Origin of the sequence: Pseudomonas sp. K2I15, assembly GCF_002204795.1 — a bacterium.
In the GTDB taxonomy this organism is placed as follows: domain Bacteria; phylum Pseudomonadota; class Gammaproteobacteria; order Pseudomonadales; family Pseudomonadaceae; genus Aquipseudomonas.
Genome location: NZ_NIXO01000001.1, coordinates 399,663 through 452,835, shown reverse-complemented (window position 1 = coordinate 452,835; position 53,173 = coordinate 399,663). Strand labels below are relative to the sequence as shown.

The window sequence follows — 53,173 nt, the reverse complement described above, 5'->3', positions numbered from 1 at the left end:
CGGGCTTGCTCGCGAATGCGGTGGGCCAGTCAATAGAGATGTTGACTGATCCACCGCATTCGCGAGCAAGCCCGCTCCCACATTTTTTATGCTGAGTCAGAAACATTGCCGCAAGCCACACAAGCCCCTATAGCTTCCCGCAACGGTTTTGATTGAATTCCATTTTTCGCAGACTAGTATCGGTTTCTGGTTTAACTCCGGAAAACAACAACAATGTCTGAGTCCTACTCCCAACCCATTGGCGACGCAAAACGCCAACAGTTCTCGCGTTTCATCCTCATCACCTGCATCTCCCTGATCAGCTTTTTCCCGATCAATATCCTGCTGCCCTCCTTTCCTGCCCTGGCCGTGAAGTTCGACACGTCAACCGCCGAGGTTGCCTTATCCATCAGCCTGTTCACGCTGGTGTTTGCGATTTCCCAACTGATCGCCGGCCCGCTTTCAGACAAATTCGGGCGCAAGGAAGTGCTGCTGGGGTGCATCGTGGTTTCCACCCTTGGCTCGATTGGCTGCGCACTGGCGACCAGTTACCCGAACTTCCTGCTGTTTCGCGCCCTGCAGGCCATTGGCTGTGGCTTTTTTGTACTCGGCCATGCGCTGGTGGAAGACCTGTTCGAAGAACAGGACCGCGCCCGCATCCGCATCTATTACATGACCTTGAGCGGCTCGTTTGTTGCGCTGTCGCCGCTGCTGGGCTCCTGGTTGCAAACCACATTCGATTGGCAGGGCAGCTTCTACGGGTTTGCGGTAATGGCGCTGGGCATGTTTATCCATGCCTGCCTGATATTGCCGTCCAAGGCCGCCAGCCCTGAAAGAGCCCCCGTCTCGATCATCACCACGCTGAAATCCATCGCTGGGAATCGGGATTTCATCCGCTATTGGTGGATCGCCGCGCTGGTATTTGCCTGTTACTTCGCGCTGATCAGCGTGACGCCGCTGATATTCATGGATGAGTTGAGGCTGTCCGAATACCAGTACGCGGTGGTGCTGATGGTGTACGGCATTGCCTATCTGCTGGGTGGCGTTGCGGCGAGCGCCCTGCAAAAACACATCTCGCTCACGCGGCAAATCAATATCGGGCTGGGCCTGCTGGGCGTCGCGGGCGTGTTATTGGCGCTGATCATCAGCTTTGAGGCCATGACCACCATCAGCCTGCTCATCCCGATGCTGATCAGCGCCCTGGCCGTGACCCTGGTTCGCCCCGCCGCGATTTCTGCGGCCATGCTGCTGTTCTCCAGCAGCGCCGGCACCGCCGCCTCAGCCGGCAACAGCATCATGTTCATCACCGCCGCCGTTAGCAGCGCTGCGCTCGCGCAAGCCGGCAACAACTTGCTGATGACCATCGCGATCAGCTTCATCGTGTTCAGCGTCTGGGGCGTGGTGACGAACGCCCGGGTCGGCCGCCGAGCGTGAAACTTGCACACCCACACGTCTCGTAAGCGCTATCTACACGCTCGCGGCCATTCCCTCGGGCCGCCAGCGGTGTAGAATCGAGCCTATTCATCGCCAGTCATCCCCCGGCGGGTTTATGAGCTCAAGGCCACTGCGCACGGCGATCCCGCAGCGTTTGAGGCAACTTCCGGACACACGGCCATTTTCTGAGTGTTCCAGACGTCAATAGAAGCTCACTTCCCCTTTAGCACCTGATTAGCAGCTGATTAGCCGCCCGGAGAGCTCCAATGCCCGATTACCGCTCGAAAACATCCACCCACGGCCGCAACATGGCCGGCGCCCGCGCACTGTGGCGCGCCACGGGGATGAAAGATGACGACTTCAAAAAGCCGATCATCGCGATTGCCAACTCGTTCACCCAGTTCGTACCCGGCCACGTCCACCTCAAGGACCTGGGCCAACTGGTCGCCCGCGAGATCGAACGCGCCGGCGGTGTAGCGAAAGAATTCAACACCATCGCCGTGGACGACGGGATCGCCATGGGCCATGACGGCATGCTGTATTCCCTGCCGAGCCGCGAGATCATCGCCGACTCCGTGGAATACATGGTCAACGCCCACTGCGCCGACGCCATCGTATGCATTTCCAACTGCGACAAGATCACTCCCGGCATGCTGATGGCCTCCCTGCGCCTGAACATCCCGGTGATCTTCGTCTCCGGCGGCCCGATGGAAGCCGGCAAGACCAAGCTCGCCTCCCACGGCCTCGACCTGGTCGACGCCATGGTCATCGCCGCCGATTCCAGCGCTTCTGACGAGAAGGTCGCGGAATACGAGCGCAGCGCCTGCCCTACCTGCGGTTCGTGCTCCGGCATGTTTACCGCCAACTCGATGAACTGCCTGGTGGAAGCCCTGGGCCTGGCCTTGCCGGGCAACGGTTCCACGCTGGCCACCCACAGCGACCGCGAGCAACTGTTCCTGCAGGCCGGCCGTACCATCGTCGAGCTGTGCAAGCGTTACTACACCGAGAACGATGAGTCGGTGTTGCCGCGTAACATCGCCAACTTCAAGGCGTTCGAAAACGCCATGACCCTGGACATCGCCATGGGCGGTTCCACCAACACCATCCTGCACTTGCTGGCCGCCGCGCAAGAAGCCGAGATCGACTTCGACCTGCGCGACATTGACCGTCTGTCGCGCCACGTGCCGCAACTGTGCAAAGTCGCGCCAAACATCCAGAAGTACCACATGGAAGACGTGCACCGCGCCGGCGGGATCTTCTCGATCCTCGGTTCCCTGGCCCGTGGCGGCCTGTTGCACACCGACCTGCCGACCGTGCACAGCAAATCCCTGGCCGAAGGCATTGCCAAGTGGGACATCACCCAGACCGACGACGAAGCCGTGCACACCTTCTTCAAGGCAGGCCCGGCGGGCATCCCGACGCAAACCGCGTTCAGCCAGTCGACCCGCTGGGAAACCCTCGACGACGACCGTGAAAACGGCTGCATCCGCAGTGTCGAGCACGCCTATTCCCAAGAGGGCGGCCTGGCCGTGCTGTACGGCAACATCGCCCTCGATGGCTGCGTGGTGAAAACCGCCGGTGTGGACGAGTCGATCCACGTGTTCGAAGGCCGCGCCAAGATCTACGAAAGCCAGGACAGCTCGGTACGCGGCATCCTCGCTGACGAAGTGAAAGAAGGCGACATCGTCATCATCCGTTACGAAGGCCCGAAAGGCGGTCCGGGCATGCAAGAGATGCTCTACCCGACGTCGTACCTGAAATCCAAAGGCCTGGGCAAAGCCTGCGCCTTGCTGACCGACGGTCGTTTTTCGGGCGGTACTTCGGGCTTGTCCATCGGCCACGCTTCGCCGGAAGCTGCCGCAGGCGGCGCTATCGGCCTGGTGCAGGATGGAGACAAGGTACTGATCGACATTCCGAACCGCTCGATCAACCTGTTGATCAGCGATGAAGAACTGGCTGCACGCCGGATTGAGCAGGACAAGAAAGGCTGGAAGCCGGTAGAGAAGCGTCCGCGCAAAGTCACCACCGCGCTGAAGGCGTACGCCCTGCTGGCCACCAGTGCCGACAAGGGTGCAGTACGTAACAAGGCGATGCTGGACGGGCTGTAAGCCTTAGTCCTTAGCCATAAAAATGCCCCGCCCAGTGCAGGGCATTTTTTTGCCTGGCCGAATCAGAACTGCGGCTTGTAAGTCACGCTGAACATCATGTTGCGCGGGTCGCCGAAGTAGTTGTTGGCAGCCAATTGGCTGTAGGACGGGATGTAGTAACGCTTGTCCAATATGTTGTTCAGGTTCACGGCCAGGGTCACGTCGTCACTGGCCTCGTAGGCGACGCGCGAGTTGAAGATGGCAAACCCGGCCTGGTGGAACTGGCGATCGGAACTGGTGGTAGCGGTCTGGGCATTGACGCCGGCACCGAGGCTGACCCGATGGAAATCGCCCGGTAGCTGGTAGTTACCCCACACCCGCAGCATGTGCTTGGGGACGGCGGTATTGAAGACCTTGCCCTTGAGGTCGGTGTCTTCCAGAAACACCGTGGTGTTGTAGGTGTAGCTGCTGTTGATTTGAAAACCCGGGGCCAACTCGCCGCTGACTTCGGCTTCAAGCCCCTGGCTGCGCACCTTGCCCGAGGCCAGCGAGCAGTACCAACCGCTGCAGAGCGGGGTCGTCCCATTCTCGACATCGGTATTGAGGTCATCGACCGCACGGTTCTTGTGCAGGTAGCGGAATAACGCCAGGGAGGTATTCAGGCGCCCGTCCATCAACTCGCCCTTGATGCCCACCTCATAGTTCTGGCCTTCGATGGGCGGCAGGGAGGTCTTTTGCAGGGTCTGCTGGGTTTGCGGGATAAACACTTCGGCGTAGCTGCCATAGAGCGACCACTGTTCGTCCAGCGCATACACAAGGCCTGCAAACGGCGTGACTTTGCCGGTGCTTTTTACCGAACTGTTCTCACTGTAGTCGTACACCCGCTGGGTGTAGTTGTCCTCGTTAAAGGCAAAGTCATACCAACTGGCGCGCGCACCGAGGATCAGCGTCAGCGGTTCGGTCAGGTTGATGCGCCAGGTGCCATAGAGGCCCTTTTGGCGGACGTCATAGGTGCTCTGGGCCAAGCTGCCCCGGTCGGCGATACTGTCGTAGGACGGATCCGGGCGGTGGTGGTCGATGTCGCCGATGTCCGCTCCTGGTGTGGTGAGTCGGGCGTAGCCATCATCGGTGGTGTACTTGGAATAGTTACCGCCGAGGATCAGGCTCTGCTTGAATGACAGGGCTTCGAAGTCACCACTGACGTACATATCCAGGCCACGGTTCTTGCCGGAAAAGTCGGTGGCGTAATCCGCGTAGTTACCGCTTTTGGACGAGCCTACCGGCACCGCGCCGACGATAAATTGGTAGGTCGCTTCATTGGACTCGTTCATCGCCAGCGCCGAGGCGTGGAATTTCCATTGGTCGTTGAACGCGTGATCCAGGTCCAGGTAAACCGCCGTCTGATCATTGACCGCGCGGTTCCAGCTGGCGCCGGTGTAAGTCGAGCGCGGCACATCGAGGGGCGTGCCGTCGGTGTGGCGCGGCAGGGCAATCATGTACGGGCGCCCGTGGCTTTTCTTGTTGCTGAAACCGACGCCCAGGGTGGTGTCTTCGTCCAGGTCGAAGTCCAGCGCGCCGTATACGGTCTGTTCCCAGTTCCAGGTGTAGTCGGTGAACGAGTGGCCTTTCTCATAGTTGACCACTGCGCGCCCGCGAATGGTGCCGGCCTCGTTCAGCGGGCCGCCCACGTCGGCCTGGGAAGCATAGCGGTCCCAACTGCCGGCCTTGGCGCTCAAGGTGACCGTGGGCGCGGCCTGCGGGCGTTTGCGCACCAGGTTGATCGCACCGCCCGGGCTGTTGGCCCCTTGCAGCAGGCCGGCGGCACCGCGCAACACTTCCATGCGGTCGTAAATCACCATGTTTTCGGTGATGTAGCTGCCCAGGGAGTACAAGTTGCGCGGTACCGGAACGCCGTCGTATTGCAACGCTTCAATGTCAAAACCCCGGGAGAACATGAACATCCCGGGGCCCGGCGACCTGACCGAGGTGATCCCCGGCACGGCTTCAATCGCCTGGGTCAGGGTGGTGATGTTCTGGTCATCCATGGCCTTGCGGGTCAGCACGCTGACGGACTGCGGAATGTCCTTGAGCTTTTGCGTGCCCTTGCCAATGGTCACCGCACCGGTGGTGTAGGAGCCGGTGCCTTCGGTTGTAGTCCCAAGGTGCTCGGCGCTGATGGTGGTCGCGCCTACTTCAAGGGCCGTACCTGAAGACACGCGCTTTTCCAGGGTCACCGTATCGGCATTGATAAATGCTGCACTCAACCCCGTCCCCGCGAGCAACCTCGCCAGGGCATCCCGTTGCCCCAAGCTGCCACTGACACCGGGCGACGCCACACCTTGCGTCAACTCACTGGGCACCAACACCTGAATCCGCGTCACCGCCGAAAACGCCGCCAACGCGCCGTCCAGGCTTTGCCCCGGAATATCGAAGCGGTAGGTCTGGGCCTGAGTGCTCTCGGCGGCCTGCAAATACAACGGCGCAGTGCCGCACGCCAAGGATATGGCCAGCGTCAGCAAGGGTCGTGCGGCAAATCGGTGTGCCATGGATGGTGCTCCCCGGTGCAAAAGTCAGTGAACGGGCGCGGCACTACTTGAGAGTGCTTATTATTTACGCCTCAGTGATCAAGGACGACGGCTTGGGGAGAAACCCTGAAAGTTTTTTGAAAAAGATTCCCTAGGACGCTTTGCCTTCGCGCAACACCAGCAAATACGGGGTGTAGTGCTCTGCGCGCAGGTTAAGGGTGTATTCCAGCGCCTTGATGACGGCGTCGGGTTTATCGATCTCGAACACGCCAGACACCACGCGATTGCGCAACGCATCGCCGAGCACCAACGTTTTGCCGGGCCAGTAGCGATTCAATTCAGCGACCACTTCAGACAACGGCTGCTGGCGAAACACCAGTTGCCGCTGGCGCCAGGCAAAACCGCTGGCAGGGTCGAAGGTGTGGACTGCAGTCAGGCGCTGATCCTGATATTCCACCGCCCGGCCCGGCTCCAGGTAAACCGGCTCACCTTCGCCGGAGCTGACCTGAACCTTGCCCTGGGCGACTTGCACCTGAGTCTGCGTATCACGCCGGGAAACGCTGAATTGCGTACCCACCACCTTCACCCATCCATCGCCGGACTGCACCACGAAAGGTCGCGATGGATCCTTGGTCACGCTGAAAAATCCTTCGCCCCGCAGCAGGCGAATCTGACGTTCACCGGCGCCCATGCGGATCTGCACAGCGCTGTCGGTGTTGAGTTGCAGCTGCGAGCCGTCCGCCAGTTCGACGGTGCGCGATTCGCCGGTGCCGGTGGCGTAGTCGGCCCGCAGGCGATCCAGCCATGGCGTGTTTTGCAGCGTCAGGCCGACCGCCAAAAGCACCGCGGCGGCATAGGCCCAACGCCGCGCCGGCTTGCGCCAGGCAGCTTGCTCGGCCCGGCGAATCACCCGTGCCGGCTCGCGCAGGCCGCCGAGCATCGCCTGCACTTCCTGCCACGCGTCATCCTGGGCGGCGCCCTGCCCCAGCCACGCGGAAAACGCCTCGATTTCAGCCGCCGTGACGTCTTCAGCCTGAAGGCGGAAATACCAGCCGGACGCTTGGGCAAACAATTCGTCGGCAGTGGGTGCGGCGATCATGACCGGCGTCCTTGTTCATCACAGGCCAGCCGCGCCTTGATAAAGGCACGGCATTCGATCAGGGCCCGACGCAATTGGTATTCCACACTGCGCGGGGTAATCGACAGGCGTTCGCCAATCTCGCGGTAGGAAAGTTCGTCGACATGATAGAGCAGGAAGATCTGCCGAGTCGCTTCGGGCAGCGCCAGGATTGCGTCCTGCATCAGTTGTTCCTGTTGATAGGCGGCCAATTGTTCGTCGGCACTTGGGCTGCTGCAGGGCAGTTCTTCGCTGGGTTCACCGGCATCCAGGCGCTCGCGGCGGATGGCCTGGCGCTGATGGTCACGTACCAGATTGCTGGCGATGGTGAAGAGGAAAGCCGGAAGGTTGTCGATCTTCTCGCCGGAGTCCAGCCGGGCCAGGCGCAGGAATGATTCCTGGGTCAGGTCGGCGGCCACCTGGGCGCTGCCGGTGCGGCGGGTGACGAAGGCTTCGAGGGCCTTCTTCTGCTCCGCGAACAGGCGCGCAATCTGAGAGTTCCAGGAGGGCACAGCACTACCTTGAGAAGAACGGGATGTTCAGGAAGTGCGCACGCTAGCAGAGGATGAGATTAGTTCGCAATTGATATCTATTTTGGAAGATCACTTATGACTATTGGATACCTGTGGCGAGGGAGCTTGCTCCCGCTGGAGTGCGAAGCGCTCCCAGGATTCTTGGGGCTGCTGCGCAGCCCAGCGGGAGTAAGCTCCCTCGCCACAAAGTAAGTCACTGCTTACTGAATCTCGTCCGGCTTGACGATCACCCAGTTTTTATCCGCCGTCACCGGCAACCCTTCCTTGGCCTGGGCCGCAGCGTGCTTGGCCATCATGCCGTTGAGCTGGGTCATGTATTTGTCCTTGCGGTTGACCCACAGGTGGATCCCGCCCTTGGCCACGTCCACATCGTGGAACAGCATGTAGCCGTCACTGGTCGGCGTGTCGCCACCGACGATCACCGGTTTTTTCCACTCGTCGATATAGGTCAGGATGGCCGCGTGCTTGCCGGCCATCCAGGTCGCCGGGGTCCACAGGTACGGGGTCAGCTCCAGGCCGAGGTTGGCCTTCTCGTCATACTTGCCGGCGGCAATCTGTTTGCGTGCGGTGGTCAGCTCGCCAGTCTTGCGGTCTTTCAGCAGGGTGCTCACGCCAATCACGTTTTCGGGTTTGACGTTGTAGCCGTACTTCGGATCGGCCGCGACCATGCGCACCAGCTCCTCGGACGCGGCGGTCATCACGTAGACCTCAATGCCGTTTTCCATCAGCTTGTTGTACAGCTCAGCCTGGCCGGTGAAGACTTTCGGCGGCTGCACTTCCATGTTCTTGACCACGTCACCGTCGTAATAGGTGACCGGCACCGGCTTGCCCGACGCCATCATCTCGTCGACGTAGCCCTTGAGTTCCTTGAGGGTGAAACCGGAGAAAATCTGCGCGACCCATGGGTAGCACACCATGTCGTCGACTTCGCAAAGTCGGTAGTAGTAGCTGAACAGGCTTTCCTTGTGGTCGGCGGTGTCTTTGAACGGGATCAGCTTCAGCGAAGGGTCCATCGTGTCGCGGGTGATCAGGCCCTTGTTTTCCAGGTACGGCAGCAACGACTCTTCGAGGTCGTAGCGGTAGCTGGTGTTGTCCATGTCGAATACCGCGAAGTTGCCCTTGTTGGCATTGGCGGCAATCATCGTGTCCAGTTGCTTGGCGGCAGCGGCCGGCCAGTGTTTCAACTCGGTGGCGGCAAAGGCCTGGCTCGCAAGGCCCAGGCACAGCGCGGCGGCAAACAGTTTCGGCGCTAGCTTCATGTGCGTTTTCTCCCTGAGTGAAAGACATCGACGCTAACAAATCTGTGTGACAGTTATCGCCCGAGCGCGACCGCTTTCGTCGTGATCGCGCCAACACCATACGCCTGCGCGTCATCGTCTTATTCCAAAAACGACAGTGACCATTCCATCTCGGTATTAAATCATTAGATTTCAAGCTGTTAGGCTTCCCGGTTCGCAATCGCAGGCTCACGCGATTGGCTGCCTTCTAAACGGAGCTTCAATGAATCTGCCCCTGATTCTCAACTTACTGGTGTTCGTGGCCCTGTTGCTGGGCCTGGCACAAACCCGCCGTACTCACTGGAGCCTCGCCAAGAAGGTTTTGTTTGCGCTGGTGCTCGGTGTGATTTTCGGTGTGGTGCTGCACGCCATTTACGGCGCCGGCAACCCGGTGCTCAAGGCCTCGATCGGCTGGTTCGACCTGGTCGGCAACGGTTACGTGCAGTTGCTGCAAATGATCGTGATCCCGCTGGTGTTCGCCTCGATCCTCAGCGCTGTGGCCCGCCTGCATAACGCCTCGTCCCTGGGCAAGATCAGCTTCCTGACCATCGGCACGCTGCTGTTCACCACGGCGATTGCGGCGCTGATCGGTATCGGCCTGACCAACCTGTTCGGCCTCACCGCCGAAGGCCTGGTGGCCGGCACCCAGGAAATGGCCCGCCTGCAAGTGATCCAGAGTGATTACGCGGGCAAGGTCGCCGACCTGAATATCCCGCAGCTGCTGCTGTCGTTCATCCCGCAGAACCCGTTCGCCGACCTGGCCCGGGCCAAGCCGACATCGATTATCAGTGTGGTGATCTTCGCCGCATTCCTGGGGGTTGCCGCGCTGCAACTGCTCAAGGATGACGTGGAAAAAGGCCAGAAAGTCCTCAACGCCATCGACACCCTGCAAGCCTGGGTGATGCGCCTGGTGCGCCTGGTGATGAAGCTGACCCCGTACGGCGTATTGGCGTTGATGACCAAGGTTGTCGCCAGCTCCAACCTGCAAGACATCATCAAGCTCGGCAGTTTTGTGGTGGTGTCGTACCTGGCCCTGGGCCTGATGTTTGTGGTCCATGGCCTGCTGCTGTCCCTGGCCGGGATCAACCCGCTGCGGTTCTTCCGCAAAGTCTGGCCGGTGCTGACATTTGCCTTCACCAGCCGCTCCAGCGCCGCGAGTATTCCGCTGAGCATTGAAGCGCAGACCCGTCGTTTGGGGATTCCGCAGTCCATCGCCGGCTTTGCCGCCTCGTTTGGCGCGACGATTGGCCAGAACGGTTGTGCGGGTCTTTACCCGGCGATGCTGGCGGTGATGGTTGCGCCGACAGTGGGCATCAACCCGCTGGACCCGCTGTGGATCGCGACGCTGGTGGCGATTGTGACCTTGAGTTCGGCCGGTGTGGCGGGCGTGGGCGGCGGTGCGACGTTTGCCGCGCTGATCGTGCTGCCGGCGATGGGCTTGCCGGTGTCACTGGTGGCGCTGCTGATTTCGGTTGAGCCGCTGATCGACATGGGCCGTACGGCATTGAACGTGAACGGTTCGATGACGGCCGGGGCGATTACCAGCCAGATCATGCAGCAGACGGATAAAGAGTTGTTGAATGCGGATGAGCATGCGGAGTTGGCGCAGGCTTAACGGCTGAACTTTGTGGCGAGGGAGCTTGCTCCCGCTGGAGTGCGAAGCGCTCCCAAGATTCTTGGGGCTGCTGCGCAGCCCAGCGGGAGCAAGCTCCCTCGCCACATGAATCTTTAGGCTTTTTCCCAAACCTCAAAGTTATACGCCGGCTTATCACCCTCAGCCGCATTCTCGACATTCGACACCAGCTTCCACTGGTTCAAATCAAACTCGGGAAACCACGCATCCCCTTCCGGGCTCAACGCCACCCGCGTCAAATACAGGCGATCAGCCTGTTCCAGCCCCTGCGCATACAACTGCGCGCCGCCGATCAGCATCAGCTCATCCACACCCTGCGCCTTGGCCCATGCCTCCGCCCGCTCCACTGCCGCGTCCAGGGACGGAAAAACTTCCGCACCTTCCAGCGCCAGATCGGTCTGACGGCTGACCACAATGTTCAACCGGCCCGGCAACGGTCGACCCAAAGAATCCCAGGTCTTGCGCCCCATGATGATCGGCTTGCCCAAGGTGGTGGCCTTGAAATATTTGAAGTCCCCCGGCAAGTGCCAGGGCATGCTGTTGTCGACGCCGATCACACGGTTTTCACCGAGGGCTGCGATCAGGCTTAAAGGGAGAGTTTTTTTCATGGCGACGAGAATACCAGAGGCGCGCACGGCATACCCCAACCGGCGTTCCAGCGGTTATGCTCCAAGCTCACTGGCTCAACAGGATGGCGCGTGACTGCTCTGAATCCCCTGCAAACACTCTGGCTGACCGAAACCGTGCGCCTGCGCGAGGAACACGCGGGCGCCCTGGAAGACCAGGAAGCCAATCGCCTGGCCCGCAGCACCGGCGGCGACTTGCCGACGCGCATTCAAAACCGCGCGCTGTGGCTGGCCGAGCGCGATGGCCTGACCGCTGCACTGACCCGCTGGCTGCAAGGCGCGCGTCTGGCGCTGATCCTGCTGGCGGTGATCGCGATCGTCAGCGGCGCCGGCCTGGCCTTCGCCGCGCTGGGTAACGGGCTGGTGCCGGTCAACGTGTTCTGGGCCTTGGGCAGCCTGCTGGGCTTGAACCTGATTCTGTTATTGAGCTGGGCCCTGGGCCTGCTGTTTGCCGGCGAACACGGCGCCAGCCTCGGGCGCTTGTGGTTATGGCTCAGCGAAAAACTCGCCCGCGACGCCAAGGCCGCACAACTGGCGCCCGCCCTGCTGCTGTTGCTGCAACGGCGCAAACTCAATCGGTGGGCCGTGGGTGTGCTGGTCAACAGCCTGTGGCTGCTGGCCCTGCTCAGCGCCATGGTGATCCTGCTGACGCTGTTGGCCACCCGGCGCTACGGCTTCGTCTGGGAAACCACTATTTTGCGGGCCGACACCTTTGTCGCCGTAACCCAAACCCTCGGCGCCCTGCCCGCCTTGCTGGGTTTCAACGTGCCCACCGTCGAGATGATCCGTGCCAGCGGCGATGCCGCCCTGAATATCGAAAGTGCCCGCCAGGCCTGGGCAGCCTGGCTGGTGGGGGTGCTGCTGGTGTACGGCATCCTGCCGCGCCTGATCCTCGCGTTCCTGTGCCTGTGGCGCTGGAAACGCGGGCGCGCCGCCTTGAGTCTCGACCTCAACCTGCCCGGCTACAGCCAACTGCGTGAACGGCTGATGCCGAGCAGCGAACGGCTTGGGGTCAACGATGCGGCGCCCGAGCAGTTGCATCACGTGACCGGCGGCGTCAGTGAACTGGAAAGCGACGGCGCCCTGCTGGTGGCCATCGAACTCGACGACCAACGCCCATGGCCGCCGAAACTGCCGGCCAGCGTTAAGGACGCCGGCATCCTCGACAGCCGAGAATCGCGCAACAAGCTGCTGGAACAACTCGCCCGCTTCCCGCCCGCACGCCTGGCCATCGCCTGCGACCCACGCCGCTCGCCGGATCGCGGCAGCCTCGCGCTGATCGCCGAACTGGCCCGCAGCGCCACGGCCACCCGCGTCTGGTTGCTGCAAGCGCCCGCTGGCCAAGCACTGGACGCGGAACGCCTGGGTGATTGGCACACGGCCTTGCAACAGTTGGAGATCCCGCTCGCCGATTGCGCGCCGCTCACTTGGCTGGAGGCCGGTCATGACTAAGCCCCTGAAACTGGCGGTGGTCGGCCACACCAACGTCGGCAAGACCTCGTTGCTGCGCACGCTGACGCGAGACGTCGGCTTTGGTGAAGTCTCCCATCGGCCCAGCACCACCCGGCATGTCGAGGGCGCGCGCTTGTCGGTCGACGGCGAGGCCTTGCTGGAGCTGTACGACACGCCCGGCCTGGAAGATGCCATCGCATTGCTCGATTACCTCGAACGCTTGGATCGCCCCGGCGAACGCCTCGACGGCCCGGCACGGCTGGCGCGCTTCCTGGCAGGCAGCGAAGCCCGGCAACGCTTCGAACAGGAAGCCAAGGTGCTACGCCAACTGCTTGCCTCGGATGCTGGCCTCTACGTGATCGACGCCCGGGAACCGGTGCTGGCCAAGTACCGCGATGAGTTGCAAGTGCTTGCCAGTTGCGGCAAACCGTTGCTGCCGGTGCTCAATTTTGTCAGCAGCGCCGACCACCGCGAGCCGGACTGGCGCGAAGCCCTCGCCCGCCTTGGCCTGCACGCACTGGTGCGTTTTGACAGCGTGGCGCCGCCGGAAGACGGCGAGCGCCGGCTCTATGAAAGCCTCGCCCTGCTGCTGGAAAATTCCCGTGGGCAACTGGAGCGGCTGATCCTCGACCAGGAAGCCCAGCGCCAGGCTCGCCAGCAAAGTGCTGCGCGGCTGATCGCCGAACTGCTGGTCGACTGCGCGGCCTGCCGCCGCAGCGTGGTCAGCGAAGCCGAAGTGGAACAACACGCCATCAGCGAACTGCGCAAAGCCGTGCGCCAGCGCGAACAACGCTGCGTGGAAGCCTTGCTCAAGCTGTTCGGTTTCCGCCCGCAAGACGCCGCCGCCAGCGATTTACCGCTGCTGGACGGGCGTTGGGGCGATGACCTGTTCAACCCCGAAACCCTCAAACAACTGGGCGTGCGGGTCGGCGGCGGCATCGCGGCAGGCGCCGCAGCCGGTGCGGGTGTGGACCTACTGGTAGGCGGCCTGACCCTCGGCGCCGCCGCCCTCGCCGGAGCCATCGCCGGCGGCGCCCTGCAAACCGCCCGCAGCTACGGCAGCCGCCTGCTGGGCAAGATAAAAGGCCAGCGCGAGCTGACCGTCGACGACAGCGTGCTGCGCCTGTTGGCCCTGCGCCAGCGGCAACTGCTCAAGGCCCTGAACCTGCGCGGCCATGCGGCGATCCACAGCATCAAGGTCGACACGCCCCAGGACAAGACCTGGCGCGAAGGCAAGCTGCCGGAAGCCCTGAACAAGGCCCGCGCCCATCCGCAATGGTCGTCCCTCAACCCTCATCCCAAGCTGAGCCAGGCCGAGCGCCAGGAACAAATCGAAGCCCTGGCCCTGCGCCTGGACGAGACCTAAGCGGCCAACAGCTGCCGGGCCTTGGACTTCAACACTTCAAGGTCCAGCAGCGGCACGTGCATTTCCTTGGCCTGTTCATCCCAGCGGCGCATGCGCAGGCTGACCTCGCATAGCGGGTCCTGCTCAAACGCCTGGGCTTCCTCGGCGGTCATCACGCCGCCTTGGTAACCCAGGGTGCGCCGGCTGGCTTCGCTCAAGCGCGCGTAGTAGTCCGGCTGGCTGAAGGTCAGGTATCGCTTGGCCTGCACGTGGTATTCCACCAGTTTGGCCATGCGCTCGCTGAAACCTGCCCGGCGCAGATAATCGGCACCCAGCCGTTCATGGCTGACCACGCCATAACCGCCCATGTTCTCGCCACCTTGCCCGCAGATGTGCCCGATATCGTGGAAGAACGCCGCCAGCACCACTTCATCATCGAAGCCTTCGGCCATGGCCAACTGCGCGGCCTGGGACATGTGCTCGATCTGCGAGACCGGTTCACCGATGTAATCGGCGGTGCCGTGTTGTTCGTACAGGCCGAAGACTTCGGCGATTGCCTGCTCAGCGTTCATCACGCGTTTCCCCATAGCTCGGTGATATTGCGCTCGGCCATCGCCGGCCCGACGCTCATGCCTACGCCGGTGTGCATCAGCGCCGCACTCACGCCCGGCGCCGCCCGCAGGAACGAGAACGGCCCCGGCCCACGGGAGCCATAGACACCCTGCCAGCGCTCCACGACCTGGATCTTGCAGCCCAGGGTGTGTTCGGCCAGTTCGATCATCCAGTTGTCTACCTGTTCGGCGTTGAAGGGCGATGGATCGCTGCCGTAATGGTGGGAATCCCCGATGATCAGCTCACCGTAAGGCGTCGGGCTGATCAGCAGGTGGATGCCGTTTTCGTGCAGGTGCGGTACATCCCGCAGGATTTCGGCCTGCACCGGCGCGGCTTCCGGTAAGTCAGCAAAGGCACCGTAATGCACGCAACTGAGACCGGTCAGCAGGGCGTGTTGCAGGTTCAAATCTACCGCCGGCCGGGCGCGCAGCATTTGCAGGCGGCAGATTTGCGGGTTGAGCTCGGCGATCTGCTCGGCCAGCAACGTCTGGTAGTCGTGGCCGGAGCACACAATGATCTGCTCACCGCGAAAGGACCCGGCAGTGGTGTGCACCTGGCCGGGCTCGATGTCGCGCACCAGGGTGGAGAAGTGAAACTCCACGTTGAGTTCGCGGATCAGGTAATGGATCAGCGCCGGGATGGCTTCGCGGGAGTAGAGCTGTTGGTCGTCCATACCGTGGAGCGCAGCGCGATGGTGGGCGAACTGGCCGCCATACAGGTCGCGCAGGGCGGCGCCTTGCAGCAACTCGACGCGATAACCGTGCTCCTGGGCGCGCCCGGCGCAGAAGGCTTCAAGCAAGTGCTCTTCGGCTTCGGTGCGGGCGAACAGGTAGGAGCCGTTGCGCTTGAGCTGGATACCGGCCAGCTGTGCCCATTGACCCCAGATATCGCGGCTTTCCCGCGCCAGATCGAGCATCGGGCCCGGTGGCTGGCCAGTGACCAGTGCCTGGCCGAAGTTGCGCACGGAAGCGCCCAGTGGTGTTGCGCTGCGCTCGAAGACCTTGACCTTGAGACCGCGTTTGGCGGCGGCGTAAGCGTGGGAGAGGCCGAGGATGCCGGCGCCGATGATCAGCAGTTGTGTCATAAAGTGATGTCCTGAATTCGAGACCGCCTTCGCGAGCAAGCCCGCTCCCACATTCTGAATGTGTTCACAAATCAAAATGTGGGAGCGGGCTTGCTCGCGAAGGGGCCATCAGCCAATCCGAAAGATTACTGACCCGCCACCTTCTCCGACTTGCCGTCATAGCGCTTGCGCCACTCGGTCAGGATGCTGTCGCGGTTTTTCGAGGCCCAGGCAAAGTCGTTCTTGATCAGCCGCTGCTCGTAGTCAGCCGGCAATTCGGTCTGCGGCTTGGCGATACCCGGCTGGGCCAGTACCGCGAAGTTTTCCTTGTACAGCTCCATCGCCGCGGGGCTTGCGGAGAAGTCGGCGAGTTTCTGTGCCGCGTCCGCGTGGGCGGTTCCTTTGATCACGGCAGTGGCTTCGATGTCCCAGCCCAGGCCTTCTTTCGGCAGGATGATGTCCAGCGGTGCACCCTGGCGCTTGAGCTGAACGGCCGGGTATTCAAACGAAATGCCGATCGGGAACTCACCCGACGCCGCCAGCTTGCACGGCTTGGAACCGGAGTGAACGTACTGGCCGATGTTCTGGTGCAGGTCGTCCATGTACTGCCAGCCCTGCTTCTCGCCGAAGGTCTGCAACCAGGCGCTGACATCCAGGAAGCCCGTGCCGGACGAGGCCGGGTTGGGCATCACGATCTTGCCCTTGTACTCAGGCTTGGTCAGGTCTTGCCAGCTCACCGGCTTGCTCAGGCCCTGCTTTTCGGCTTCGACGGTGTTGAAGCAAATGGTCGCAGCCCACACGTCCATGCCGACCCAGGCTGGCGGATTAGCAGCGTCGCGGTAGTTCGCGCCGATCTTGCCCAGGTCCTTGGGTGCGTAGTTTTGCAGCATGCCCTGCTGGTCGAGGATCGCCAGGCTGGAAGCGGCCAGGCCCCAGACCACGTCAGCCTGCGGGCGGGCTTTTTCAGCCAGCAGCTTGGCAGTGATGATGCCGGTGGAATCGCGTACCCATTTGATATCGATGTCCGGGTTAGCCTTTTCGAAGGCCTGTTTGTAGGTCTTCAATTGCTCGGCTTCGAGGGCCGTGTACACGGTCAACTCGGTCTTGGCGGCAAAGGCATTCAGGCTGAACGCAGTGAGCACAGCAGCGGCTAACGCCAGGGGCTTGAACATGGTGCAGTTCCTTTATGGATGATTTATTGGCCGGGCGCGGTTTGGCGCCAGGCCTGGGAGCGGCGCAACAAGCCGCGTGAGGCCCACGCCAGCAGCAAGGACACGCCCGCCGAGGTGAACAGAATCAGGGTCGACATGGCCGCCGCGCCGCCGACGTTGCCGGCGTCGTCCATGTTCAGCACAGCGACGGCGGCGAGGATGGTGTCGGGGCTGTAGAGGAAGATTGCGGCGGAAACGGTGGTCATCGCCGAGACGAACAGGTAGCGCACGATGTCCAGCAACGCCGGCAGGCAGATCGGCACGGTGACCCTCAGGTAATGGCGATACAGCGGCGCCTTGAGGGACAACGCAGCGGCTTCGAACTCGGCGTCCAGCTGGCGCAGGGCCGTGGTGGCGGTCATTTGCGCAGTGGTCAAATAGTGAGCAATGGTGCACACAACCAGCAGCGTCATGGTGCCGTAGAGCACATGCAGCGGGTTGCCGTTGAGGTTGAAAAAGAACACGTAGCCCAGGCCCAGTACCAACCCCGGCACCGCCATCGGCACAAAGCTGAGCATGCGCAACGCCAGGTTCAAGCCCTTCTGGCCCTTGGTTTTTTCCATCAGGTAGGCGCCGGTGAAGATCAGCACGCTGCCGATCAACGCGGTGCACAGGGCCATGGTGATGCTGTTGCGATAGGCCAGCCAACCACCGCCCGCCGTGTCCTCGAACTGGTAGTGGGCCAGCGACAACGACAGGTTATAGGGCCAGAATTTCACCAGCGATGAGTAGACCGCCATGCCGAACACCAGCAGCAGGATCGCGCAGATCAGCAGGACGATGGCCAGGTAGCAGCCATCCCGCAGCTTCGACGGTGCCGGCTGGAACACTTGGGCGCGGCCGCTCATGGAGTCGCCGTGACGACGGCGCAGCCAGGCATCGACGCCAAAACTGAACAGCGCCGGCAGCAGCAGAACCATGCCGATCAAGGCTCCGCGACCGAACTGTTGCTGGCCGACCACCGCCTTGTAGGCTTCCAGCGCCAGCACTTGGTAGTCGCCGCCGACTACGACAGGCACACCGAAGTCAGTGATGGTCAGGGTGAACACCAGGCAAAACGCGGCGAAGACCGCCTGGCGCGTCGCAGGCCAGGTGATGCTGCGAAACGCCCGGGACGGGCTGGCGCCCATGCTCGATGCGGCATCGAACAAGCGTGCATCCGCCAGGGAAAGCGCCGACAACAGAATCATCAAGGCATGGGGAAAGGTGTAGATCACTTCGCCGAGGACAATGCCCCAGAAGCCATAGATGTTGTCCGACAGCAACCCGCGCAACATGCCCTGATTGCCGAACAGGTAAACCAGCGCAATCCCCGGCAGCATCGACGGCGCCATCAACGGCAACAGCGACATGCCGCGCCAGATCGCCTTGCCCGGAATCAACGTGCGTTGCAGGGCGTAGGCAAACAGGTAAGCCAGGGGTACGACGATGGCCGCCACGCTGAGGGAAACCTTCAAGCTGTTACCGAGCAACCAGTGGAAGTTATCGCTGGTGACCAACTCCCGCGCCGCCACCAGGCCACCGCCCTGCCCGGCTTCACTGCTGAAACCGCGCCAGAAGATCGCAATCAGCGGCATCAACACCGCGATGCCCAACAGGCACAGCCACAGCAGCTTGCCGCCGACTACAAAAATACGGTCGCCGAGTTCGGCACGAGAAACCTGACGAGCCACGTTATCGGGTATCGGCAGAGTCATGTCGGCGGCCATCTCAGGCAAACACCTGCAGGCTGCGCGGGGGCAGCGCGACCCAGATGTCCTGGGCGCCTAGGCGCGGCATGGCTTCCGGGGCCAGCTCGGCCAGCAGCGGATGGCCAGGCAGTTGGTCCAGCTCGAAGCTCATGCGGCAGCGGTTGCCGAGGAAGGTGATCTCGCGGACCTTGGCCGGGAACAGGTTTTCTTCATGCACCGGTGGGTTGACGCTGATGGCTTCCGGGCGGCAGAACAGACGGCCCGACTTTGCGGCGCCGGAGTTTTCCGCCAGGCGCATATTCATCCCGCCGACCTGGGCGTGGCTGGCGCTGTTGCGGCTGAACGGAAGCCAGTTGCCCTGGCCGACAAACTCGGCCACGAACGGCGTGGCCGGGCGGTCGTAGATTTCCTGGGGCGTGGCGTACTGCTCGACCTTGCCGTTGTTCATCACGGCAATGCGGTCGGCCATCAACATGGCCTCGTCCTGGTTGTGGGTGACCATCAGGGTGGTGATGCCCAGGCGGCGTTGCAGTTGACGCAGCTCGGTGCACAGATGCTCGCGTACCCGGGCGTCGAGGGCCGACATGGGCTCGTCCAGCAGCAACAAGGACGGCGCCGGTGCCAGCGCGCGGGCCAGGGCTACGCGCTGCTGTTGGCCGCCAGAGAGTTGGCCGGGGTATTTCTTTTCGCTGCCTACAAGGCCTACCAGTTCGAGCATCTGCCCGACGCGCTTGCGCACTTCATCGCGGCCACTGCCGGTGAGGCCGTAGCCGATGTTTGCTTCGACGGTGAGGTTGGGGAAGAGCGCGTAGGACTGGAACAGAATGCCGTAGTCCCGTGCCTGCGGTGCCAGCAGGGAAACGTCGCGGTCGCCGAGATACAACTCGCCGCTGTCCTGACGCTCGAGGCCCGCGATGCAACGCAGCAAGGTGGTCTTGCCGCAGCCCGACGGGCCCAGCAGGCACACCAGCTCGCCGGCGGCGACGTCCAGGGATACGTTATCCAGCGCGGTGAACGCGCCGAAGCGTTTCTGCACACTGCGCACCTTCATTGGTGCGCCGGGGTTGGTCAGGACTGTGTTCATGGAGGCACCTCATCAAACTGATGAAGGTCATCCTAGGGCGGCAATGCGTCCCTCTTGTGGCAGAAAGGCAAAACGTGGCGATAGTGGTATTGGTGGATTTGGGTAGGACTGGACCAGTATCTGGAGCCTGGCTCTTGTGGCGAGGGGGCTTGTCCCCCGTTGGGCTGCGCAGCAGTCCTAAAACCTGCTGGCGCGATCTGCCAGGGGAAATGCGGTGACCTTATTGGGGTTGCTTCGCAGCCCAACGGGGGACAAGCCCCCTCGCCACAAAGGCCCGCTCGGCAGAGAAGCAAGTTAGCCTGCCGGGGACATTTCCTGCGCCAACCCCAGAAACGCCGCTGGCAACCGGGCGCCCTTTCGCTCCTTGAGGCAGTACAAATACTCGGGAATCTGGGGCGCATTCTCGATGCTCAACACACGCAGCTGCGGGTCATGAGGCACTTCCTGGCGGGCGATGATGCTGATACCGATGTTGCGCAACACCGCCTCACGGATCGACTCCCGGCTGCCGATCTCCAGCAGCGGTCCGTAACTCACGCCTGCGCCCTGCAACATTTCTTCGGTCAACCGTCGGGTAGTGGAACCCGGCTCGCGCATCAGCAAGGTGTGCCCGGCCAGCGCGGTCAGTGGCACATGGTCGAGGACTGCCAACGGATGATTGCGATGCACCGCCAGCACCAGCGGGTCCATGCCCAGCACCCGGCGAATCAAGCGCGGGTCTTCAAGCAGTTGGGATGAGGCGGCAACGTCGACGCGGTATTCATCCAGCGCCTCCAGCACCTGCTGGGAATTGCCGATTTCGACCGAAACCTCAACCTGCGGCAGACGCTCACGGAAGGCTTTGACCAGGTCGAGGATGTAATACGGTGCCGTCGCGGCAATCCTTAAAGCACCTTGCACCTGGCCACTGTTGCGCAGGAAAAACTCGATATCCGCTTCCTGCTGCAGCAGCGCCTTGACCATCGGCAACAGCCGCGCGCCTTCGTCGCTGACGGTCAGGCGGCGCCCGCCTCGGTAGAACAACTCAACCGAGTACTGGCTTTCCAGGTGACGAATCTGGGTGGTCACCGTGGGCTGGCTCAGCCCGAGCTTTTTCGCCGCCTGGGTAATGCTGCCCAGGCGGGCGACCATGTAAAAAGCCTTCAGCTCGGCACTCAGCACACCACCCTCTCATCGACTATTTGCGCAACAGGCGCAGACCATTGAACACCACCAGCAGGCTCACGCCCATGTCGGCGAACACCGCCATCCACATGGTGGCCATCCCCAGGAAGGTCACCGCCAGGAAGATCGCCTTGATCACCAGGGCCAGGGCGATGTTCTGCTTGAGGATACTCGACGTTTGCCGCGACAGCCGAATGAATGCCGGAATCTTGCGCAGGTCGTCGTCCATCAAGGCCACGTCGGCGGTCTCGATGGCGGTGTCGGTACCGGCGGCGGCCATGGCAAAACCGATCTCGGAACGGGCCAGCGCCGGGGCGTCGTTGATGCCGTCGCCGACCATGCCGACGCGGTGGCCCTTGGCGTAGAGGGCTTCGATGGCTTGCAGTTTGTCGGTGGGCAACAGGTCGCCCTGAGCCTGGTCGATGCCGACCTGAGCGGCAATCGCCTTGGCGGTGTGGGTGTTGTCGCCGGTGAGCATCAGGGTCTTGATGCCAAGCTCATGTAACTGCTGGATGGCTTCGCGGCTGGTGTCTTTCACGGTGTCAGCCACGGCGAACAGCGCCAGCGGGCCGGACTTGTCCAGCAGCAGGACCACGGACTTACCTTGTTTTTCCAGGGCGAAGAGTTTTTCTTCGAGGGCCGGCGAGCACAGGTTCAGTTCTTCCACCAGGCGATGGTTGCCCAGGTAATAGACCTCGCCATTGATCTCGCCACGTACGCCGCGACCGGTCAGGGCTTCGAAGTTATCCACAGTGTGCGCGGTGAGGTTTTTATCCACCGCCGCATTGGCGATCGCCAGGGACACCGGGTGATCGGAACGCCCTGCCAGGCTAGCAGCCAAGGCCGGTGCGCTGTCTTCCATGTTCGGGAACAACGCCAGGTAATCGGTTTGCACCGGTTTGCCGTGAGTGATGGTGCCAGTCTTGTCGAGGGCCAGGTAGTCGAGCTTGTAACCGCCCTCCAGGTACACGCCGCCCTTGATCAGAATACCTTTGCGCGCCGCAGCGGCCAGGCCGCTGACGATGGTCACCGGGGTGGAAATCACCAGCGCACACGGGCAGGCGACGACCAGCAATACCAGCGCCCGGTAAACCCATTCGAACCAGACGCCCCCCATGAACAGCGGCGGAATCAGCGCCACGCCCAAGGCAAAGATGAACACCGCCGGGGTGTAGACCTTGGCGAAGGTGTCGACAAAACGCTGGGTTGGCGCGCGGGCGCCCTGGGCCTGTTCCACGGCGTGGATGATCCGCGCCAGGGTGGAGTTGTTGGCGGCTGCGGTGACCTTGTATTCCAGGGAGCCGGCCTGGTTGATGGTGCCGGCGAAGACTTTGTCGCCCACGGTTTTTTCAATCGGCAGACTTTCACCGGTAATCGGCGCTTGGTCGATGGTGGACTGGCCGGAGGTAACTTCACCGTCCAGGCCAATGCGCTCGCCGGGACGAACCCGCACGATAGCGCCGAGTTCGATGACTTTGACCTCCTGTTCAGCCCAAGTGCCGTCGGCCTGACGGACCGTGGCCTGTTCCGGGGTCATCTGCATCAAGCCACTGATGGCGTTACGTGCGCGGTCGAGGGACTTGGCTTCGATCAGTTCGGCCACGGTAAACAGGAACATCACCATCGCGGCTTCGGGCCACTGGCCGATCAGGATCGCACCGGTCACGGCGATGCTCATCAGGGCGTTGATGTTCAAGTTGAGGTTTTTCAGGGCGATCCAGCCCTTTTTGTAGGTGGTGAGGCCGCCGCTGAAGATCGAGATCAGCGCGACCAGGGCAATCACCCACGTTGGTGCGGCGTTGGTGAAGTGCAGTACTTCAGCGCCCAACGCGCCGACGCCGGACACGGCCAGCGGCCACCAGTGTTTCTTCGCGGGTGGCTCGGCCGGGGCTACACCTTCTTCGACAGGATCGGCCTGCATGCCCAAAGACTTGATGGCCTCGATGATCGGCGCAGTGCTCGGCAAGTCATGAGTGACGCCGAGGATGCGGTTGATCAGGTTGAACTCCAGTTGCTGCACACCGGCGAGCTTGCCCAGTTTGTTCTGGATCAGCGTTTGCTCGGTGGGGCAGTCCATGGCTTCGATGCGGAAGGTGCTCAGCCGCGAGCCCGCTGTCGGGGCTTCAGTCAGCTTCACCAGTGCAGGCGCGGCCTTGCTGGAACAGCAGGAATCGCCATGGCTGCCATGGTCGTGCTTCTGCACAGGTTTGAGCTTGGGGCCGTGATCGTGCGCGTGGTCATGATCATGGTCGTGCTTATGCGGGGTGTGGATGGAATCGCTCATTCTGTCGCGTCCGTAAAGGTGCCTGTTGCCAAGTAAAGACCCTGTAGCCACTATAGGGTCAAGCACCCTTTTGGAGATTGCTGCGATGAAGATCGGCGAATTGGCAAAATTGACGGATTGCCAGGTGGAAACCATCCGTTATTACGAGAAGGAAGGCCTGCTGCCGCCGCCTGCGCGCAGTGACGGTAATTACCGCCTGTACACCCAGGCGCACACCGAACGGCTGGTGTTTATCCGCAACTGCCGCAGTTTGGACATGACCCTTGAGGAGATTCGCAGCCTGCTGGGCCTGCGGGACAGCCCTCAGGACCAGTGCGAAAGCGTGAATGCGTTGATCGACGAGCATATCCACCACGTCAAGGCGCGGATCGACGGGTTGCTGGCGTTGCAGGAACAGTTGCTCGACCTGCGCCAACGCTGTGGCGGCGGGACGGATCTGGATCAGTGCGGGATTTTGCAGCGGCTGGAAATCAGCGGGAGTGTCGCGGCCAGCGAGGCTGAGCCCTCACATGTAGGCAGAAGCCACGGCCATTAATTGTGTACACAAAAAAAATGTGGGAGCGGGCTTGCTCGCGAAAGCGGAGTGTCAGTCACTGAATGTGTTTCTGATACACCGTATTCGCGAGCAAGCCCGCTCCCACATTTGGACCGAGACCGCCTTTAGATGGCTACGTCAGCCTTGATGCTCGGGTCGGCGTCGTAGCCCACGATTTCAAAGTCTTCGAATTTGTAATCGTAGATCGACTCGGGTTTGCGCTTGATCACCAGCTTCGGCAAGGCTTTTGGAGTGCGGGCCAGTTGGGTCTGGATCTGCTCCATGTGGTTGCTATAGGCGTGAGTGTCGCCAGTGGTCACGATGATTTCGTGAGGGATCAGATCGCATTGCTGGGCCAGCATATGGGTCAGCAGCGCCAGGGCTGCGGTGTTGTACGGCAGGCCGAGGAATACGTCGGAGCTGCGGATGTACAACTGCATCGACAGATGACCGTCATGCACAAAAGCCTGGTACAGCAGGTGGCACGGCGGCAGGGCTTGCTTGCCGTCGCGGGCGTTTTGCTGCGGGCTTTTGGTCTCGTCCGGCAGGTACTCGACGTTCCAGCCGTGGAACAGGATGCGACGGCTGTTGGGGTTGGTCTTCAGCGTCTCGACCATGTAGTCGATCTGGTTGATCTTGCCGCCGTCCTTGGTCGGCCAGGCGGTCCACTGCTCGCCGTACACCGGGCCCAGGTCACCTTCTTCGGTGGCCCATTCGTCCCAGATCTTTACGCCGTTTTCATTCAGCCACTTGATGTTGGTGTTGCCGCTCAACATCCAGATCAATTCGTTGGCGATGCTTTTGAAGTGAAGCTTCTTGGTGGTCAGCAGCGGAAAGCCGTCGGCCAAGCTATGCCGAAACTGACGGGCAAACACGGCCTTGGTGCCGGTGCCGGTGCGATCGCCCTTGGTCAGTCCATTGGTCACGACATCGTTCAGTAGTTCGAGATATTGCTTCATGTGTATACCTGTATCGTTGAAGCCGGGACCCTCGGGCCCCGGCATTCGAATTTAAAGCGCGGTGTTCTTGATGCCTTGCGGGCGATTGTAAGCCCACCACAGCAGGCCCAGGCCGGCGATGATCATCGGCAGGCTGAGAATCTGACCCATGGTCAACCAGCCCCACGCGAGGTAGCCCAGCTGTGCATCCGGCACGCGCACGAACTCGACGATAAAGCGGAAGATCCCGTAGAACAACGCGAACATGCCCGAAACCGCCATGGTGGGGCGTGGCTTGCGCGAGAAGAGGTAGAGGATCAGGAACAGTGCCACGCCTTCCAGGGCGAACTGGTACAGCTGCGACGGGTGGCGCGGCAATTGCGCCGGGTCGCTGAACGGCGGGAACACCATGGCCCACGGCACGTCACTTGGCTTGCCCCACAACTCGGCGTTGATGAAGTTACCGATGCGCCCGGCGCCCAGGCCAATCGGCACGAACGGTGCGACGAAGTCCATCAACTGGAAGAACGACTTGCCGTTACGCCGGCCAAACCACCAGGCGGCGATCATCACGCCCACAAATCCACCGTGGAACGCCATGCCGCCCTTCCACACCTCGAAGATCAGCGTCGGGTTGGCGATGTAGGCTGGCAGGTCGTAGAACAGCACATACCCCAGGCGTCCGCCGACGATTACCCCCATCGACATCCAGAACACCATGTCGGAGAGTTTCTCCTTGGTCCAGGTCGGGTCAAAACGGTTCAGGCGCCGGGAAGCCAGCAACCAGGCACCGCCGATGCCGATCAGGTACATCAACCCGTACCAGTGGATTTGCAGCGGACCGATGGCCACGGCCACCGGGTTGATCTGCGGGTAAGGCAGCATTGCGACTCCTCGTTAAATCAATAGTCTTGGCGCATCGGACCATGCCGGTGCGCGATTAAGCCTGCGTTACAGCAAAAAATTCAGCCCTACACAAAACAGCAGCCCGGCGAACAGCCGCTTGAGCAAGCGCGGCGACAACCGATGCGCCAGGCGCGCGCCGAAACGGGCCGCCACCATGCTGGTCAGGGCAATGCCCAGCAGCGCCGGCAAATACACAAAGCCGAGACTATGATCGGGCAGCAGCGGATCATGCCAGCCCAAAATCATGAAACTTAACGCACTGGCCAGGGCGATCGGCAAGCCGCAGGCCGACGAGGTGGCCACCGCCTGTTGCATCGGCACGCTGCGCCAGGTCAGGAACGGCACGGTCAACGAACCGCCGCCCGTGCCGAAAATCGCCGAAGACCAGCCAATCACCCCACCCGCCAAGGTCAGGCCGAGCTTGCCCGGCACCTGGCGGCTGGCCTTGGGCTTGAGTTCCAAGGTCATCTGCACGGCGATCACCAGGGCGAACACGCCGATGATCTTCTGCAAATGCGGCCCGGAGATCGCCTCGGCGGTCAGCGCGCCAACGCCTGCGCCCATCAGGATGCCCACGGCCATCCACACGAAGATCGGCCAGCGCACTGCGCCCCGCCGGTGATGCTCGCGCACCGCATTCACCGAGGTGAAGATAATAGACGCCAGGGACGTACCGACAGCGAGATGGGTCAGCACCGAGGGATCGAAGCCCTGCAAGGTGAAACTGAACACCAGCACCGGGACAATAATGATCCCGCCGCCCACGCCAAACAGCCCGGCGAGCATGCCCGCACAGGAACCCAGCAGCAAATACAGCACAAACTCCATGGGAGCCCCCAAATCAGTCCGGCATGTTAACGGATGGAAGGCGCGCGACCCAACTTCCAACGATGGATAGCCGGCGGTTGTGTGGGTAGAGTGGCTAAAAACACAAAAGGGATCGCCTGATGTGCCTGATTGTTTTTGCCTGGCGGCCGGGCCATGCCCAACCGCTGATCGTCGCGGCCAACCGTGATGAGTTTTATGCCCGGCCCAGCCTGCCGTTGGCCCAGTGGCTGGATGCGCCCGATGTTTATGCAGGAAGGGACCAGGAAGCGGGCGGCACCTGGCTGGGGCTTGGGGCGGATAGGCGCTTTGCGGCGCTGACCAATATTCGCGACCCGCACCAGCCGCCAGCGCGTAAGTCACGGGGCGAGTTGGTGGCGCGCTTTCTCAGTGGTTCGCTGCCGATTGACGACTATTTGGCCGACGTTAACGGCCGATCGATTGAATATGCCGGGTTTAACCTGCTGGTGGGTACGCGGGATGAGTTGTGGCATTACAACGCCAATGAATCTGCGCCGACACGGCTGGAAGCTGGGGTTTATGGGTTATCCAATGCAGGGCTGGATACGCCGTGGCCGAAGCTGTTGAAGGCCAAGGCGGCACTGGCTGAAGTGCTGGACGATCCGCAACCTGAGGCCTTGCTGGGGATCTTGAGCGACCCGCAGACAGCGCCGTTTGCCGACTTGCCGGATACAGGCGTGGGGTTGGCGACGGAGAGTTTGTTGTCGAGTGTGTTTATCGCCAGCCCCAGTTACGGGACGCGGGCGAGTACAGCGCTGATTGTGAATGCCGACGGGACGCGGCATATCGTGGAGCGCAGTTTTGGGCCCCACGGCGGCAGGCTTGGGGAGGTTGAACTCAAAATCTGAACCTCACACAAATCAAATGTGGGAGCGGGCTTGCTCGCGAAGGCGGTGTATCAGTCAACTTAATGTATTGGCTGACACGCCGCTTTCGCGAGCAAGCCTGCTCCCACATTTTGATTGGGGGCAGACCCTAAAATCCGGTTTAGAGGCTTTTTGCAGACGCCGGATTAATCATCCGCGCCAACCCAAGGTTCTTCAGCGCCAATTGCAACGAGCTGTGGATAACTTGCGGGTTGTCGATGGTCATCAACTCCGCCAGCAGTTCCTTGGCCCGGCTCAGGTTGATCTGGCGCAGCATCCATTTCACCTTCGGCAAGTTGGTGGCGTTCATCGACAAGCTGTCAAAGCCCATCGCCATCAACAGCACCGCCGCCGCCGGGTCACCGGCCATCTCGCCACAGATACTCACCTGCTTGCCTTCGGCATGGGCGTCACGCACCACGTTCTGCAACGCTTGCAGCACCGCCGGGTGCAGGTAGTCGTAGAGGTCGGCCACCCGCGGGTTGTTGCGGTCCACGGCCAGCAGGTACTGGGTCAGGTCGTTGGAACCCACCGACAGGAAGTCCACCTGCCGCGCCAGCTCTTTAGCCTGGTACACCGCGGCCGGAATCTCGATCATCACGCCAATCGGCGGCATCGGCACGTCGGCGCCTTCGTCGCGCACTTCGCCCCAGGCCCGGTGGATCAGGTGCAGGGCTTCTTCCAGCTCGTGGGTGCCGGAGATCATCGGGAGCAGAATGCGCAGGTTGTTCAGGCCTTCGCTGGCCTTGAGCATCGCGCGGGTCTGAACGAGGAAGATTTCCGGGTGGTCGAGGGTAACGCGAATACCGCGCCAGCCAAGGAAGGGGTTGTCTTCCTTGATCGGGAAATACGACAGTGACTTGTCGCCGCCAATGTCCAGGCTGCGCATGGTCACCGGCAGCGGATGGAAGGCGGACAGTTGCTCGCGATAAATCGCCAGCTGCTCCTTCTCACTCGGAAAACGCTGGTTGATCATGAACGGCACTTCGGTGCGGTACAGCCCTACACCTTCGGCGCCACGCTGTTGTGCCCGTGCCACGTCCGCCAGCAGGCCGGTGTTGACCAGCAGCGGTACGCGGTGGCCGTCAAGGGTCACGCACGGCAGTTCGCGCAGGGCGTCGAGGCCCTGGGACAGCTGGCGCTCTTCTTCCACCACTTCGGCGTATTGCTTGCGCAACACTTCGCTGGGGTTGGTGTAGACCTCGCCGTGGTAGCCGTCGACGATCATTTCGATGCCGTCGACCTTGGAATACGGCAGGTCCACCAGGCCCATCACCGTCGGGATGCCCATGGCCCGGGCCAGGATCGCGACGTGGGAGTTGCCCGAACCCAATACCGAGACCAGGCCCACCAGTTTACCTTCCGGCACTTCGCCGAGCATGGTGGCGGTCAGTTCTTCACTGATCAGGATGGTGTTGTCGGGGTATACCAGCGTGGTCGAGCGTTCTTCCTGCAGGTAGGCCAGCAGACGGCGACCGAGGTCTTTCACGTCCGAGGCGCGTTCGCGCAGGTAGGCGTCGTCCATCAATTCAAAACGGTTGACGTGATCGGTGACCACCTGGCGCAGCGCGCCCTGGGCCCACTGGCCGGTCTTGATCACGCCCTTGACTTCGCTGCCCAGGGACGCGTCGTCGAGCATCATCAGGTACACGTCGAACAACGCCCGTTCTTCAGGCCGCAGCTGGGTGGCCAGCTTGGTCGACAGGGTGCGCATGTCATTGCGCACGCCTTCGAGGGCGGTCTTGAACAGGATGATTTCAGCGTCGATGTCGGTGACGGTCTTGTCCGGCACCACGTCCAGGTCGGCGGGTGGCAGCATGACCACGGCGGTACCGACGGCCGCGCCAGGCGAACCCGGCACGCCGACGAACTTGGCTTCCTGGATGCCCTTGCCCTGGCGCCCCAGGCCGCGAATCGAACCGGTGGCCTCGGCGTGGGCGATAACCCCGGCGAGTTGCGCGCTCATGGTCACGAGGAAGGCTTCTTCACCCTCGTCGAACTGGCGGCGTTCTTTTTGCTGGATGACCAACACGCCGACAACGCGGCGGTGGTGAATGATCGGTGCACCGAGGAACGAGGCGTAGCGCTCTTCGCCGGTTTCGGCAAAGTAGCGATAACGCGGGTGATCGGCAGCGTTTTCGAGGTTCAGGGGTTCTTCGCGCGTCCCCACCAGGCCCACCAGACCTTCATTGGGCGCCATGCTGACCTTGCCGATGGAGCGCTTGTTCAAGCCCTCGGTGGCCATCAGGACAAAACGGTTGGTCTCGGGGTCCAGCAGGTAAACCGAGCAGACCTGGCTGCCCATGGCTTCCTTGACGCGCAACACAATAATCCCCAACGCCGCCTTGAGATCCTTGGCGGAGTTAACTTCCTGGACGATCTTGCGCAGCGTATTGAGCATGGCTCGGGGTCGAACTCCGTCGTCAGTCGCGCGCTAAAAGGCGCGGGGCAAGCTCTTTAAGAGCGCGACGATAAACCTCGCGCTTGAATGTCACCACCTGGCCCAACGGATACCAATAACTGACCCAGCGCCAGCCATCGAACTCCGGTTTACCGGTCAAATCCATCCGCACCCGCTGCTCGTTGGAGATCAGGCGCAGGAGAAACCATTTCTGTTTCTGGCCGATGCACAGCGGTTGGCTGTGGGTACGTACCAGACGTTGCGGCAAACGATAGCGCAACCAGCCTCGGGTGCAGGCCAGAATTTGCACATCTTCACGTTCAAGGCCTACTTCTTCGTTCAACTCGCGGTACAAGGCGTCTTCAGGGGTTTCGTCGGGGTTGATCCCGCCTTGAGGAAACTGCCAGGCATCTTGGTTGATACGGCGAGCCCATAGCACCTGTCCGGCATCATTCGTAAGAATAATCCCGACATTAGGACGGAAACCATCGGGGTCGATCACGGCAACAACCTCGCAAACGCATGTCACCGCATTGTTCCACAAAGATTGATACAGCGGCAACGAGGCTGCTTACCTTATGTGCACTCTTGTGAAAAGACCGTATTCTGGACGCCTTTTTACAGACTTTTCAGCGAGTAACTGCAATGCGCCTGGCTTTATTCGACTTGGACAACACGCTTTTGGGGGGTGACAGCGATCACGCCTGGGGCGATTACCTCTGTGAACGCGGGATTCTCGACGCAGTGGCCTACAAGGCCCGCAACGACGAGTTCTACCAGGATTACCTGGCCGGCACGCTGGATAACGCCGAATACCTGAACTTCTGCCTGGAAATCCTCGGCCGCACCGAGATGGCCCAGCTGGATGAATGGCACCGCGACTACATGCGCGACTGCATCGAGCCGATCATGCTGCCCCAGGCGGTTGAATTGCTGGCCACGCACCGCGCGGCGGGCGACAAGCTGGTGATCATCACCGCGACCAACCGCTTTGTGACGGCCCCGATTGCGGAGCGGCTGGGGGTTGAAACCCTGATTGCGACGGAATGCGAGATGGAAGGTGGCCGTTACACCGGGCGCAGTACGGATATTCCGTGCTTTCGCGAGGGCAAGGTGACGCGCTTGAATCGTTGGCTGGAAGAGACCGGGTATAACCTGGAGGACAGCTACTTTTACAGCGATTCGATGAATGACCTGCCGTTGCTGGAACAGGTGACGCATGCGGTGGCGGTGGATCCGGATCCGAATCTGCGGGCTGAGGCCGAGAAGCGTGGCTGGCCGGTGATTAGCCTGCGCGGCTGATAAAGCTTTCGCGAGCAAGCCCGCTCCCACATTTGATCGAGTTCCACCTTTGGAATGCAGTCGAATGTGGGAGCGGGCTTGCTCGCGAATGAAGGCGACCCGGTTTCAAGCCTTAAACGGGTTTGGCCCCCATCAACCCGGCAATCGCCACAAACCCCACCAGGCTCACAACCGCCAGCGCCACGGTGAAGTTCAAACTCCCCGCCCCGCCCAACCGCAGTCGATTAAGCCGCGCCACCAGCCAGAACCAGCTCAGCGCCGCCACGGTGTAGATCACACTCGAGCCCAAAATCCAGGTTTGCCCCAGCGGCCAGCCGATCAAATGCGCCAGCCACCAGCCGGTGAACGGCATGCTCACCACGCAAATCCCCATCAACAGCCACACAAACACCCACGGCCGCTGCACGGTATAGGCAGGCCCCGCGCTGCGTTTGCGCCAGGCCAGCACCGCCAGCGCAACACCGCTGAGCAGCAGCAACACCGTGGCCGCGACGTGGATAACTTTAAGGGTGGTCAGCGTTTCCATGTTCTCGATTCCTTGAAGGCCGCTCAGTCAGCGTAGTCGCTCAACCGAGGAACAGCTGGTAGGCCGGGTTATCACTTTCATCCCAATACGGGTAGCCAATGGCCTCCAGCGCTGCCGGCACCAGGTGGCGCTCGTCCGCCGGCACTTGCAGGCCCGCCACCACACGCCCATCGGCTGCGCCGTGGTTGCGATAGTGGAACATCGAGATGTTCCAGCGCCCGCCCAATTTGTTAAGAAAGTTGAACAACGCCCCCGGACGCTCCGGGAATTCGAAGCGCAGCACCACTTCGTCGCTGACTTTTGCCGCATGGCCACCGACCATATGACGAATGTGCAGCTTGGCCAGCTCGTTTTCCGTCAGGTCCAGCACCGGGAAACCCTGGCTGGTGAGGCTGGCGATCAGCGCGCTGCGCGGGTCGTTTTCCGGGTGGGTCTGCACGCCAACAAAAATGTGCGCCTCACGGCCGGAGTGGTAGCGATAGTTGAATTCGGTGATCTGGCGCTTGCCCACGGCCTCGCAGAAGGCCTTGAAGCTGCCCGGCTTCTCGGGAATGGTCACGGCGATGATGGCTTCGCGGCCTTCACCCAGCTCGGCGCGCTCGGCCACATGGCGCAGGCGGTCGAAGTTGACGTTGGCCCCGGAATCAATCGCCACCAGGGTTTGCCCGGTGATGCCACGGGTCTCGACGTACTTCTTGATTCCGGCCACGCCCAGGGCGCCAGCGGGTTCTGTGATGGAGCGGGTGTCGTCGTAGATGTCCTTGATCGCCGCGCAGATTTCATCGGTGCTGACGGTGATCACTTCATCCACGTAATCCTTGCAGATGTCGAAGGTGTGCTGGCCGATCTGCGCCACCGCCACGCCGTCGGCGAAGATGCCCACGGTCGGCAATACCACGCGCTCGCCCGCCGCCATGGCGGCTTGCAGGCAGTTGGAGTCGTCTGGCTCGACGCCGATGATCTTGATCTCAGGCCGCAGGTACTTCACGTACGCCGCGATACCGGCGATCAAACCGCCGCCGCCCACCGGCACGAAAATCGCGTCCAGCGGCCCCGGGTGCTGGCGCAGAATCTCCATCGCCACGGTGCCCTGCCCGGCAATGGTGTGCGGATCATCGTAGGGGTGAATGTAGACGTAGCCTTTTTCGTCGACCAGCTTCAGCGAATACGCCAGCGCCTCCGGGAAGGAGTCCCCGTGCAGCACCACTTTGCCGCCACGGGAGCGCACGCCTTCGACCTTGATCTCGGGCGTGGTCTTGGGCATCACGATGGTGGCCTTGACCCCCAGCACCTTGGCCGCCAGGGCCAGGCCCTGGGCGTGGTTGCCCGCCGAAGCGGTGACCACGCCGCGCGCACGCTCCTCCAAACTCAGTTGGGTCAGCTTGTTGTAGGCGCCGCGAATCTTGAACGAGAACACCGGCTGCAAGTCTTCGCGCTTGAGCCAGACCTTGTTGCCCAGGCGCTCGGAGAGCTGGCGGGCGGTCTGCAGCGGGGTTTCTACGGCAACGTCGTAAACGCGCGAGGTGAGGATCTTTTTGACGTACTGTTCAAGCATCGGAAAGCATCACTGGGCGGGTTGGGCAGGGCCAAGGAGTCTAACCCAGCGTTTGGCCGGGCGACCACACGAAAACAGAGGTTTTGTTGGGTTATACTCGCGCCCCTCTTTACTCCCCGCCCGTTCCGGAGCCCGCATGACCCAGGATCAACTCAAACAGGCAGTGGCCCAGGCCGCCGTCGATTTAATCCTTCCTAAACTCGACGATAAAAGCATCGTCGGTGTCGGCACCGGCTCCACCGCCAACTGCTTTATCGACGCGCTGGCCTTGCACAAGGGCGCGTTCGACGGCGCAGTCGCCAGTTCCGAAGCCACCGCTGCACGGCTCAAGGGCCACGGTATTCCGGTGTACGAGCTGAACACCGTCAGCGACCTGGAGTTCTATGTCGACGGTGCCGATGAAAGCGACGCGCACCTGAACCTGATCAAGGGCGGCGGCGCAGCCCTGACCCGCGAGAAGATCGTTGCGGCCGTGGCCAAGACCTTCATCTGCATCGCCGACGCCAGCAAACTGGTGCCGGTACTCGGCGCCTTCCCCCTGCCGGTGGAAGTGATCCCGATGGCCCGCAGCCACGTGGCCCGCGAGCTGGTGAAACTGGGCGGCGACCCGGTGTACCGCGAAGGCGTGCTGACCGACAATGGCAACATCATCATCGACGTGTTCAATATGCAGATCACCAACCCGGTGGAGCTGGAGCGTCAGATCAACGCCATCGTCGGCGTCGTCACTAACGGCCTGTTCGCAGCCCGCCCGGCTGACGTTCTGCTGCTGGGCACCCCGGAAGGCGTGAAAACCCTCAAGGCATAATGCAAAGCCCGCTCCCACATTTGTTCTGCACAAGACTCAAGACTTGGTTTTTTTGAATACATAGAAAAGATTGGGCTCACTGACCATGTACAACGTGCCGTCGTTGTCCATGGCAATCCCTTCGGCCTGAGGCACTCGCTGCTTCAGGCCATGGCGCCCCTTGAGCAGCGACAAACTGCTCAGGGGGCGACCGTCGATATCCAGTTCCAGCACCAGGAATGACTCATCCGACAGCGCCAGCAAATGGCCGCTGCGCTCATCGTATTGCAGGCTCGACAGGTCGCGCACAAACAACCCGGCATCGCGCTTGGGGTTGTTGATCACGTGCACCGAGTAGGTTTTTTCCGGTTTGAAATGGGGAAAGCCGTGGACCTCGTAGATCAGCATCGGATCGCGCTCCTTGGCCACAAACAGGCGCTTGCCCACCGAGTCATAGGCCAGGCCTTCGAAACCCTTGTTGCCACCCAGGTGTACGCCGAGGGTCATTTGCTCGGCATCCGCAGCATCCAGGAATTGGGTGTCGTCATCCACATGGACCTTGATCAGCCGCTGCTGGTGCTCATCGCTGATGACGTAGGTGTTGTCGCTGATGTACTCCACCGCCTCGGCATCACCAAAGCCCACCAGCGCAATGCGCCGCAGGATTTTGCCGTCCAGGGACAGCTCGACCAACTCGGCATTCTTGTTGGTGACGGTAAACAGGCTGTTGCGCACCGGATCAAAGGTCAGGGCCGAGACATCATCGTCGAGGCCATCGATCACCTGCGCTTCCAGGTTCACCTGGTAATCCCCTAGGCCAATCGAACGTTCGTCAGCAGGATGGCGCCAGGATTGCCAGTTGAACCACGCACGTTCGAACAGACGAAATTGCTGAGCAACCACGCCGCAAGCCACCAGGGCGAGCAGGACCAGGATGAAAAACGCAGGTTTGGGGCGGGCAAGTCGACGCATCAGGGCGGGGCTCAAAGTGAAAACTGGCGAATGAATATCACGGTCGCCTGAATTTAAACTTAAACGCCCCGGGTGTCTGGCGGATGCCGCAGATAGAGAAAAATCTGACGTAATCGAACTACTGAGCCTGCTTCTCGAAGCGATAGAACAGGTTCGGCTCGCTGACCATGTACAGCGTGCCGTTCTCGTCCATAGTCACGCCTTCGGCACGGGGAATGGTGTTCTTCAAGCCATTGAAGCCGCCGAGCAAGGTCATGAAGCTGACCTGCTCGCCTTTTTCGTCCAGCTCCAGCAGCAGATGGGAGTCGGCCGACAGCGCCAGCAGATGGCCAGTGCGTGGGTCGACGGTCAGTGCCGAGAGGTTGCGCATGTCCAGTTCAGTGTTGGCGAGCTTTTGCTTGTCGCCGGTGAGGGTCTGGCTGCCGTCGCTTTTCCAGGTGAACAGGGCCGGTGGGCGCTCTTCGCCGAGGATCAGCTGTTGGTTGCGCTTGTCCCAGGTGACCGCTTCAAAGGCTTTGTTCTGGTCCTTGGAGGGGCCCAGGTCATAGGACGGGAAGTCAGCCTTGTTCAATTGCTGGGTCTGTGGGTCGACCTTGATGATGGTCAGGCTGTGCTGGCGCTCATCGACCACAGCCATCAGACCGTTTTCCATCATGGTCACGCCTTCCGGGTTGTTCCAGCCGTTGAGCGGCATCTTGCGCAGCACGTCGCCTTGCAGGGTCAGCTCAACCAGGAACGGGTTCTTGCCCATGACCGAAAACAGGGTTTTGGTCTGCGGGTTATAGGCCAGGTCCGAGGCTTCGTCCTTCTCCATGCCGGGCAGCAGCTTGGCGTCGATCACCGCGTGGTAGTCCGGCAGCCAGACGCTTTGCAGGCGCTCGGTCGGGGTTTCGAAGCGCTCTGCCACCCACAGCAAGCCACGGTCGTCCCAGTGCATCGCCCAGGCCACGCCATAGATGATCGCGCCGGCCAGGAACAGCCAGGAATACCAGCGCATGGCAAAGCGTGAACGCAGCGTGGGTTTTACGGATGGGAGAGGCACGGCCATTTCGCTTTCCAGAAAGTCAGCTTTAGGGGATAGCACAGGATCAGAGGGTCCGCGCGCAGGAGGCTGAGGATTATCCGGATGGGGTGTGAAAAAAATGCAAAACCCGATATCTCCAGGCAAACACAAAACAATGTGGGAGCGGGCTTGCTCGCGAATGCGGTGTATCAGTCGACAGATTCGGTGACTGACACTGCGCCTTCGCGAGCAAGCCCGCTCCCACATTTTTGACCGCGGTTGCCAGGTATTAGCGAACGCTGCTTTCGAAACGGCTCACACCCGGTAGTTCCAACACCAGCTCATCACCCACATTCAGCGGGCCCACGCCTGCCGGCGTGCCAGTGAGGATTACATCCCCGGCCTGCAGCGAGAAGCAGCCGGCCATGTACTGGATCATCGGGATGATCGGGTTGAGCATGATCGCGCTGTTGCCGTCCTGGCGCACTTCGCCATTGATGGTCAGGCGGATGCCGATGTCGGTCACGTCCGGGAAGGTGCTGCCAACGACGAACGGTGCAATCACCGCCGCGCCATCAAACGACTTGGCGATTTCCCACGGCAGGCCCTTGGCTTTCAGCTCGGCCTGTTTGTCCCGCAGGGTCAAGTCCAGGGCCGGGGCGAAGCCGGAGATGGCGTCCAGCACTTCTTCGCGGCTCGGCTTGGTCGACAACGGCTTGCCGATCAACACCGCGATTTCCGCTTCGTAATGCACCGAACCGCGCTCGGTAGGGATGGCAAAACCGCCTTCCAGCGCCACCACGCAGCTGCCTGGCTTGATAAACAGCAGCGGCTCGGTAGGTACCGGGTTATCCAGTTCCTTGGCGTGTTCGGCGTAGTTACGCCCGATGCACACCACTTTCCCTAGCGGAAAGTGAATATTGGTGCCGTCGACATACTTGTGCTGGTAGCTCATGGACCGACTCCTTCAGGGACTGTTAAACAGCGAAAATCTTGCCCGGGTTCATGATCCCGTTAGGGTCGAACACCGCTTTCACTGCCTTCATGTATTCAATTTCAACCGGCGAGCGGCTGTAGGTCAGGTAATCGCGCTTGGTCATGCCCACCCCGTGTTCGGCCGAGATCGAGCCGTTGTACTTCTGCACAGTCTCGAACACCCACTTGTTGACGGTGGCGCACTTGGCGAAGAACTCGTCCTTGCTCAGGGTTTCCGGCTTGAGGATGTTCAAGTGCAGGTTGCCGTCGCCGATGTGACCGAACCAGACGATTTCGAAATCCGGGTAGTGTTCGCCGACGATCGCGTCGATTTCCTTCAGGAATGCCGGCACTTTCGACACGGTGACCGAAATGTCGTTCTTGTAGGGCGTCCAGTGGGAGATGGTCTCGGAGATGTACTCGCGCAGCTTCCACAGGTTGTGCAGTTGGGTTTCGCTCTGGCTCATCACGCCGTCCAGCACCCAGCCCTGCTCCACGCAGTGCTCGAACGTGGCCAGGGCATCGTTGGCCACTTCTTCGGTGGTCGCTTCAAATTCCAGCAGCGCGTAGCACGGGCAGTCGGATTCGAACGGCGCCGGCACGTCGCCACGGCCGAGGACTTTGGCCAGGGCCTTGTCGGAGAAGAACTCGAAAGCGGTCAGGTCCAGCTTGCTTTGGAAGGCGTGCAGCACCGGCATGATCGAGTCGAAGTCGGTGGTGCCCAGCACCATGGCCGTGAGGTTTTTCGGCGCACGGTCCAGGCGCATGGTGGCCTCGACCACAAAGCCCAGGGTGCCTTCAGCGCCGATGAACAGCTGGCGCATGTCGTAGCCGGTGGCGTTCTTGATCAGGTCTTTGTTCAGTTCCAGCAGGTCGCCCTTGCCGGTGACGACTTTCATGCCGGCTACCCAGTTACGGGTCATGCCGTAGCGAATGACCTTGATCCCGCCGGCATTGGTGCCGATATTGCCGCCAATCTGGCTGGAACCGGACGAGGCGAAGTCCACCGGGTAGTACAGGCCTTTTTCTTCGGCGACGTTCTGCAATTGCTTGGTGACCACGCCCGGCTGGCACACGGCGGTGCGGTCGGTGAGGTTCACGTCGAGAATCTGGTTCATATAGTCGAACGACACGACCACTTCGCCATTGGCTGCCACTGCAGCGGCCGACAGGCCGGTACGGCCACCGGACGGCACCAGCGCCATCTTGTGCTCATTGGCCCAACGGACAATGGCCTGCACCTGTTCGGTGGTCTTCGGGAAGACGATGGCCACCGGGGCCGGCGCGAAATGCTTGGTCCAGTCCTTGCCGTAAGCCTCAAGGGAGTCAGCATCGGTCAGGACCTTGCCAGGCTCAACCAGGGTCTTCAGCTCATCAATCAGGGCAGGATGGGTCATCGACAGAACTCTCGAACAATTCATGGTCATCCTGAGAACGCTTCACGTCGCAGGAATGGGTGTTTAGCGGGGCACGTATGCTAGCATACCGCCCCCGCAGGATAGTGCCCAAGGGCGTTCTGCGGTGACGGCTTTCCTGCCGTCCGGGTCAGCTTGCGCTGCTCGATTCCCTGCCATTTTTCTCCGGGATACAGGTTTACGCAGATGAGCAAGACTTCTCTCGATAAGAGCAAGATCAAGTTCCTTCTTCTGGAAGGCGTCCACCCATCGGCCGTCGAAGTCCTGAAGGCCGCCGGGTACACCAGCATTGAGTACATCACCAGTTCTCTGCCGGAAGCCCAGCTAAAGGAAAAGATCGCCGACGCGCACTTTATCGGCATTCGCTCCCGCACTCAGCTGACCGAAGAGGTCTTCGATCACGCCAAGAAGTTGGTGGCTGTCGGCTGTTTCTGCATCGGCACCAACCAGGTCGACCTTAACGCTGCGCGCGAGCGCGGCATCGCGGTGTTCAACGCACCGTACTCCAACACCCGCTCCGTAGCCGAGCTGGTATTGGCCGAGGCGATCCTGTTGTTGCGCGGCATTCCTGAGAAGAACGCTTCCTGCCACCGTGGCGGCTGGATCAAGAGCGCAGCCAACTCCTTCGAAATCCGCGGCAAGAAGCTGGGTATCGTCGGTTACGGCTCGATCGGCACTCAACTGTCGGTTCTGGCCGAAGGCCTTGGCATGCAGGTGTTCTTCTACGACACCCTGACCAAGCTGCCATTGGGCAACGCTACCCAAGTGGGCAGCCTGACCGAGCTGTTGGGCATGTCCGACATCGTGACCCTGCACGTACCGGAAACCGCTGAGACCCAGTGGATGATCGGCGAGAAGGAAATCCGCGCCATCAAGAAGGGCGGGATCCTGATCAACGCCGCACGCGGCACCGTGGTCGAGCTGGATGCCCTGGCCGACGCGATCAAGGACAAGCACCTGATCGGCGCCGCCATCGACGTGTTCCCGGTAGAGCCACGCTCTAACGACGACATCTTCGAAAGCCCGCTGCGTGGCCTGGACAACGTGATCCTGACCCCGCACATCGGCGGTTCCACCGCTGAAGCCCAAGCCAACATCGGCCTGGAAGTGTCGGAGAAACTGGTCAAGTACAGCGACAACGGTACGTCGGTGTCCTCGGTCAACTTCCCGGAAGTGGCCCTGCCGGCTCACCCTGGCAAGCACCGTCTGCTGCACATCCACCAGAACATCCCTGGCGTGATGATGGAGATCAACAAGGTCTTCGCAGAAAACGGCATCAACATTTCCGGTCAGTTCCTGCAGACCAACGAGAAAGTCGGCTACGTGGTTATCGACGTAGACGCCGAGTACTCGGACCTGGCGCAAGAGAAGCTGCAACACATCAACGGCACTATCCGTAGCCGCGTGTTGTTCTAATCGTTAAAACGTGCACAAAAAAGGGAGACCCTCGGGTCTCCCTTTTTTTGTCTGAACAAATCTTACTTGACGTTAACCGTGATGACTTTAGACGCTACAGTCGGGTTGAACTGCATGTGCAGTTTGTCGCCGGCTACCAGTTGCAGTGTGTGTTTGCCTGGGGCGAGGGTCAGCTCGGTTTCGGTCTGGGCCTTGCCGTAGTGGATCACGGTGTCGGTGGCCGGGATCGGTACGCTGGCGTCCGGCAGGGCTTTCTGGTCGATCAGCAGGTGGTGGTGGCCGGTGCCCGGGTCCTGGCTGGTGGCCGGGGCCAGTTTCAGGCCTTCCATGCCGAATTTCACGGTGAAGGTTTTATCGACGGTGGCGCCATCTTTCGGCGACACGATAAACACCTTGGCACCTTCAGGCGGCGCGCTACGCGCAATGCCATCGGCGGCGGTTGCCAGCATCGAAACGCCCAAGAGCAGGCTGGCCAGCGTTGTACGGGTCAAAAAGGCTTTCATTCACTTCTCCAGTTTTTCCGGGAAATCTGTAGGGTTATGACAACTTCGCGACAAATTGCTGTCCAAGGCACTCAACACCATAGCAAAGCGAGCCTGAACAGCGCGTCGCTCATTCGAATTCTTTAGGAGAGACCATGCGTTTGCTGCCTGGCCTGTTACTTTTACTGCCCCTTGTGAGCCCCTTGGCCCATGCCGAACTGATCGACGACGTGTTTGACCGTGGGGAATTGCGCATCGCTCTGGAAGCCAACACCCCACCGTTCAATTTCAAGGAAGGCGAAAAACTCACCGGTTTTGAAGTGGAACTGGGTGAATTGCTGGCCAAGGAAATGGACGTACGCGCCTCCTTTATCACTGTCGATGCGGCGGATTTGCTGCCGGGCGTAGAAAGCGCCAAGTACGACGTGGCGATCAACCATATCGCTATGACTCCTGAACTGGCGGATCGTTTCGACTTCAGCGAGCCCTACAGCTACTCCAGCGCACAGCTGATCGTGCGCAAACAGGAACAACGCCCGCTGGGCAGCTTTGCAGCGCTCAAGGGCAAGGCGTTGGGCGTGGCCCAAGGCAGCCAGTTCGTGGAGCAGGCGCGCACCGCCGAGGGTATTGATTTGCGTAGCTATGCCGATGCCAAGCAGCCGATCAAGGACGTCGCCGACCAACAGATCGATGCGGCCATCAGTGACCGGCTGCTGATTCCCTACGCGATTCGTGACAGCGAGTTGCCTGTGAAGGGAGGTGCAGACGTCGGCCCGACGTTGAGCCTGGCGATTCCATTCCAAAAGGGTAACCCGGCGTTCAAGGCCAGCCTGGACAAGGCCCTGCAACGAGTGAAAGCCGATGGCCGGCTGACGGCGTTGTCGGAGAAGTGGTTCGGGATGGATGCGAGCAAGCCGGTGGCCAAGGCCGAATAAACGACTCGGTCAATGTGGGAGCGGGCTTGCTCGCGAATGCGGTGGGTCAGCTTGAACATCTGGCGACTGATACTCCGCTTTCACGAGCAAGCCCGCTCCCACAGTTGATCTATGTCGGGCTCGATAATTTTGCCAGGGCCACTGCGGCTTCGGGCAGTTCCAGTTCACTGAACACCAACACCCCATGGCGCTTGAGCAACGCCGCCGTCACGCCTTCGCCCGTCACCTTCACGCCGGTGAAGGTGCCGTCATAGGTCAGCAGATTGCCGCAAGACGGGCTGTTGGCCTTGAGCACGGCGACCCGGATATTGTGGCATTGCACCAACGCCAACGCCTGACGGGCACCATCGAGGAAGGCTCCGCTGACATCTTCCCCTTGGGCCGTCAGCACTTGAGCGCGCCCTTCCCAGACATCAATCCCCTGCCCGCCCGGGATCTCGGCCGACGGGCGCGGCGTCGGCAAACCACCCGCCACTTCCGGGCACACGGCAACCACCCGACCTTCGGCCTGCCACGCGGCCAGTTGGTCGAAAGGCCCGCTGGCCCCTCCGTCGTAGCGTACCCGGTGCCCCAGCAGGCAGCGGCTGACCAGTATCTTTTGCATCATCAAAACGGCTCGTTACCCCGCCGGCGAAACCAGCCGGTGAGGGACAGGCGTTCGCGGGTGGCGGGCATGACTTCATGGGGAATTTCCCCCGACAGAAACACCACCAGGCAACCACCGGTGGGCACCACATCGTATTCGACGTCGCCCTTGAGGTACATGCGCAACTGGCCACCGTGCTCCGGCAGCCAGGCGTTGTTCAAGTAGATCACCGCCGACACCATGCGCCGGTCGTCATCGCGAAAACGGTCCACATGCTTGAGGTAAAACGCCCCCGGCGGGTACAGCGCGAAGTGGCTTTCGAAGTCTTCCAGGCCCAGGAACAGGCCCCGGTTCATCGCCACCCGCAGGCTGTCCATCAATTCCAGATAGTTGTCGCAGGCGACCACTTCACCCGGCTCCAGCCACTGGATATGGTCACCCCGAATACCCTCGCGAATCTCCTGGGACGGCCCGCGCCCGACGGCTGCCGGTGCCAATTCGCCTTCGGCGGCGCGTTTATGGCACTCAGCCGCAAGTTCGAGGGTCAGAGCCTCGGGCAGGAAGATATTCTGCTGCGACCAGCCTTGTGCGGCCAGATCATCGACAATGCGTAGCAGCAGCGGGTGATCGGAGGGTATGGGCATGGCGCGCATAGTATCCATACGCCTGTGAATCCGACAGCGCCGCCGAGCGTCTGAATACACTTTAGTCAGGTGACCGATAGGATTTCTCGACAAATCCTACGCCCGACACGGACAATAGTGGCCGACTGACAGGAGTCCATATGCGTCGTTTGTTTTTTTCCTTGCTGATGTTCTGCGTTTTGCCCGCCTGGGCAGACAGCCATGACCAGTTGTACAAGGTCGCCGGCTGGGCAGACCAGCGCGCGCATTTTAATGACGCCCTCAGTGCCGCCCAGCAGCGCTACCGCAACAGCTTGCCGCCCGCGGTGTATCAGGCGCTGGTGGACAACAGCAATAAACGCTTTGCGCCCCAGTCGGTAGACCAGCGCGCCGAAGCGCAGCTGCGCAAGAATTTGGCGGACCCGAAGCCGGCATTGGCCTTCTTCCAGTCGCCCCTTGGCCGCAAGATTGTCGCCGCCGAGTTGCTGGCCACCCGTCGTGATCAACTGGCGAAGAATGCCCAGGGCTTGCCGCATATCGAAGCCGACGCCACCCGTAGCTTGATCATCGGGCATTTGGCCCAGGCGCTGCCTGCGCGGGAAGCCGGGGCTGAAGTCAGCCTGGCGATCGCCGGTGTGGCCGCCGACAGCTTGAGCCAGATGATCCCCGGCCTGTTGGGCGGAGGTCAGGCGCAAGGCATGTTGAACGGCCAGCGTGAACGGTTGATGCAGCAGATTGGCAATGATCTGAACAACACGCTGCTGTACGTCTACCGGGATTTGTCCGACCCGGAGCTGGAAGAGTTCGCAACGTTCGCGGAGTCGCCAGACGGCAAGGCGTATTACAAGGCGGCCCTGGCGGCGATTCGCGCCGGTTTGGCCGTTGGCCAAAGCACTTCAAACTTGGCGCAGTAACCCTGTGGGAGCGGGCTTGCTCGCGAAGACGGTGTGTCAGTCACTGGATATGTTGACTGATCCACCGCTTTCGCGAGCAAGCCCGCTCCCGCATTTCGATTGTGTTATTTCAGGTGGTCGCTGAGAAACCTGAAGTATTGCTGCCGAATCTCCGGAATCTCATTCGCCAGATGATGCCTGCCGCGCGGCAGCATCAAGACCTCCGGCTGGTCGAACTTGCTGCGCAGCACCTTCAGGTTGTGCTGCCAGTCCACCGTCATGTCCTCCTCGCCCTGCACGATCAACGGCCTGCGCGTACTGCGTGGCGCCGCTTCAATGCGTTTGATCCAGCGCGCCAACGCACCCACCCAAGCGGTCGGCAGTTGCCGTGGCTGCAACGGGTCAGCCTCCAGGAACGGCTTGAACTGCGGGTCGTTGGTGTTATCGCTGAAACGCCGGGCGATGCCTTTGACGAACGGCCGGAGCAGGTAATAACTGAGCTGCGACCAGCCCCACGCGCGCGGCCGCACCAACGGTGACAGCAAAAAGGTCTTGCCCTGCGCCGGGCTGTCAGCGCCGTGGCTAAGCAGGTGATCCACCACAATCGCGCCGCCGGTGCTTTGCCCGAACAAGTGCCACGGCTGCGGCAATTGCAGCGCCTTGGCCTGTTCAAACAGCGCCTGCACCACGTCCTGGTACACCGCAAAATCATCGATGCTGGCCCGCTCTCCGCTGGACAGGCCATGGCCCGGCAAGTCGCAGGCGATCACTACAAAGCCCTGGTCCAGCGCCCAATCCACGGCGTTGCGGTACAGGCCCATATGGTCGTAGAAGCCATGAAACAGGAACATCGTCGCCACAGGTTGCGGCGGCCACCACACCTGGCAAACCACGTCGAACCCGTCCACCGCAAAGCGCCCCAGGCGGCTCACCGCCGGCACCTTGCGGGCAGGCAGGTCCAGGCCGTAGAAGCGCTGGTAGACCCGGGCCTCGGCTGAAAGCGGCTGCGCGTCCACCAGGGGCCGCAAGCTTTCGCGTAGATGATCAGGGTCAAACGTAACGGGCATAAGAACTTCCAGACTGTGGCTTCAACGCATTGAACAGATGAATATCGAGCCGCGATATTCATCTGTCAGGGCAAGCATGGCAAGCTATGCGTCCTCCGAGGATTGATCCAAATGCGACAGCCCTACCGCACCACCCTCTTCGCCAGCCTGATCGTGATCATTTGCGCCGGCGTGTTATGGGCGGCGTATGACTGGTTCCAGGGTCGTTACCTGCGGGCGTTCAGCGAGCATACGGCGGTGTTTTCCGGTGACGCCCTGAGCCTGCCCGCCGAGCTTGCCGGCCCGGGCCCCATCCGGCTGGTGCACTTCTGGGACCCGGCCTGCCCGTGCAACGTCGGTAACCAGCAGCACCTCGGCGAGCTGATCGAGCAGTACGCTCCCCAAGGCGTGGAGTTCTATTCCCTGCAGAAAGCCGGCAGCCACGGCCAGTTGCCCGCTACTCTCGGCGCAATGAAGGCCCTCAAGGCCGTGCCCGGCGCCCAACACCTGCCGGCCAGCCCCGCCGTGGGCATCTGGGACCGCAGCGGCAAGCTGGCCTATTTCGGGCCCTACAGCGAAGGGCTGACCTGTAACTCCAGCAACAGCTTTATCGAGCCCATCCTGCAAGCCCTCGGAGCCGGGCGCGAGGTCAATGCGACCCACACCCTGGCGGTAGGCTGTTATTGCGAGTGGAACGCCGCAGCCCCTCCACCCTGACCCGGGCGCAAGCTGAACAGACGCTGTTCGTTCGGCAAACTCGAACAACTGTATCGGCATGCTCCTGTATCGTAAGCAGCTAGCGGGGCGGACGGCGTTTGAGTCGTCGGTGCCAGGCGTATAAGCAGACGACACGGGAACACATGAGCCAATTAACCATCATCCTCTGGATGCTCAACGTTATCGTTGATACGTCCGGCCAGTTGGCGTTCAAAGCCGCTGCCTCAGCCAGCGCCGAGCATGACGGCATGGCCCACTGGCGCCATATGCTCAAGCGTCCGTGGATCTGGCTGGGCATCATCTGCTACGTCTTCGAGTTCGTGCTGTGGCTGGCCTTCCTGACCCTGGTGCCGTTGTCGGTCGGGGTGATGCTGGGCTCCATCAACATTGTCGTGATCATGATTGCCGGGCGTTTCCTGTTCAAGGAAAGCCTGACCAAATGGCGGTTGATCGGCATCATGCTGATCGCCTGTGGCGTGACCGTCGTGGGGTTTGAGTAATGAAACGGTTTTATATCCTGGGTTTTCTGTCGCTGATCATTTTCGATACGTTGGCGCAGGTCAGTTTTAAATTCGCCTCGATTCATGCCGAGCCGCTGACGATGGACGCCGCCTGGCTGATACGCGTGTTCGGTGCGCCATGGATCTACGGCGCATTTGTGGGCTACATCGGCGCGTTCTTTACCTGGATGACCCTGCTCAAGTACGCGCCAGTCGGCCCGGCGTTTGCGGCCTCACACCTGGAGCTGATCAGCGTGACGCTGATCTCTGTCTGGCTGTTCAACGACACCTTGACCCTGCCCAAAGTCGTCGGTGGCGCGCTGATTATCGCGGGCATCCTGTGCCTGGCGCGCAGCGAAGACAAAGAGAGCAAGACCGTCGAGGCCGAGCCATCGCAGACGCTGGCGTCATGACCCGCGTTGCCAGCCAACGGGAGATCCCGCCAACGGCGGGGCTTCCCCTACGCTGGCAGGATTTATTCAGCGTTTCAGGCGACCTGGCCCGTTCGCTGGCCCAGCAACTCGATATTCCCCTGCCGGCCCTGCCCTGCTCTGGCACCGCCGCACTGATCATGGCGCTGCGCGTGTTGCAGCAGCGCATGCCTGGGCGCACCGAGCTCATCGTGCCGGCGTATACCTGCCCGCTGGTGGCCCTGGCTGCGCATCACTGCCCGCCTTTGCGCGTGGTGCCGTGCGATTTACAGCCCGGCAGCATCGACCTGGACGAGCAACAGCTGGCGCAGCTGTGCAACCAAAACACCTTGGCGATCGTCGTCACCCACCTGGCTGGGCGCGTGGCGGATGTGGATGCCGCCAAACGCATTGCCGAGCCGCTCGGCGTGGCGGTCATCGAAGACGCCGCCCAAGCCATGGGCGCGCTGGATGAGGGCAAAAGTGTCGGGCTTAAAGGCGACATCGGTTTTTTCAGCATGGCGCTGGGCAAAGGCCTGACCACGGCAGAAGGCGGCGTGTTGTTCAGCCGGGACGCGTCGCTGCATCAGGCGCTGCACCAGCAATGCCGGCAGGATTTGCCCTTCAGCCTGCGCTGGGAACTGCAACGCAGCGCCGAGCTGTGGGGCTATGCCGCAGCCTATCAGCCTCGCGGCCTGAAGTACGTGTATGGCAAACCATTGCGTGCGGCGCTGGCGCGGGGCGATGAAGTGGCGGCGGTGGGCGATGACTTTTCCGTCGACGATATTCCGTTGCACCGCCTGGGCGGCTATCGCCAGAAGGTCGGCGCCGCAGCGCTGGTACGCTTGCCCGAGTATTTGCAGCAAGGGCGCCAGCGGGCATTGCGCCGCGTGGCGCAGCTCAACAGCTTGCCCGGCGTTTCGGTATTGGCCGACAGCCCGGGCCAGCAAGGAACCTGGCCCTTCCTGATGGTGGTGATGCCCAGCGCACAAACCCGCGATACCGCGATGGCGCAACTGTGGACGGCCGGCCTGGGCGTCACCCGCCTGTTCATCCACGTATTGCCGGGCTACCCGGCACTCGCCCCGCTGTTACAGCCAGGCGCCGAGATCCCCTGCGCACAAAGCTTCGCCGCCCAGACGCTGTCGATCAGCAACAGCCACTGGCTGACGGACGAACTGTTTGAGCAAGTACTGGATCATCTACGGCGGATTCTTAAACGCTGACCCAGCTCTGATCGATACGGGTCAACAAGCGCGCATTCAACTCATTCTGCTGCTGTTGCCAGATGACCACCTGGTTTTCCGGCAACTCTTCCTGGCCATCAGAGGCACTCAGCCACCGCTTGAACTTGCTCTGGTAGTGATAGGCCGAAACGTCGCCGGTAATGTCCGCACCAATAATGTTGCCATGGCAGGCATCGATCAGCGCATTCAAGTGCTTCTCCAGAAACTCGCCCTGGTCCCAGTTGGTATTCACCACTTCCGGGCTCAGCACGTCTTTATCGATGGAGAGATACACCGGCAGCGAGCGGTCGAGTTGCGCCAGGAACGCGCTCATCAACTCGTCCGCGTTGGTGAAGGCGCGATTGCTGCGGCCTGCGCCGATCCAGTTCAACCAGCGGGTATCAACGTTGGTGTTCCAGTAGGTCAGCTTGCGTTTCACCAGCGGTGACCAGTGATTCTCCCAGGCGTGCTTGAGGGAAATGTCCGGCGAACCAATGCCTAGCACGTGAACATGCTCGACCTGCGGCAGGCGGCTGGCCCAGTAAACCCACGAACCACAATGGATACCAAACGGATAGCGCATGTTGTCGGGGTGGTTGTCGCAAATGATCAGCTGGATTTTTTGCTGGGTGGGCAGGCGGTTCAGCAACAGCTGGCTGAGGTGATGATAGTCACCGCTGCCGGTAAACACGCAGCCGTAGTCACTGGGCATCTGTGCTTGCAGGGCGCTCTCCAGCTCCTTGAACTGCGCCCAGCGGCAGCCGAAACGAATCTTCTCCTGCCAGGCTTGCAGTGGCAGGGTAATGGCGCCGGGAATGTTATTCACGGCGCCATCAAAATCGAGGATCAATGCGGGTCGGGCCTGGCTCATGCGGTTTGCTCCTGCTGCCACTGCATGTCGCTTTCAAAATGGTGTCGGAAACGGCTCAACACCTTGCGCAGCAGCGGGTTACGCACCCACACCAGATGGCGGGTGAAGGTGAACCTGGCGCCGAGGCTGGACTTGACCTGCGGATCGGTCCAGCCCGCCACGTAAAACTGCAGGCCCTTTTCCAGGGCGTACTCCAGGTTCACAAACCAGCTGACGAAGTACAGGTTGTGCTCCAGCGCCAGCGGGTAGTTAAGGCCGATGTACTTGTCGAGCAGCTTGCCGTCTTGCACATAGCACAGGTTATAACCGACCAGTTCATCCTCGTCCCAATAGCAGAACACATGCCCGCCACTGCTGGCATCGGTGAGCAACTGGATGAAGAATTCGGGCGTGAGCAAATCGAAGTGGATTTCGCTCTGCGCGTACACCGCCTTGTACAGCCGGTACAGTTCCTGCTGCCATTGCTCATCGCTGAACCGCGTATCGCCGGTGTCCAGGATCTCAATGCGCAGTTCGTCGCGGCTGCGCAACTTGCGGCGAATATTACGGCGCCGGCTATGGGACAACCGCGACAGATACTCGTCAATCGAGGTGAAGTCGATGGGTACATAGGCCAGCGCCTGGCCTTCGACACTGATGAACCCGCGCTGGGTGCAGGCCTCGATCAAGCCTTGTGCGTAGCGATTGTCCTCGACGCTGAGCAGCGGAGAATCCAGCGGTACGTCTTTGACGATGGTGAGTTTGCGTTGCGGTGCACATTCTTCTTGCAGCCATTGCGCCATATCCTGTGGCGGTACGTTCAGCGGGAACGGCGAATATTCACTGACCGTGGTGCCGACAAAGCAGGTGTCGATATGCAGCCATGACTGCCACCAGCGGTACCCCGGCCAACTGCGCAGGCGGGCGCGCAGCTCATCGTCGGCGGTGGTTTGCAGGTCGAACCGGGTGAAAAAGTACGGCAGTCCCTGTGCTGACAGCTGGGCGTTGAAGCCCACCGGCGGGTATCGCAAAAAGCTGCTGATCAGCGATGGCGTTTCCATGCAGCAGGCATAAGGCACCTGTGCACGGCTGGGATCTGTCATAAATTGCATTCCGAAAGTGATAGCAAAGGCGCGCCCGGATGGCCCGTTGAGTCGTGGCGCCGCTGGTTTCATGTAACAGAGTAAACATAATAACCCGCCCACCCACGCCGAACTTCAGAACCCCGACTTCATGCAGGTGAGGTTCAGGGAACTCGAAGCCAACAGCTTCTTCCTCCCCGCTCGCCAAACCCACTAAACTGCCCGGATCACTAATAAGGGACAACCCATGAAACGCATCCTGACCGCGCTGGCCATCCTGCTCGTAGCCCTTATGGTTGGCGCCGGCTGGTACGTGTACAGCAAGCAGCCGACCCGCCAGGGCACGGTGGAGTTGGCCCACCTGCAAGGTTCGGTCACCGTGCGTTACGACGACCGTGGCGTGCCGCATATCCGCGCCGAGAACGAGACCGACCTGTACCGCGCCCTCGGCTATGTGCACGCCCAGGACCGGCTGTTCCAGATGGAGATCATGCGGCGCCTGTCCCGTGGCGAGCTGGCCGAAGTGCTGGGCCCCAAGCTGCTGGAGACCGACAAACTGTTCCGCAGCCTGCGCATTCGCGAACGCGCACTCAGCTACGTGGAGCACATGGACCACGAGTCTGCGTCCTGGAAGGCCCTGCAAGCCTATCTTGACGGCGTCAACCAGTATCAGGACAGCCACGCCAGACCCATGGAGTTCGACATACTGGGCATCCCCAAGCGCCCGTTTACCGCCGAAGACACTATCAGCGTCGCCGGCTACCTGGCCTACAGCTTTGCCGCCGCCTTCCGCACCGAACCCTTGCTGACGTACGTACGCGATCAGTTGGGCAACGACTACCTGAAAGTCTTCGACCTCGACTGGCAGCCCAAGGGCGCGCTGAACCTGGCGGCCGGTGACTGGAAAGACCTCGGCGCCATCGCCCAATTGAGTGAACAGGCGATGGCCGACAACGGCCTGCCGCAGTTCGAAGGCAGCAACGCCTGGGCCATCAGCGGCAGCCGCACCAAGAGCGGCAAGCCGCTGCTGGCGGGCGACCCGCATATCCGCTTCTCGGTGCCGTCGGTGTGGTACGAGGCGCAGCTGTCGGCGCCGGGCTTCGAGCTTTACGGTTATCACAACGCGCTGGTGCCGGTGGCGTTCCTGGGCCACAACAAGGATTTCGGCTGGAGCCTGACCATGTTCCAGAACGATGACCTCGACCTGATCGCCGAGAAGGTCAACCCGGACAACCCCAACCAGGTCTGGTACCACGATAAGTGGGTGGACATGACCAGCAGCGAGCAGCAGATCGCGGTCAAAGGCCAGGACCCGGTGACCCTGACCCTGCGCAGGTCGCCCCACGGTCCGATCATCAACGATGTACTGGGTGAGAATGCGGGCAAGACGCCGATTGCCATGTGGTGGGCCTTCCTGGATACCGAAAACCCAATCCTCGAAGGCTTCTACCAGCTCAACCGTGCCGACACCCTGGCCAAGGCCCGCGCCGCAGCGGCCAAGGTCCAGGCGCCGGGCTTGAACATCGTATGGGCCAGTGCCAAGGGTGATATCGGCTGGTGGGCGGCGGCGCAATTGCCGATCCGCCCGGCAGGAGTCAACCCGGGCTTTATCCTCGACGGCAGCACCGCCCAGGCCGACAAACTCGGCTTCTACCCGTTCAGCGCCAACCCCCAGGAAGAAAACCCGGCCCGCGGTTATGTGGTGTCCGCCAACGCCCAACCGGCGTCGCCCACCGGCATGCCGATCCCCGGTTATTACAACCTGGCGGACCGTGGCCAGCAGTTGAACGCGCAATTGAGCGACAACAGCGTGAAATGGGACGTGGACAACAGCCAGGCCTTGCAGCTCGGCACCACCACCGCCTACGGCCCACGGCTGCTGGCGCCGCTGCTGCCGGTGCTGCGTGAAGTGGTCAAGGACCCGGCGCAGTTGAAGCTGGTGGAGCAATTGGCCACGTGGAAAGGCGATTACCCGCTGGACTCCACCACTGCCACGCTGTTCAACCAGTTCCTGTTCAACCTCACCGACGCGGCGTTTCACCCAAAGCTGGGCGACGCGATGTTCAAGACATTGCTCAACACCCGCGTGGTGGATGCGGCCTTGCCGCGGCTCACCGCTTCGCCGGATTCACCATGGTGGAACGGCCACCGCGCCGACACCGTCAAGCTCGCCTGGGACAACAGCCTGCAACACCTCAACGCGACCTTCGGTGACGACCCGGCGCAATGGCAATGGGGCAAGGCCCACACCCTGACCCACGGCCATCCGCTGGGCTCGCAGAAGCCGTTGGACAAGATCGTCAACGTCGGCCCGTTCGCCGCTCCCGGCAGCCATGAAGTACCCAATAACCAATCCGCGCCGATCGGCCCTGCGCCGTGGCCGGTGACGTACGGACCGTCGACACGGCGCCTGATCGACTTCGCTGACGCCGCGCATGCGCTGACCATCAACCCGGTTGGACAGAGTGGTGTGCCATTCGACAAGCACTATTCCGACCAGGCGGAAACGTATATCGAGGGCGGGTATGAGCAGGCGCATTTCAATGAGGAGGAAGTGACGGCGAATACCCGCAGCACGCTCAAGCTGTTGCCCGCGCGGACACCGCAATAACTGAAGAAACAGAAGACCCAATGCGGGAGCGAGCTTGCTGTGGTGAGCGGGCTTGCCCCGCGTTGGGCTGCGAAGCAGCCCCATCAATCTGTGGTGAACCCGACGGGGGACAAGCCCCCTCACCACAGCAAGCCCGCTCCCACATTTTGCTCTATGTTGACCTTAAACCGGCACCGCGAAATTCAGCCTGAATTGTTGTGGCGTCACCCCCAGCCGGCGGTTGAACACGCTGCGCATGTGCTGCGCATCGCGAAAGCCACACTGGTAAGCCACGGTCTTGAGCGGTGCGTGGGTGCTTTCCAGCATCACCCGCGCCGCATCCACCCGTGCCCGCTCGACGAACTCCGCCGGGGTGATTTGCGCTTCCCGGGCGAATACCCGGGAGAAGTTGCGCGCGCTCATGTTGGCGGCCTTGGCCAGATCGGCGATGGTCAGGTCCCCCGTCAGGTTCGCCAATACGTAGAGCTGCACCAGCGCCACCGCCGAGGTGGCTTCGGCGTGGGGTGTAAGGAACGGACTGAACTGCGATTGCCCGCCCGACCGCTGGGTAAATACAACCAGCCGCTTGGCCACACTGAGCGCCACTTCCGGCCCATGGTCCTGCGCCAGCAGGTACAGTGACAGGTCGATACCCGCCGTCACCCCGGCGGAGGTGTAGAGGTTGCCGTCCTGCACGTAGAGGCGGTCGGCTTGCACCTGGGCCGATGGGCACAAGCTGGCCAAGTCGGCGGCGTCGCCCCAGTGGGTGGTGACGGTGCGCCCATCCAGTAACCCCGCGCGGGCGAGTATGAAGGCGCCGTTGCAGATGGAGCCGAAGCGTTTGGCTCGCGCGCTGGCGTCACGCAGCCATTGAGTGAACACCGGGCCAAAATCCTCGAACGGCAACTGCGGCCCGCCGGCCATCAACAGCAAATCGTAAGGTTCGAGGGCTTCGCTGAAATGCCGATGCGCCTGCAACGACAAGCCGTTGGAACAGGCCATGTTGCCGTGGCCCAGGCCAATCACTTCCAGTTGGTAATGCTCCTCGGGCGGGAGAAAACGGTTGGCCTCGCAGAACACATCCAGGGGGCCGGTCACGTCCAGTGACTGGACGCCGGGGAAGATCAGGATGGCGACGGTTTTGCCCATGGATAAACACACCTTTTTTCAACTGAATAAATGCACCCCCCTGTGGGAGCGGGCTTGCTCGCGAAAGCGCTGGGCCAGTCGACACATGTATTAACTGACACACCGCTTTCGCGAGCAAGCCCCACATTTGATCTTCACAGTTTTCAAGAGACTAGTCCGCTTGGCGCGATATCGCGGCACATTGGCCGGGATCGCGCCCTCGCCGCGGTGGCTCCCTCGCGGGTGCGCGACCAGACTGGACTCATCGGCGCCCACCCGGCGCTTTCTTGAGGAGAACGACCATGAGCACCACCATCGCCGGCATCAAGATCCCGGACAGCGCCCTGGCCAAGGCCACCACCGAATACATCCGCGACATCGAATCCGACCTGCTGTACCACCACTCCCGCCGGGTGTTTCTGTTCGGCGCATTGAGCGGTGAGCGCCAGCAGTTGGCCTATAACCCGGAGCTGCTGTACGTCGGTGCCATGTTCCACGACCTGGGCCTGGTGGAAGGCCACCGCAGTGACGACGAACGCTTTGAA

At 61.5% G+C, this 53,173-nt stretch carries 48 protein-coding genes (1 of these 48 running past the window's edge); 18 read left to right on the top strand and 30 right to left on the bottom strand.

Translation table 11 applies throughout. The features are described 5' to 3' along the window. Positions 1-213 precede the first annotated feature (213 nt). On the top strand, positions 214-1,413 hold the full coding sequence (locus CEC48_RS02145) for an MFS transporter (protein ID WP_088422216.1): 1,200 nt from the start codon (positions 214-216) through the stop codon (positions 1,411-1,413). Positions 1,414-1,679: 266 nt separating this feature from the next. After that, positions 1,680-3,521, top strand: a complete 1,842-nt coding sequence (gene ilvD / locus CEC48_RS02140) for a dihydroxy-acid dehydratase (RefSeq protein WP_088422215.1) — start codon at positions 1,680-1,682, stop codon at positions 3,519-3,521. A gap of 62 nt (positions 3,522-3,583) precedes the next feature. Here the strand turns inward: ilvD and CEC48_RS02135 are convergent, their stop codons facing one another. The 4 genes from CEC48_RS02135 to CEC48_RS02120 form a co-directional block, all read right to left on the bottom strand. Further along, positions 3,584-6,046 carry a TonB-dependent receptor gene (locus CEC48_RS02135; RefSeq protein WP_088422214.1) on the bottom strand — a complete coding sequence of 821 codons (2,463 nt, stop codon included), beginning with the start codon at positions 6,044-6,046 and terminating at the stop codon, positions 3,584-3,586. 130 nt (positions 6,047-6,176) lie between these two features. Then, positions 6,177-7,124 (bottom strand): FecR family protein, encoded by a 948-nt coding sequence (locus tag CEC48_RS02130; RefSeq protein ID WP_088422213.1) that lies wholly within the window; start codon positions 7,122-7,124, stop codon positions 6,177-6,179. Then, positions 7,121-7,654 (bottom strand): RNA polymerase sigma factor, encoded by a 534-nt coding sequence (locus tag CEC48_RS02125; RefSeq protein ID WP_088422212.1) that lies wholly within the window; start codon positions 7,652-7,654, stop codon positions 7,121-7,123. Before CEC48_RS02125 ends, CEC48_RS02130 begins: the two co-directional genes overlap by 4 nt. Positions 7,655-7,875: 221 nt before the next feature. Further along, entirely contained in the window at positions 7,876-8,934 is a 1,059-nt protein-coding gene (locus tag CEC48_RS02120) for a phosphorylcholine phosphatase (protein WP_088422211.1), read from the bottom strand. A 241-nt stretch (positions 8,935-9,175) separates the two neighbouring features. Between CEC48_RS02120 and CEC48_RS02115 the strand changes: the two genes are divergently transcribed. Beyond that, positions 9,176-10,567: an L-cystine transporter gene (locus CEC48_RS02115; RefSeq protein ID WP_010167761.1), complete on the top strand. Its 1,392-nt coding sequence runs from the start codon at positions 9,176-9,178 to the stop codon at positions 10,565-10,567. Between the two features lie 113 nt (positions 10,568-10,680). On the opposite strand, the gene CEC48_RS02110 is transcribed toward CEC48_RS02115, so the two are convergent. Beyond that, positions 10,681-11,193, bottom strand: coding sequence for a dihydrofolate reductase (locus CEC48_RS02110; protein ID WP_088422230.1), 513 nt, complete (start codon positions 11,191-11,193; stop codon positions 10,681-10,683). A 90-nt stretch (positions 11,194-11,283) separates the two neighbouring features. Here CEC48_RS02110 and CEC48_RS02105 point away from each other — a divergent pair, with 90 nt between their 5' ends. Both CEC48_RS02105 and CEC48_RS02100 read left to right on the top strand, forming a co-directional pair. Beyond that, positions 11,284-12,663, top strand: coding sequence for a DUF2868 domain-containing protein (locus CEC48_RS02105; RefSeq protein ID WP_088422210.1), 1,380 nt, complete (start codon positions 11,284-11,286; stop codon positions 12,661-12,663). After that, entirely contained in the window at positions 12,656-14,029 is a 1,374-nt protein-coding gene (locus CEC48_RS02100; RefSeq protein WP_088422209.1) for a DUF3482 domain-containing protein, read from the top strand. Before CEC48_RS02105 ends, CEC48_RS02100 begins: the two co-directional genes overlap by 8 nt. Here CEC48_RS02100 and CEC48_RS02095 read toward each other — a convergent pair. The 7 genes from CEC48_RS02095 to CEC48_RS02065 all read right to left on the bottom strand — a co-directional run bounded on the left by CEC48_RS02095 (position 14,026) and on the right by CEC48_RS02065 (position 23,117). Further along, complete coding sequence (locus CEC48_RS02095; RefSeq protein ID WP_088422208.1) at positions 14,026-14,580, bottom strand: phosphonate degradation HD-domain oxygenase; 555 nt, start codon at positions 14,578-14,580, stop codon at positions 14,026-14,028. The genes CEC48_RS02100 and CEC48_RS02095 overlap by 4 nt on opposite strands. Next, entirely contained in the window at positions 14,580-15,704 is a 1,125-nt protein-coding gene (locus tag CEC48_RS02090) for a TIGR03364 family FAD-dependent oxidoreductase (protein WP_088422207.1), read from the bottom strand. Before CEC48_RS02090 ends, CEC48_RS02095 begins: the two co-directional genes overlap by 1 nt. Positions 15,705-15,829: 125 nt before the next feature. Beyond that, complete coding sequence (locus CEC48_RS02085; protein WP_010167772.1) at positions 15,830-16,855, bottom strand: putative 2-aminoethylphosphonate ABC transporter substrate-binding protein; 1,026 nt, start codon at positions 16,853-16,855, stop codon at positions 15,830-15,832. 23 nt (positions 16,856-16,878) lie between these two features. Continuing rightward, entirely contained in the window at positions 16,879-18,603 is a 1,725-nt protein-coding gene (locus CEC48_RS02080; protein ID WP_088422206.1) for a putative 2-aminoethylphosphonate ABC transporter permease subunit, read from the bottom strand. Between the two features lies 1 nt (position 18,604). Next, positions 18,605-19,669 (bottom strand): putative 2-aminoethylphosphonate ABC transporter ATP-binding protein, encoded by a 1,065-nt coding sequence (locus CEC48_RS02075; protein ID WP_088422205.1) that lies wholly within the window; start codon positions 19,667-19,669, stop codon positions 18,605-18,607. A 294-nt stretch (positions 19,670-19,963) separates the two neighbouring features. Further along, complete coding sequence (locus CEC48_RS02070) at positions 19,964-20,830, bottom strand: LysR family transcriptional regulator (RefSeq protein WP_088422204.1); 867 nt, start codon at positions 20,828-20,830, stop codon at positions 19,964-19,966. Positions 20,831-20,846: 16 nt separating this feature from the next. Continuing rightward, on the bottom strand, positions 20,847-23,117 hold the full coding sequence (locus tag CEC48_RS02065) for a heavy metal translocating P-type ATPase (RefSeq protein ID WP_088422203.1): 2,271 nt from the start codon (positions 23,115-23,117) through the stop codon (positions 20,847-20,849). Positions 23,118-23,202: 85 nt separating this feature from the next. Here CEC48_RS02065 and cadR point away from each other — a divergent pair, with 85 nt between their 5' ends. Next, a complete protein-coding gene (gene cadR, locus CEC48_RS02060) occupies positions 23,203-23,652 on the top strand; it encodes a Cd(II)/Pb(II)-responsive transcriptional regulator (protein WP_088422202.1) in 450 nt (149 codons plus the stop codon). A 125-nt stretch (positions 23,653-23,777) separates the two neighbouring features. Here the strand turns inward: cadR and CEC48_RS02055 are convergent, their stop codons facing one another. The 3 genes from CEC48_RS02055 to CEC48_RS02045 all read right to left on the bottom strand — a co-directional run bounded on the left by CEC48_RS02055 (position 23,778) and on the right by CEC48_RS02045 (position 26,324). Then, positions 23,778-24,611, bottom strand: coding sequence for a thymidylate synthase (locus CEC48_RS02055; RefSeq protein WP_088422201.1), 834 nt, complete (start codon positions 24,609-24,611; stop codon positions 23,778-23,780). A 51-nt stretch (positions 24,612-24,662) separates the two neighbouring features. Next, positions 24,663-25,475: a prolipoprotein diacylglyceryl transferase gene (lgt, locus tag CEC48_RS02050; RefSeq protein ID WP_088422200.1), complete on the bottom strand. Its 813-nt coding sequence runs from the start codon at positions 25,473-25,475 to the stop codon at positions 24,663-24,665. A 66-nt stretch (positions 25,476-25,541) separates the two neighbouring features. Then, the gene (locus CEC48_RS02045) at positions 25,542-26,324 is read right to left on the bottom strand and encodes a sulfite exporter TauE/SafE family protein (protein ID WP_088422199.1); all 783 of its coding nucleotides are present in this window, start codon (positions 26,322-26,324) and stop codon (positions 25,542-25,544) included. A 119-nt stretch (positions 26,325-26,443) separates the two neighbouring features. On the opposite strand from CEC48_RS02045, the gene CEC48_RS02040 reads away from it, so the two are divergent. Then, a complete protein-coding gene (locus tag CEC48_RS02040; protein ID WP_088422198.1) occupies positions 26,444-27,190 on the top strand; it encodes an NRDE family protein in 747 nt (248 codons plus the stop codon). A gap of 139 nt (positions 27,191-27,329) precedes the next feature. Here CEC48_RS02040 and ptsP read toward each other — a convergent pair whose 3' ends face one another. Together ptsP and CEC48_RS02030 are read right to left on the bottom strand one after the other, a co-directional pair. Continuing rightward, on the bottom strand, positions 27,330-29,609 hold the full coding sequence (gene ptsP / locus CEC48_RS02035; RefSeq protein ID WP_088422197.1) for a phosphoenolpyruvate--protein phosphotransferase: 2,280 nt from the start codon (positions 29,607-29,609) through the stop codon (positions 27,330-27,332). Positions 29,610-29,631: 22 nt separating this feature from the next. Continuing rightward, a complete protein-coding gene (locus CEC48_RS02030) occupies positions 29,632-30,111 on the bottom strand; it encodes an RNA pyrophosphohydrolase (RefSeq protein ID WP_003176750.1) in 480 nt (159 codons plus the stop codon). Between the two features lie 143 nt (positions 30,112-30,254). Between CEC48_RS02030 and CEC48_RS02025 the strand changes: the two genes are divergently transcribed. Beyond that, a complete protein-coding gene (locus CEC48_RS02025) occupies positions 30,255-30,911 on the top strand; it encodes an HAD family phosphatase (RefSeq protein ID WP_088422196.1) in 657 nt (218 codons plus the stop codon). A gap of 112 nt (positions 30,912-31,023) precedes the next feature. On the opposite strand, the gene CEC48_RS02020 is transcribed toward CEC48_RS02025, so the two are convergent. Both CEC48_RS02020 and ilvA read right to left on the bottom strand, forming a co-directional pair. Further along, positions 31,024-31,437 (bottom strand): DUF2269 family protein, encoded by a 414-nt coding sequence (locus CEC48_RS02020; RefSeq protein ID WP_088422195.1) that lies wholly within the window; start codon positions 31,435-31,437, stop codon positions 31,024-31,026. A 40-nt stretch (positions 31,438-31,477) separates the two neighbouring features. Then, positions 31,478-32,992: a threonine ammonia-lyase, biosynthetic gene (gene ilvA, locus CEC48_RS02015; protein ID WP_088422194.1), complete on the bottom strand. Its 1,515-nt coding sequence runs from the start codon at positions 32,990-32,992 to the stop codon at positions 31,478-31,480. A 136-nt stretch (positions 32,993-33,128) separates the two neighbouring features. On the opposite strand from ilvA, the gene rpiA reads away from it, so the two are divergent. Then, a complete protein-coding gene (gene rpiA / locus CEC48_RS02010; RefSeq protein ID WP_008438935.1) occupies positions 33,129-33,800 on the top strand; it encodes a ribose-5-phosphate isomerase RpiA in 672 nt (223 codons plus the stop codon). 36 nt (positions 33,801-33,836) lie between these two features. On the opposite strand, the gene CEC48_RS02005 is transcribed toward rpiA, so the two are convergent. From CEC48_RS02005 to CEC48_RS01990, 4 genes are all read right to left on the bottom strand, one after another. Beyond that, entirely contained in the window at positions 33,837-34,751 is a 915-nt protein-coding gene (locus tag CEC48_RS02005; protein ID WP_088422193.1) for an SdiA-regulated domain-containing protein, read from the bottom strand. Between the two features lie 118 nt (positions 34,752-34,869). Beyond that, entirely contained in the window at positions 34,870-35,799 is a 930-nt protein-coding gene (locus tag CEC48_RS02000) for an SdiA-regulated domain-containing protein (RefSeq protein ID WP_088422192.1), read from the bottom strand. A gap of 244 nt (positions 35,800-36,043) precedes the next feature. Continuing rightward, positions 36,044-36,709, bottom strand: coding sequence for a fumarylacetoacetate hydrolase family protein (locus tag CEC48_RS01995; RefSeq protein ID WP_010167806.1), 666 nt, complete (start codon positions 36,707-36,709; stop codon positions 36,044-36,046). A gap of 22 nt (positions 36,710-36,731) precedes the next feature. Next, complete coding sequence (locus CEC48_RS01990) at positions 36,732-38,126, bottom strand: FAD-binding oxidoreductase (protein ID WP_088422191.1); 1,395 nt, start codon at positions 38,124-38,126, stop codon at positions 36,732-36,734. A 204-nt stretch (positions 38,127-38,330) separates the two neighbouring features. On the opposite strand from CEC48_RS01990, the gene serA reads away from it, so the two are divergent. Next, the gene (gene serA / locus CEC48_RS01980; protein WP_088422190.1) at positions 38,331-39,560 is read left to right on the top strand and encodes a phosphoglycerate dehydrogenase; all 1,230 of its coding nucleotides are present in this window, start codon (positions 38,331-38,333) and stop codon (positions 39,558-39,560) included. A 62-nt stretch (positions 39,561-39,622) separates the two neighbouring features. Here the strand turns inward: serA and CEC48_RS01975 are convergent, their stop codons facing one another. Further along, complete coding sequence (locus tag CEC48_RS01975) at positions 39,623-40,063, bottom strand: DUF4399 domain-containing protein (RefSeq protein ID WP_088422189.1); 441 nt, start codon at positions 40,061-40,063, stop codon at positions 39,623-39,625. Positions 40,064-40,197: 134 nt separating this feature from the next. On the opposite strand from CEC48_RS01975, the gene CEC48_RS01970 reads away from it, so the two are divergent. Beyond that, on the top strand, positions 40,198-40,977 hold the full coding sequence (locus CEC48_RS01970) for a transporter substrate-binding domain-containing protein (RefSeq protein WP_088422188.1): 780 nt from the start codon (positions 40,198-40,200) through the stop codon (positions 40,975-40,977). Positions 40,978-41,086: 109 nt separating this feature from the next. Here the strand turns inward: CEC48_RS01970 and CEC48_RS01965 are convergent, their stop codons facing one another. Then, positions 41,087-41,581 carry a DUF523 domain-containing protein gene (locus CEC48_RS01965; RefSeq protein WP_088422229.1) on the bottom strand — a complete coding sequence of 165 codons (495 nt, stop codon included), beginning with the start codon at positions 41,579-41,581 and terminating at the stop codon, positions 41,087-41,089. A gap of 2 nt (positions 41,582-41,583) precedes the next feature. After that, a complete protein-coding gene (locus CEC48_RS01960) occupies positions 41,584-42,216 on the bottom strand; it encodes a 2OG-Fe(II) oxygenase (protein ID WP_088422187.1) in 633 nt (210 codons plus the stop codon). A 131-nt stretch (positions 42,217-42,347) separates the two neighbouring features. On the opposite strand from CEC48_RS01960, the gene CEC48_RS01955 reads away from it, so the two are divergent. Next, positions 42,348-43,100, top strand: a complete 753-nt coding sequence (locus CEC48_RS01955) for a DUF2059 domain-containing protein (protein WP_088422186.1) — start codon at positions 42,348-42,350, stop codon at positions 43,098-43,100. Positions 43,101-43,204: 104 nt separating this feature from the next. Here the strand turns inward: CEC48_RS01955 and CEC48_RS01950 are convergent, their stop codons facing one another. After that, entirely contained in the window at positions 43,205-44,146 is a 942-nt protein-coding gene (locus CEC48_RS01950; RefSeq protein ID WP_088422185.1) for an alpha/beta hydrolase, read from the bottom strand. Between the two features lie 111 nt (positions 44,147-44,257). Here CEC48_RS01950 and CEC48_RS01945 point away from each other — a divergent pair, with 111 nt between their 5' ends. The 4 genes from CEC48_RS01945 to CEC48_RS01930 all read left to right on the top strand — a co-directional run bounded on the left by CEC48_RS01945 (position 44,258) and on the right by CEC48_RS01930 (position 46,978). Further along, complete coding sequence (locus CEC48_RS01945) at positions 44,258-44,842, top strand: DUF6436 domain-containing protein (RefSeq protein WP_088422184.1); 585 nt, start codon at positions 44,258-44,260, stop codon at positions 44,840-44,842. A gap of 143 nt (positions 44,843-44,985) precedes the next feature. Further along, the gene (locus tag CEC48_RS01940) at positions 44,986-45,342 is read left to right on the top strand and encodes an EamA family transporter (protein ID WP_088422183.1); all 357 of its coding nucleotides are present in this window, start codon (positions 44,986-44,988) and stop codon (positions 45,340-45,342) included. Then, on the top strand, positions 45,342-45,755 hold the full coding sequence (locus CEC48_RS01935) for a multidrug efflux SMR transporter (protein ID WP_003213866.1): 414 nt from the start codon (positions 45,342-45,344) through the stop codon (positions 45,753-45,755). The genes CEC48_RS01940 and CEC48_RS01935 overlap by 1 nt, the downstream gene beginning before the upstream one ends. Further along, the gene (locus tag CEC48_RS01930) at positions 45,752-46,978 is read left to right on the top strand and encodes a DegT/DnrJ/EryC1/StrS family aminotransferase (protein ID WP_088422182.1); all 1,227 of its coding nucleotides are present in this window, start codon (positions 45,752-45,754) and stop codon (positions 46,976-46,978) included. Before CEC48_RS01935 ends, CEC48_RS01930 begins: the two co-directional genes overlap by 4 nt. On the opposite strand, the gene CEC48_RS01925 is transcribed toward CEC48_RS01930, so the two are convergent. Both CEC48_RS01925 and CEC48_RS01920 read right to left on the bottom strand, forming a co-directional pair. Beyond that, positions 46,968-47,849, bottom strand: a complete 882-nt coding sequence (locus CEC48_RS01925) for an arginase family protein (protein ID WP_088422181.1) — start codon at positions 47,847-47,849, stop codon at positions 46,968-46,970. The two genes, CEC48_RS01930 and CEC48_RS01925, sit on opposite strands and share 11 nt — an antisense overlap. After that, entirely contained in the window at positions 47,846-48,931 is a 1,086-nt protein-coding gene (locus CEC48_RS01920) for a GNAT family N-acetyltransferase (RefSeq protein ID WP_088422180.1), read from the bottom strand. The genes CEC48_RS01925 and CEC48_RS01920 overlap by 4 nt, the downstream gene beginning before the upstream one ends. A 226-nt stretch (positions 48,932-49,157) precedes the next feature. Between CEC48_RS01920 and CEC48_RS01915 the strand changes: the two genes are divergently transcribed. After that, complete coding sequence (locus CEC48_RS01915) at positions 49,158-51,521, top strand: penicillin acylase family protein (RefSeq protein WP_088422179.1); 2,364 nt, start codon at positions 49,158-49,160, stop codon at positions 51,519-51,521. Positions 51,522-51,683: 162 nt separating this feature from the next. Here CEC48_RS01915 and CEC48_RS01910 read toward each other — a convergent pair whose 3' ends face one another. After that, positions 51,684-52,649, bottom strand: coding sequence for a GlxA family transcriptional regulator (locus tag CEC48_RS01910; RefSeq protein WP_088422178.1), 966 nt, complete (start codon positions 52,647-52,649; stop codon positions 51,684-51,686). A gap of 281 nt (positions 52,650-52,930) precedes the next feature. Here CEC48_RS01910 and CEC48_RS01900 point away from each other — a divergent pair, with 281 nt between their 5' ends. Continuing rightward, a protein-coding gene (locus CEC48_RS01900; protein ID WP_010167840.1) for an HD domain-containing protein crosses the window boundary here: on the top strand, positions 52,931-53,173 show its 5' end (the start). 399 nt of this gene lie beyond the right edge of the window; the window shows 243 of its 642 coding nt (coding positions 1-243); it begins with the start codon at positions 52,931-52,933; the stop codon falls past the right edge of the window.

Excerpts from the sequence above, each read along its gene's own strand:
- CEC48_RS02000 (WP_088422192.1), bottom strand. The coding sequence starts at position 35,799 with ATGGCCGTGCCTCTCCCATCCGTAAAACCCACGCTGCGTTCACGCTTT.
- CEC48_RS01910 (WP_088422178.1), bottom strand. The coding sequence starts at position 52,649 with ATGGGCAAAACCGTCGCCATCCTGATCTTCCCCGGCGTCCAGTCACTG.
- CEC48_RS02115 (WP_010167761.1), top strand. The coding sequence starts at position 9,176 with ATGAATCTGCCCCTGATTCTCAACTTACTGGTGTTCGTGGCCCTGTTG.
- CEC48_RS02110 (WP_088422230.1), bottom strand. The coding sequence starts at position 11,193 with ATGAAAAAAACTCTCCCTTTAAGCCTGATCGCAGCCCTCGGTGAAAAC.
- CEC48_RS02095 (WP_088422208.1), bottom strand. The coding sequence starts at position 14,580 with ATGAACGCTGAGCAGGCAATCGCCGAAGTCTTCGGCCTGTACGAACAA.
- CEC48_RS02045 (WP_088422199.1), bottom strand. The coding sequence starts at position 26,324 with ATGGAGTTTGTGCTGTATTTGCTGCTGGGTTCCTGTGCGGGCATGCTC.
- CEC48_RS02020 (WP_088422195.1), bottom strand. The coding sequence starts at position 31,437 with ATGGAAACGCTGACCACCCTTAAAGTTATCCACGTCGCGGCCACGGTG.
- CEC48_RS01935 (WP_003213866.1), top strand. The coding sequence starts at position 45,342 with ATGAAACGGTTTTATATCCTGGGTTTTCTGTCGCTGATCATTTTCGAT.
- CEC48_RS02130 (WP_088422213.1), bottom strand. The coding sequence starts at position 7,124 with ATGATCGCCGCACCCACTGCCGACGAATTGTTTGCCCAAGCGTCCGGC.
- CEC48_RS01950 (WP_088422185.1), bottom strand. The coding sequence starts at position 44,146 with ATGCCCGTTACGTTTGACCCTGATCATCTACGCGAAAGCTTGCGGCCC.
- CEC48_RS01920 (WP_088422180.1), bottom strand. The coding sequence starts at position 48,931 with ATGACAGATCCCAGCCGTGCACAGGTGCCTTATGCCTGCTGCATGGAA.
- CEC48_RS02025 (WP_088422196.1), top strand. The coding sequence starts at position 30,255 with ATGCGCCTGGCTTTATTCGACTTGGACAACACGCTTTTGGGGGGTGAC.
- CEC48_RS02055 (WP_088422201.1), bottom strand. The coding sequence starts at position 24,611 with ATGAAGCAATATCTCGAACTACTGAACGATGTCGTGACCAATGGACTG.
- CEC48_RS01915 (WP_088422179.1), top strand. The coding sequence starts at position 49,158 with ATGAAACGCATCCTGACCGCGCTGGCCATCCTGCTCGTAGCCCTTATG.
- CEC48_RS01990 (WP_088422191.1), bottom strand. The coding sequence starts at position 38,126 with ATGACCCATCCTGCCCTGATTGATGAGCTGAAGACCCTGGTTGAGCCT.
- CEC48_RS02120 (WP_088422211.1), bottom strand. The coding sequence starts at position 8,934 with ATGAAGCTAGCGCCGAAACTGTTTGCCGCCGCGCTGTGCCTGGGCCTT.
- serA (WP_088422190.1), top strand. The coding sequence starts at position 38,331 with ATGAGCAAGACTTCTCTCGATAAGAGCAAGATCAAGTTCCTTCTTCTG.
- CEC48_RS01930 (WP_088422182.1), top strand. The coding sequence starts at position 45,752 with ATGACCCGCGTTGCCAGCCAACGGGAGATCCCGCCAACGGCGGGGCTT.
- CEC48_RS02040 (WP_088422198.1), top strand. The coding sequence starts at position 26,444 with ATGTGCCTGATTGTTTTTGCCTGGCGGCCGGGCCATGCCCAACCGCTG.
- CEC48_RS02090 (WP_088422207.1), bottom strand. The coding sequence starts at position 15,704 with ATGACACAACTGCTGATCATCGGCGCCGGCATCCTCGGCCTCTCCCAC.
- CEC48_RS01965 (WP_088422229.1), bottom strand. The coding sequence starts at position 41,581 with ATGCAAAAGATACTGGTCAGCCGCTGCCTGCTGGGGCACCGGGTACGC.
- CEC48_RS01970 (WP_088422188.1), top strand. The coding sequence starts at position 40,198 with ATGCGTTTGCTGCCTGGCCTGTTACTTTTACTGCCCCTTGTGAGCCCC.
- rpiA (WP_008438935.1), top strand. The coding sequence starts at position 33,129 with ATGACCCAGGATCAACTCAAACAGGCAGTGGCCCAGGCCGCCGTCGAT.
- CEC48_RS01925 (WP_088422181.1), bottom strand. The coding sequence starts at position 47,849 with ATGAGCCAGGCCCGACCCGCATTGATCCTCGATTTTGATGGCGCCGTG.
- cadR (WP_088422202.1), top strand. The coding sequence starts at position 23,203 with ATGAAGATCGGCGAATTGGCAAAATTGACGGATTGCCAGGTGGAAACC.
- CEC48_RS01955 (WP_088422186.1), top strand. The coding sequence starts at position 42,348 with ATGCGTCGTTTGTTTTTTTCCTTGCTGATGTTCTGCGTTTTGCCCGCC.
- CEC48_RS01975 (WP_088422189.1), bottom strand. The coding sequence starts at position 40,063 with ATGAAAGCCTTTTTGACCCGTACAACGCTGGCCAGCCTGCTCTTGGGC.
- CEC48_RS02080 (WP_088422206.1), bottom strand. The coding sequence starts at position 18,603 with ATGGCCGCCGACATGACTCTGCCGATACCCGATAACGTGGCTCGTCAG.
- CEC48_RS01960 (WP_088422187.1), bottom strand. The coding sequence starts at position 42,216 with ATGCGCGCCATGCCCATACCCTCCGATCACCCGCTGCTGCTACGCATT.
- CEC48_RS02085 (WP_010167772.1), bottom strand. The coding sequence starts at position 16,855 with ATGTTCAAGCCCCTGGCGTTAGCCGCTGCTGTGCTCACTGCGTTCAGC.
- CEC48_RS02065 (WP_088422203.1), bottom strand. The coding sequence starts at position 23,117 with ATGAGCGATTCCATCCACACCCCGCATAAGCACGACCATGATCATGAC.
- CEC48_RS02100 (WP_088422209.1), top strand. The coding sequence starts at position 12,656 with ATGACTAAGCCCCTGAAACTGGCGGTGGTCGGCCACACCAACGTCGGC.
- lgt (WP_088422200.1), bottom strand. The coding sequence starts at position 25,475 with ATGCTGCCTTACCCGCAGATCAACCCGGTGGCCGTGGCCATCGGTCCG.
- CEC48_RS02145 (WP_088422216.1), top strand. The coding sequence starts at position 214 with ATGTCTGAGTCCTACTCCCAACCCATTGGCGACGCAAAACGCCAACAG.
- ilvD (WP_088422215.1), top strand. The coding sequence starts at position 1,680 with ATGCCCGATTACCGCTCGAAAACATCCACCCACGGCCGCAACATGGCC.
- CEC48_RS02005 (WP_088422193.1), bottom strand. The coding sequence starts at position 34,751 with ATGCGTCGACTTGCCCGCCCCAAACCTGCGTTTTTCATCCTGGTCCTG.
- CEC48_RS01945 (WP_088422184.1), top strand. The coding sequence starts at position 44,258 with ATGCGACAGCCCTACCGCACCACCCTCTTCGCCAGCCTGATCGTGATC.
- CEC48_RS01940 (WP_088422183.1), top strand. The coding sequence starts at position 44,986 with ATGAGCCAATTAACCATCATCCTCTGGATGCTCAACGTTATCGTTGAT.
- ptsP (WP_088422197.1), bottom strand. The coding sequence starts at position 29,609 with ATGCTCAATACGCTGCGCAAGATCGTCCAGGAAGTTAACTCCGCCAAG.
- CEC48_RS01995 (WP_010167806.1), bottom strand. The coding sequence starts at position 36,709 with ATGAGCTACCAGCACAAGTATGTCGACGGCACCAATATTCACTTTCCG.
- ilvA (WP_088422194.1), bottom strand. The coding sequence starts at position 32,992 with ATGCTTGAACAGTACGTCAAAAAGATCCTCACCTCGCGCGTTTACGAC.
- CEC48_RS02075 (WP_088422205.1), bottom strand. The coding sequence starts at position 19,669 with ATGAACACAGTCCTGACCAACCCCGGCGCACCAATGAAGGTGCGCAGT.
- CEC48_RS02135 (WP_088422214.1), bottom strand. The coding sequence starts at position 6,046 with ATGGCACACCGATTTGCCGCACGACCCTTGCTGACGCTGGCCATATCC.